This window comes from Acinetobacter sp. NIPH1876 (assembly GCF_022808535.1).
GTDB lineage: Bacteria > Pseudomonadota > Gammaproteobacteria > Pseudomonadales > Moraxellaceae > Acinetobacter > Acinetobacter higginsii.
Genome location: NZ_JALGBR010000017.1, coordinates 1 through 57,671 on the forward strand (window position 1 = coordinate 1; position 57,671 = coordinate 57,671).

42 protein-coding genes, 14 pseudogenes and 1 other annotated feature (1 of these 57 running past the window's edge) are annotated in these 57,671 nt (G+C 37.2%); of the genes and pseudogenes, 28 read left to right on the forward strand and 28 right to left on the reverse strand.

Going from position 1 to position 57,671, the window contains the following annotated elements:
• Positions 1 to 122: 122 nt before the first annotated feature.
• From MN869_RS16975 to MN869_RS16985, 3 genes are all read left to right on the forward strand, one after another.
• Positions 123 to 1,034: a DUF6685 family protein gene (locus MN869_RS16975; protein WP_243308809.1), complete on the forward strand. Its 912-nt coding sequence runs from the start codon at positions 123 to 125 to the stop codon at positions 1,032 to 1,034.
• 162 nt (positions 1,035 to 1,196) lie between these two features.
• Entirely contained in the window at positions 1,197 to 2,420 is a 1,224-nt protein-coding gene (locus MN869_RS16980) for a hypothetical protein (RefSeq protein WP_243308817.1), read from the forward strand.
• Positions 2,421 to 2,774: 354 nt separating this feature from the next.
• On the forward strand, positions 2,775 to 3,311 hold the full coding sequence (locus MN869_RS16985) for a hypothetical protein (protein ID WP_243308818.1): 537 nt from the start codon (positions 2,775 to 2,777) through the stop codon (positions 3,309 to 3,311).
• 47 nt (positions 3,312 to 3,358) lie between these two features.
• Here MN869_RS16985 and MN869_RS16990 read toward each other — a convergent pair whose 3' ends face one another.
• On the reverse strand, positions 3,359 to 4,465 hold the full coding sequence (locus MN869_RS16990; protein WP_243308819.1) for a DUF2501 domain-containing protein: 1,107 nt from the start codon (positions 4,463 to 4,465) through the stop codon (positions 3,359 to 3,361).
• A gap of 285 nt (positions 4,466 to 4,750) precedes the next feature.
• On the opposite strand from MN869_RS16990, the gene MN869_RS16995 reads away from it, so the two are divergent.
• The gene (locus tag MN869_RS16995) at positions 4,751 to 5,323 is read left to right on the forward strand and encodes a hypothetical protein (RefSeq protein ID WP_347709338.1); all 573 of its coding nucleotides are present in this window, start codon (positions 4,751 to 4,753) and stop codon (positions 5,321 to 5,323) included.
• Between the two features lie 34 nt (positions 5,324 to 5,357).
• On the opposite strand, the gene MN869_RS17000 is transcribed toward MN869_RS16995, so the two are convergent.
• Positions 5,358 to 6,433, reverse strand: a protein-coding gene (locus MN869_RS17000) for an IS3 family transposase (protein WP_085946061.1) whose coding sequence is annotated in 2 segments (ribosomal slippage) — positions 5,358 to 6,181 and positions 6,181 to 6,433 — 1,077 coding nt in all. Because the reading frame shifts where the segments join, the coding sequence is not laid out codon by codon here.
• Between the two features lie 110 nt (positions 6,434 to 6,543).
• Here MN869_RS17000 and MN869_RS17005 point away from each other — a divergent pair.
• On the forward strand, positions 6,544 to 7,230 hold the full coding sequence (locus MN869_RS17005) for a hypothetical protein (RefSeq protein ID WP_243308820.1): 687 nt from the start codon (positions 6,544 to 6,546) through the stop codon (positions 7,228 to 7,230).
• Here the strand turns inward: MN869_RS17005 and MN869_RS17010 are convergent.
• The 4 genes from MN869_RS17010 to MN869_RS17025 form a co-directional block, all read right to left on the reverse strand.
• Positions 7,216 to 7,791 (reverse strand): TetR/AcrR family transcriptional regulator, encoded by a 576-nt coding sequence (locus MN869_RS17010; protein WP_243308821.1) that lies wholly within the window; start codon positions 7,789 to 7,791, stop codon positions 7,216 to 7,218. The genes MN869_RS17005 and MN869_RS17010 overlap by 15 nt on opposite strands.
• The gene (locus tag MN869_RS17015) at positions 7,792 to 8,424 is read right to left on the reverse strand and encodes a hypothetical protein (RefSeq protein ID WP_243308822.1); all 633 of its coding nucleotides are present in this window, start codon (positions 8,422 to 8,424) and stop codon (positions 7,792 to 7,794) included.
• A gap of 67 nt (positions 8,425 to 8,491) precedes the next feature.
• The gene (locus MN869_RS17020) at positions 8,492 to 9,997 is read right to left on the reverse strand and encodes a zeta toxin family protein (protein ID WP_243308823.1); all 1,506 of its coding nucleotides are present in this window, start codon (positions 9,995 to 9,997) and stop codon (positions 8,492 to 8,494) included.
• The gene (locus MN869_RS17025; RefSeq protein WP_243308825.1) at positions 9,984 to 10,196 is read right to left on the reverse strand and encodes a hypothetical protein; all 213 of its coding nucleotides are present in this window, start codon (positions 10,194 to 10,196) and stop codon (positions 9,984 to 9,986) included. The genes MN869_RS17020 and MN869_RS17025 overlap by 14 nt, the downstream gene beginning before the upstream one ends.
• Positions 10,197 to 10,349: 153 nt before the next feature.
• On the opposite strand from MN869_RS17025, the gene MN869_RS17030 reads away from it, so the two are divergent.
• Positions 10,350 to 11,249: a tyrosine-type recombinase/integrase gene (locus tag MN869_RS17030; RefSeq protein ID WP_243308827.1), complete on the forward strand. Its 900-nt coding sequence runs from the start codon at positions 10,350 to 10,352 to the stop codon at positions 11,247 to 11,249.
• Positions 11,250 to 11,422: 173 nt separating this feature from the next.
• On the opposite strand, the pseudogene MN869_RS17035 reads toward MN869_RS17030, so the two are convergent.
• From MN869_RS17035 to MN869_RS17055, 5 genes and pseudogenes are all read right to left on the reverse strand, one after another.
• Positions 11,423 to 11,575: pseudogene (locus MN869_RS17035) on the reverse strand (IS982 family transposase); the annotation flags it as partial.
• A gap of 12 nt (positions 11,576 to 11,587) precedes the next feature.
• A pseudogene (locus MN869_RS17040) lies at positions 11,588 to 11,778 on the reverse strand (IS982 family transposase); the annotation flags it as partial.
• A 9-nt stretch (positions 11,779 to 11,787) separates the two neighbouring features.
• Positions 11,788 to 12,258 carry a transposase family protein gene (locus tag MN869_RS17045; protein WP_243308838.1) on the reverse strand — a complete coding sequence of 157 codons (471 nt, stop codon included), beginning with the start codon at positions 12,256 to 12,258 and terminating at the stop codon, positions 11,788 to 11,790.
• Positions 12,206 to 12,601, reverse strand: a complete 396-nt coding sequence (locus MN869_RS17050; RefSeq protein ID WP_243308839.1) for a transposase family protein — start codon at positions 12,599 to 12,601, stop codon at positions 12,206 to 12,208. The genes MN869_RS17045 and MN869_RS17050 overlap by 53 nt, the downstream gene beginning before the upstream one ends.
• An 86-nt stretch (positions 12,602 to 12,687) precedes the next feature.
• Positions 12,688 to 13,375: pseudogene (locus tag MN869_RS17055) on the reverse strand (IS982 family transposase); the annotation flags it as partial.
• 221 nt (positions 13,376 to 13,596) lie between these two features.
• On the opposite strand from MN869_RS17055, the pseudogene MN869_RS17060 reads away from it, so the two are divergent.
• A pseudogene (locus tag MN869_RS17060) lies at positions 13,597 to 14,514 on the forward strand (IS5 family transposase).
• Between the two features lie 307 nt (positions 14,515 to 14,821).
• On the opposite strand, the gene MN869_RS17065 reads toward MN869_RS17060, so the two are convergent.
• The 4 genes from MN869_RS17065 to MN869_RS17080 form a co-directional block, all read right to left on the reverse strand.
• Positions 14,822 to 15,631, reverse strand: a complete 810-nt coding sequence (locus MN869_RS17065) for a DUF6671 family protein (RefSeq protein ID WP_108675646.1) — start codon at positions 15,629 to 15,631, stop codon at positions 14,822 to 14,824.
• Between the two features lies 1 nt (position 15,632).
• Complete coding sequence (gene cysD, locus MN869_RS17070; RefSeq protein ID WP_108676016.1) at positions 15,633 to 16,598, reverse strand: sulfate adenylyltransferase subunit CysD; 966 nt, start codon at positions 16,596 to 16,598, stop codon at positions 15,633 to 15,635.
• Between the two features lie 68 nt (positions 16,599 to 16,666).
• Positions 16,667 to 19,114: a DUF2309 domain-containing protein gene (locus MN869_RS17075; protein ID WP_157980307.1), complete on the reverse strand. Its 2,448-nt coding sequence runs from the start codon at positions 19,112 to 19,114 to the stop codon at positions 16,667 to 16,669.
• Complete coding sequence (locus tag MN869_RS17080) at positions 19,098 to 20,798, reverse strand: NADH-quinone oxidoreductase subunit L (RefSeq protein WP_108675648.1); 1,701 nt, start codon at positions 20,796 to 20,798, stop codon at positions 19,098 to 19,100. The genes MN869_RS17075 and MN869_RS17080 overlap by 17 nt, the downstream gene beginning before the upstream one ends.
• 110 nt (positions 20,799 to 20,908) lie before the next feature.
• Here MN869_RS17080 and MN869_RS17085 point away from each other — a divergent pair, with 110 nt between their 5' ends.
• The 13 genes and pseudogenes from MN869_RS17085 to pglZ form a co-directional block, all read left to right on the forward strand.
• Complete coding sequence (locus tag MN869_RS17085) at positions 20,909 to 21,802, forward strand: LysR family transcriptional regulator (protein WP_108675649.1); 894 nt, start codon at positions 20,909 to 20,911, stop codon at positions 21,800 to 21,802.
• 343 nt (positions 21,803 to 22,145) lie between these two features.
• Positions 22,146 to 22,960 (forward strand): annotated as a pseudogene (locus MN869_RS17090) (IS3 family transposase); the annotation flags it as partial.
• Positions 22,421 to 22,537: a sequence feature (AL1L pseudoknot), on the forward strand. (Overlaps the previous pseudogene by 117 nt.)
• A gap of 163 nt (positions 22,961 to 23,123) precedes the next feature.
• Positions 23,124 to 23,588, forward strand: coding sequence for a hypothetical protein (locus MN869_RS17095; protein WP_000911011.1), 465 nt, complete (start codon positions 23,124 to 23,126; stop codon positions 23,586 to 23,588).
• A gap of 12 nt (positions 23,589 to 23,600) precedes the next feature.
• Positions 23,601 to 25,940: a hypothetical protein gene (locus MN869_RS17100; RefSeq protein WP_005144670.1), complete on the forward strand. Its 2,340-nt coding sequence runs from the start codon at positions 23,601 to 23,603 to the stop codon at positions 25,938 to 25,940.
• A 4-nt stretch (positions 25,941 to 25,944) separates the two neighbouring features.
• On the forward strand, positions 25,945 to 29,145 hold the full coding sequence (locus tag MN869_RS17105; RefSeq protein WP_243308840.1) for a site-specific integrase: 3,201 nt from the start codon (positions 25,945 to 25,947) through the stop codon (positions 29,143 to 29,145).
• Between the two features lie 215 nt (positions 29,146 to 29,360).
• Positions 29,361 to 29,831 carry a hypothetical protein gene (locus tag MN869_RS17110; RefSeq protein ID WP_000395699.1) on the forward strand — a complete coding sequence of 157 codons (471 nt, stop codon included), beginning with the start codon at positions 29,361 to 29,363 and terminating at the stop codon, positions 29,829 to 29,831.
• Positions 29,832 to 29,903: 72 nt separating this feature from the next.
• Positions 29,904 to 30,050 carry a hypothetical protein gene (locus MN869_RS17115; protein WP_162097055.1) on the forward strand — a complete coding sequence of 49 codons (147 nt, stop codon included), beginning with the start codon at positions 29,904 to 29,906 and terminating at the stop codon, positions 30,048 to 30,050.
• 192 nt (positions 30,051 to 30,242) lie between these two features.
• Positions 30,243 to 30,479, forward strand: coding sequence for a hypothetical protein (locus tag MN869_RS17120; protein ID WP_000152660.1), 237 nt, complete (start codon positions 30,243 to 30,245; stop codon positions 30,477 to 30,479).
• Between the two features lie 661 nt (positions 30,480 to 31,140).
• Positions 31,141 to 31,596 (forward strand): hypothetical protein, encoded by a 456-nt coding sequence (locus MN869_RS17125; protein ID WP_001136766.1) that lies wholly within the window; start codon positions 31,141 to 31,143, stop codon positions 31,594 to 31,596.
• 60 nt (positions 31,597 to 31,656) lie between these two features.
• Positions 31,657 to 32,118, forward strand: coding sequence for a hypothetical protein (locus tag MN869_RS17130; RefSeq protein WP_000378528.1), 462 nt, complete (start codon positions 31,657 to 31,659; stop codon positions 32,116 to 32,118).
• Positions 32,087 to 32,728 carry a putative metallopeptidase gene (locus MN869_RS17135; RefSeq protein ID WP_243308841.1) on the forward strand — a complete coding sequence of 214 codons (642 nt, stop codon included), beginning with the start codon at positions 32,087 to 32,089 and terminating at the stop codon, positions 32,726 to 32,728. Before MN869_RS17130 ends, MN869_RS17135 begins: the two co-directional genes overlap by 32 nt.
• Positions 32,729 to 32,818: 90 nt before the next feature.
• Positions 32,819 to 33,321: pseudogene (locus MN869_RS17140) on the forward strand (DUF2280 domain-containing protein); the annotation flags it as partial.
• Positions 33,319 to 35,094 (forward strand): annotated as a pseudogene (pglZ, locus tag MN869_RS17145) (BREX-1 system phosphatase PglZ type A); the annotation flags it as partial. The pseudogenes MN869_RS17140 and pglZ, both read left to right, overlap by 3 nt.
• On the opposite strand, the pseudogene brxL reads toward pglZ, so the two are convergent.
• A pseudogene (gene brxL, locus MN869_RS17150) lies at positions 35,090 to 36,439 on the reverse strand (protease Lon-related BREX system protein BrxL); the annotation flags it as partial. The pseudogenes pglZ and brxL overlap by 5 nt on opposite strands.
• On the opposite strand from brxL, the pseudogene MN869_RS17155 reads away from it, so the two are divergent.
• The 4 genes and pseudogenes from MN869_RS17155 to MN869_RS17170 all read left to right on the forward strand — a co-directional run.
• Positions 36,439 to 36,654: pseudogene (locus MN869_RS17155) on the forward strand (S16 family serine protease); the annotation flags it as partial. The pseudogenes brxL and MN869_RS17155 overlap by 1 nt on opposite strands.
• Before the next feature lie 63 nt (positions 36,655 to 36,717).
• On the forward strand, positions 36,718 to 41,448 hold the full coding sequence (locus MN869_RS17160; RefSeq protein ID WP_000653919.1) for an AAA domain-containing protein: 4,731 nt from the start codon (positions 36,718 to 36,720) through the stop codon (positions 41,446 to 41,448).
• Positions 41,449 to 41,615: 167 nt separating this feature from the next.
• Positions 41,616 to 42,779 (forward strand): annotated as a pseudogene (locus MN869_RS17165) (IS3 family transposase).
• A 91-nt stretch (positions 42,780 to 42,870) separates the two neighbouring features.
• Entirely contained in the window at positions 42,871 to 44,826 is a 1,956-nt protein-coding gene (locus tag MN869_RS17170) for an AAA family ATPase (protein ID WP_000593543.1), read from the forward strand.
• Positions 44,827 to 45,096: 270 nt separating this feature from the next.
• On the opposite strand, the gene MN869_RS17175 is transcribed toward MN869_RS17170, so the two are convergent.
• The 3 genes and pseudogenes from MN869_RS17175 to MN869_RS17185 form a co-directional block, all read right to left on the reverse strand.
• A complete protein-coding gene (locus MN869_RS17175; protein ID WP_001081101.1) occupies positions 45,097 to 45,417 on the reverse strand; it encodes a type II toxin-antitoxin system Phd/YefM family antitoxin in 321 nt (106 codons plus the stop codon).
• Between the two features lie 242 nt (positions 45,418 to 45,659).
• A pseudogene (locus MN869_RS17180) lies at positions 45,660 to 46,188 on the reverse strand (IS3 family transposase); the annotation flags it as partial.
• A 204-nt stretch (positions 46,189 to 46,392) separates the two neighbouring features.
• On the reverse strand, positions 46,393 to 47,076 hold the full coding sequence (locus tag MN869_RS17185) for a hypothetical protein (RefSeq protein ID WP_000478902.1): 684 nt from the start codon (positions 47,074 to 47,076) through the stop codon (positions 46,393 to 46,395).
• A gap of 557 nt (positions 47,077 to 47,633) precedes the next feature.
• Between MN869_RS17185 and MN869_RS17190 the strand changes: the two genes are divergently transcribed.
• The 3 genes and pseudogenes from MN869_RS17190 (at position 47,634) to MN869_RS17200 (ending at position 49,279) form a co-directional block, all read left to right on the forward strand.
• The gene (locus MN869_RS17190) at positions 47,634 to 47,990 is read left to right on the forward strand and encodes a type II toxin-antitoxin system RelE/ParE family toxin (RefSeq protein WP_000269908.1); all 357 of its coding nucleotides are present in this window, start codon (positions 47,634 to 47,636) and stop codon (positions 47,988 to 47,990) included.
• Positions 47,983 to 48,286 (forward strand): annotated as a pseudogene (locus tag MN869_RS17195) (helix-turn-helix domain-containing protein). The gene MN869_RS17190 and the pseudogene MN869_RS17195 overlap by 8 nt, the downstream one beginning before the upstream one ends.
• A gap of 765 nt (positions 48,287 to 49,051) precedes the next feature.
• Positions 49,052 to 49,279, forward strand: coding sequence for a hypothetical protein (locus MN869_RS17200; protein ID WP_000555567.1), 228 nt, complete (start codon positions 49,052 to 49,054; stop codon positions 49,277 to 49,279).
• Between the two features lie 344 nt (positions 49,280 to 49,623).
• On the opposite strand, the pseudogene MN869_RS17205 reads toward MN869_RS17200, so the two are convergent.
• From MN869_RS17205 to MN869_RS17220, 4 genes and pseudogenes are all read right to left on the reverse strand, one after another.
• Positions 49,624 to 49,845: pseudogene (locus MN869_RS17205) on the reverse strand (IS3 family transposase); the annotation flags it as partial.
• A gap of 134 nt (positions 49,846 to 49,979) precedes the next feature.
• Positions 49,980 to 50,264 (reverse strand): putative quinol monooxygenase, encoded by a 285-nt coding sequence (locus tag MN869_RS17210; RefSeq protein WP_000155817.1) that lies wholly within the window; start codon positions 50,262 to 50,264, stop codon positions 49,980 to 49,982.
• Between the two features lie 20 nt (positions 50,265 to 50,284).
• A complete protein-coding gene (locus MN869_RS17215; RefSeq protein WP_002120211.1) occupies positions 50,285 to 51,283 on the reverse strand; it encodes a zinc-binding alcohol dehydrogenase family protein in 999 nt (332 codons plus the stop codon).
• 73 nt (positions 51,284 to 51,356) lie between these two features.
• Complete coding sequence (locus MN869_RS17220; protein WP_001059480.1) at positions 51,357 to 52,097, reverse strand: SDR family oxidoreductase; 741 nt, start codon at positions 52,095 to 52,097, stop codon at positions 51,357 to 51,359.
• A 135-nt stretch (positions 52,098 to 52,232) separates the two neighbouring features.
• Here MN869_RS17220 and MN869_RS17225 point away from each other — a divergent pair, with 135 nt between their 5' ends.
• Positions 52,233 to 53,132, forward strand: coding sequence for a LysR family transcriptional regulator (locus tag MN869_RS17225; protein WP_001180108.1), 900 nt, complete (start codon positions 52,233 to 52,235; stop codon positions 53,130 to 53,132).
• 50 nt (positions 53,133 to 53,182) lie between these two features.
• Here the strand turns inward: MN869_RS17225 and MN869_RS17230 are convergent, their stop codons facing one another.
• The 5 genes and pseudogenes from MN869_RS17230 to MN869_RS17250 form a co-directional block, all read right to left on the reverse strand.
• Positions 53,183 to 54,199: a zinc-dependent alcohol dehydrogenase family protein gene (locus tag MN869_RS17230; protein WP_000009381.1), complete on the reverse strand. Its 1,017-nt coding sequence runs from the start codon at positions 54,197 to 54,199 to the stop codon at positions 53,183 to 53,185.
• Complete coding sequence (locus MN869_RS17235; RefSeq protein WP_001038516.1) at positions 54,189 to 55,184, reverse strand: zinc-dependent alcohol dehydrogenase family protein; 996 nt, start codon at positions 55,182 to 55,184, stop codon at positions 54,189 to 54,191. Before MN869_RS17235 ends, MN869_RS17230 begins: the two co-directional genes overlap by 11 nt.
• Before the next feature lie 485 nt (positions 55,185 to 55,669).
• Positions 55,670 to 56,360, reverse strand: a pseudogene (locus MN869_RS17240) (IS5 family transposase).
• 195 nt (positions 56,361 to 56,555) lie between these two features.
• The gene (gene yddG, locus MN869_RS17245; RefSeq protein WP_000925802.1) at positions 56,556 to 57,470 is read right to left on the reverse strand and encodes an aromatic amino acid DMT transporter YddG; all 915 of its coding nucleotides are present in this window, start codon (positions 57,468 to 57,470) and stop codon (positions 56,556 to 56,558) included.
• 12 nt (positions 57,471 to 57,482) lie between these two features.
• Positions 57,483 to 57,671 carry the end of an MFS transporter gene (locus MN869_RS17250; protein WP_000794339.1) on the reverse strand. 1,104 nt of this gene lie beyond the right edge of the window, so 189 of the gene's 1,293 nt are visible here — the last part of the coding sequence; its start codon lies off the right edge, out of view — the gene reads right to left on this strand; its stop codon occupies positions 57,483 to 57,485.

A 57,671-nucleotide genomic window follows, 5' to 3' on the forward strand; every position in this document is an offset into this window, starting at 1 on the left:
GTACAGCTAAAACGGTGGCTGTTGCATAAATATCTGAAGATTAGAACAACTCTATCTTTCGTCTATTTGTGCAACAAAGCCATCTTCCGAATGAGTATGGTCTGTTAGAGGAAAATTAATCGATGCTTAATTTTATCTATGATGCGTACCTGTACCAAAAGTTTTATTCAAGAAACAACTTGCAGCGCAATCGAGCTAGCTTTTTAAAGTTGACCCATATTCTTAAAAATGAAAAGTTTATTGATTATTACGAGCTGCTTAACCTGCATTTGTTAAGGAGTTTAGACTCTAAGGAATATCAACACAATACACTTGTCACTCACAACAGAAAAATGGAATCAAATAGGTTGAGGCTATTTACCATTCTAAAAAGTTTAATCGATAGACATGAAAGTGATTACACATTAAATCTAGCAGATGTTAAATTTATTAAAGCTTCCCGTGATGCAGTATTCTATAGTCTATTTGATAATGTTTATGACTGGTGGGAATACACCTTAACAAAAGGCAACCGCTATTTAAGTCCAGAAGAAGTAAAAGAGATACTGGATTTTAAAATTGAAAAGATTGATAAGATTATTCAAAGTGATGACTTTAAAAGCAACCATTGCAATTTCACCAAATTTTCTTGGCACAAAGGTATTGCAGCTGAAAATGCAGGTGGTTCACATCGATTAGCTTATGTAATTAAACTTTGTCAGTTTTTTAATATAAGTGCTCCTTACAAAACAAATTTAATAACCTACTCTTTAAATAAAGGAATTTTGGAAAACTTGTTATCAGAATTCTCAGTTTATATTTGTTTTGACTTTCTTGTTGATAGTTTCCATACATTACTAAGAAAGGAAAATAATGATGATATTGAATATTACAGTTTTACATATTCACCATCATTCAAGAACAATGGAAAGCCAGATATAGTTTTTTTTATCATTAAGAATAACTATCAGTCCAAAGTATTTCGATACTTTTTGAACAAACATCTTAATTCCCAAGATGAGTTAAAGGGAGTTCTGCATGACTTGATCCTGTAAGATAATGCCACTTTAAGGATGAATTCAAGATAGTATCAAAGTCTTTTATTTCAATAATATATTTGATTTTTGATTGTAAAACACAATATTCTTCAGCTGAATGGCCAATGTAACTTTATGCCACTTAAGCAATGGCTCAGTTTCCACGAAAGGTTTTAAATAATGGCAAACTTACCTAACTCTTATGTTCTACCACTAAAGATTGTTTCTACACGTCTCAACCACATGAAAACTGAATTAACTGGTGTGATGAAAAAGATTGAGCAAAGAGCAATTTACAATCAAAAAATGAGAAAAGATCATTCAGATGATATTCAGTTATTGCTTACATGGGACGATTGGATCTACGCTGCACTGGATTGCAACCACGAGCTTAAGCAGGCCAGAATCGCAAAAGAGAACGAAATAGCACGGCAGACAAGTGTTATTGAAAAAATGCTCAACAATTATAATAACAATCAGCCTTTTGGTAAGGGAATTGATAAAAGCAAAGCTGCAAATGGATCTGTATATGAGCAAGCTTTACAGAATATTAAAGGTGTTAAAGGCTCTAAACCTGCATGGGCAAGTAATCTCAAAGTAGGTGATCATATCCCTAAAGAACTGCTCGATGAACTGCCAGTAACCACAGGGGAATTGGTAACACTTGGAAACTGGATGCTGACCAAAAATATCTATCGTTTTGAAGATATTGTGATTAATGAAATTTTGAAAACTGGTTTTGATGGAGTCATACCGAATTATATTATCAATCTTCCTGATCTATGTATTTATATCCAGACTGACAATGCCAAGCTTATGTTTGAAGACAATCGGGTTATGGGAGTGCTTTTCTGCGTTACTGAGCTTTGTGGACAGAGAGTTTTAGTTTCTACCATGTATTTAGATACTGGTATGCCTCGCACTATCGTAATCACGTTAAATGAAGATCTGGATATTGAATCAAGTCTTGGGGATTTTGTTGATGAGTTTCAGCAAGACTATGATCCCGAAACCATGCAGGATGATTTAAACGTAAGAATTGAGATCCAAAAAAAATTAATCAATCTTGTGCTCTGGTTTAGCCAACAAAAGCCAGAAATTTCACCACCAATTCCAGAGGGCAGTAAACCTGTACAATTCACTCAAGTAAAGAAAGAGAAACGTCTTTTTGAAGCATCTAAGTATAAGACTTATATGATTGGTACGGAAACGGCAAAAGAATTCACTAGAATTTATCAGGAATTAGAGGCAGCAAAAAACCAAGCCAAAGGTACAGGAAAAAGAACACCTCATTTAAGACGTTCTCACTGGCACTTGTACTGGTACGGAAAAAAAGGGAAAAATGAACGTTATGACTTTAAGTTGCTTCCAATCACTATGGTTGGGGGCATTCCTAAAGCATAAATACTGATAAAATAATTAATAACTAAAACAAGAGTTTGTTCTAAAAAATAAAGGTCGCAAAAGCGACCTTATAAACTTTTGAGTCCGAACGACGCCCGAAGTTCTTAAAAACTTAAATGAATAAAATTCGAAAACTTTACTCAAATTTCCAAGAACTTAGTGATACGAAATCTAAGATTAGGTATCACACCTCGCTCAACGCTTAATTTGACAACTGCGTGCTGACTAATATCATGTGGCTTCAAGGTTGTCTTAGCCAATGTAACGTCTTTCAGCAAGAACTCAATTAATATAGTATCATCTACGCTGAAAAAGTCAATTCTGTACTTTATAAACCTTTAAAAACTGTAACTTATGCAATTATCACCTACTTTAGTCACTGTAGATCAGGATCAATTCTGGGAAATAAATGGAAATATTGACCTTGCAATCATACCTGCAAATACAATTGATGGAATTCCTTTTGAACTTCCTATTAGACTCCAAGATGGTAATAAAGCATTTGGATACAAGCACATTCTAGAGCGACATGGCCATGAATTTGCTAGATTAAGACCACCTTGTGATGTTTTTGATTTCATATACAAAAAACTAGCACAAGGTGGGGCGTTTCATTATCAAACACATAAAAGAAAATCACTATTCATGAGTATGCACCCATCAGGTGTTCTTATACTTGAATACGTTAAAAATGGTAAAAACTCATATTTATCTATCGTAACGTGCTATACAAGACAACGTGGCGTTGATGGAGATCGTGTCGGAAGTTACTCTAGTACTTTCCAAGTAAAACCTAATTTAGTTCAGCCAAATAAAGTAGATAATGAACAGGCTATTGCACAAGAGACAGTTGCTATTGAGACTATAGCAGTGCCAAATGAATCAGCATAAAAAATTCTAAGACCTAAAATGATTAAATCTGGTGAGTTTTCTATAGATTAAATACCATAAAGAATCTTTAAACGTTCTTTCTCTTTTTCAAATTCCGACTCAAAATCAAACTCTATATGTCTTTTACTCCATTTTGAAGAATAGCTCAAAGCAATCCAAGCATCATAATGAATAAAAGGATTAAGTCCGATAGTGTTCCCAAGATTTTCATCCACATAAGTCGATAAAGTAATATCTAAGTGCATTTGACAGCTTTTTTTGAAATCCCAATCATTTACAAATAATAGGGTTGCAGAATATGCCATTAAAGGATTATTTGCTCTCGCTTTAGCAACGCTACGTCCTAGTTTTTGATAAAAAAACTCACTGTGATCAATAATATGCAATGATAGTCGTGTAGCAAGTTTATATTTTTCATCAAGCCTAGATCTATCAAACTCATACATTCCATGATTTTTTTTTGATAGAGAAATGGCCTTTTTAATAATAGATTTTCTAGATAATATATAATTTAATCCATTAATATCTTTAATATCATAAGGAAATAAAAACTTAGTAGCTAAAGATTCATAAACCTCATCATCTAAATCAAACCAATCATTCTTCAAAAGCTCTCTATCTATTACATATTCTTCGACATTCCTTTTTGAGCGTACAATAGATTTCCTTAATACATTTAACTGATGTTTACTATACTCTACCAAAATATCTTGGTTAGAACGCATATCATAAAACCACTTCCTCATATTGCGAACATCTAATTGATTAAAATAGTTATGATATATAGCTGAACATACTAATTTTCGGATAGCTTCTGTAACTTCATTACCTGATTTTGATAAATTTATAAATGAATCCTTTTCAACCTGAATAAGACCATCCTGACCAGAATAGTAATCACAAAACAATAAATGTGCATCAACGCCATTATTGTTATTAAATGCAAAATGAGCCTGTTTTACAGCTATATTAGAGATAGGCGATATGCTTTCATTTACCACTCTAGCACCAATAACACCACAGCAAGGACATTCAATATCTATTTTTACAAATTCTGCAAAATTTTTCTCTTTAAGATGGTTGTTACAAAGCCGTTTCAATTGCTCTACATCTAGCTCTCTTTTGAAAGTTTTTGAGTATGCGGTAATTGCCATAGTAAAGCCCTGACTTGGTTAAATCATTGTGGGAATTTGATAAGTTTGTTCTTAAATTCTAGCCATTAAACTGCATAAATGTAATTGTTTTTTAATTATATTTAGTCCTAATTTTCAGTACTTTAGTTTTACCATTAATTATCTCAACTTTAAAATAATTAAGAAAATAATTCATTATTACATGAACTTATTTTTAACGATAAATTATTCATCATTTTGAACCTTGTTTGATTTCAAGGTTTTGAATATATATCATCTAGCTTGAATTTGTAACTTTTTCAAGATATGAAAAATCGATATTTCTTCCTCATTGATGTCAACAACTGCTATGTCAGCTGTGAGCGTGTCTTTAATCCTAAACTGAGTAATCGTCCAGTCATCGTTCTTTCAAATAACGATGGCTGCGTTGTAGCACGCTCTCCAGAAGCAAAAGCACTAAAAATTAAGATGGGTGTACCAATTTTTGAAATAAGGGAAATAGTTGAAAAAAATAAAGTTGTAGTCTTATCTAGTAACTATGCAATGTATGCTGAAATGAGTAGGAGATTTCATAATATTCTTCGAGAAATTACTTCGGAATCCGAGTGTGAGTCTTATAGTATTGATGAATCATTCATAGAAGTATCAGCCTATGTTAAAAATTATAATTTGACCCAATTTGCACATTTCATATTACAGCGGATTTTGATGTGGCTTGGTCTACCATGTTGCATCGGCATTGGCCGAACTAAAACAGAATCCAAAATAGCAAACCATATTGCCAAGACTAATAAAGATTTTCAGGGTGTATGTAATCTAGTAGAAATGGATGAGGTTAAGAAAACAGAATTTTATTCAGCCATTGAGGTAGGAGGGTAATCCTCCCATAAATAACCGAAGTTAAAAGTAGAGGTTAAGCAGCCATTAGAGGTGGCTTTCCTTTGTTAGCTTGATGTGGTCTTTCATGGTTGTAATGCCACAACCAGTTTGTTGCATAATCTTGTACTTCATCCAAAGTATCAAATAAATGCTTGCTCAGCCAACTATAACGTATGGTCCGATTATAGCGTTCAATATACGCATTCTGCTGTGGCTTACCCGGTTGAATATATTCAATACGAATACCGTGCTCAGTAGCCCAGCGCACAAATTCGTGACTGATAAACTCCGGGCCATTGTCACACCGAATAACTAACGGCTTTTCTCGCCACTCCAGCAATTGATTCAACGTACGAATAACCCTGATTGTGGGCAATGAGAACCCTGCTTCAATGGCTAGGCCTTCGCGGCGGTAATCATCAATCACATTCAATAATCGAAACTTGCGACCATCGGAAAGCTGATCATGCATAAAATCTAATGACCAAACCTGATTTTCTCGGATTGGTTCTTTCAATGGTTCAGGCGCATGCCGTTTTAGTCTTCTTCTCGGTTTAATACGCAGATTCAGTGCCAACTCACAGTAAATGCGGTAAACCCGCTTGTGATTCCAGCAGCAACTCTCAACATGCCGTAAATACGAGAAGCACAAACCAAAGCCCCAATCGGAATTTTCCTCAGTGAGTTCAATGAGCTGTTCAGCAATGAGTGCATTGTCATCGCTGAGATTGGCTTGATAGCGGTAGCAGGTTTCACTAATACCAAATGCTTTACAAGCCAAACGAATACTAATGGCATGCTGGGCAACTGCCTGTTGTGCCATCTTACGCCGGCAAGATGGCTTTACCACTTTTTTGCCATCGCTTCCTGGATGATTTCGGCCTTTAATCGCTCTTCCGCATACATCTTTTTAAGTCTGGTATTTTCGGCTTCTAGCTCTTTCAGTCGAGCCATTAATGATGTATCCATACCACCATATTTGGCACGCCATTTATAAAAGGTAGCATTACTCATGCCGTGTTCACGGCAAAGGGTCGCTACAGGTGTGCCAGATTCTGCCTGTTTCAAGATGGACATGATCTGACTGTCAGTAAATTTAGATGTTTTCATGCAGAATCTCCTGCTCGTATCTTAAGAGAAAATTCTACTTTTAGATCCTATTATTTTTAGGGGGGATTACCGGAGAAGTATGGGGAGTAGGGCGAAAAAATGAAAAAAAATTGAATGACCTAAATATTAAAACCGTATTGGATCTAGTTGAAAGCAATGCTAATGAGATAAAAAAGCGGTTCAGTGTCGTAATGGCCAGAACGGTACTGGAGTTGCAGGGGATCTCCTGCATTCCTATCGAGCCTTGTTCACCTGATAAACAGCAAATTATCTCATCGAGATCCTTTGGCCAAAGAGTCACAAACATAAATGACTTGAAAGAAGCTATTGGTATGCACACACAAGATGCTGTAAGACGATTAAGGTCAGGAGGACAGCTTTGCAGTACCATAACTGTTTTCGCAGAATCCAGTTATTTTGATAAGCGAGAATCCTACTATTCTCGATCAATAGTTTTTAAATTACCTGAAGCAAGTGATTGCGTTGCGGATTTCGTAAAATTATCGACATACATGATAAATCATGTTTATAAGCTTGGAGTAAAATTTAAAAAATGCGGAGTTATACTGACTCAACTAGAACCAAAAAATAAACATACCTATGATTTATTAACCGACATGATGATTGTTGAAAGAAAGGAAAACTTTATGATTGCTTATGAGGGTGTACATAATAAATATGGAAAAAAGAAACTTGCACTTGGTACTTGTTATTTACCTAATAGGAATTGGTCAATGAGTAGGGGAAATGTTACACGCAATCCTTTTTGTTGGGATGAGTTATTACGTGTTAATTAATGACAAATCAAACTGTTTCACTACAGAGTTCCAATCTGGTTTAAAGCTATACGGCATTAAAATGGAACTTAGGAAACCATAAAAAATATGGTGCGTATCTTCATTGTCTATACTATTCTCTAATAATATGCTCTGAACATAATTATACTTCCAATCATCATAACAAAGGACAATTTTATGTATGTTGTGTAAATGGCTTAACTCTGCCAAAGCTTTGTTAATAATACATGATCGATTATCTAAATCTAATGCACGATCAATAAACCACAAATATAAAGCTTGCAATTTTTCTATTGGTGAAGTGATATGAGATTGACTACAAGCAGCATTGATAGATGAAATTTGATTCTCAATTTCAAATTCTAAGCAAGCCTCAATAAGTTGCTCTTTTGACTTAAAGTGACGATAAAAAGTCATCTTTGCCACAGCCGATTCTTCAATAATTCTATCGATACCTGCACGGCCAAAACATTGTTCACTAAACAATCTATGAGCAGTCTGCAATATTATATTTTTCTTGGATGATGCACGATCAAGGGTATAACTGACTGACATATTCATTTAATTAGCCTCAACTGGCGAACCTAAGTTAGCCAATAAAAATACAGTAATTGCATCAGCATTTTTGTCTACATCAAACTGATTTAGGATTTTTCTTAAATCCTGAATTTTAATTTCGCTTAAAAGAATACTGCCAATTCCAGAAGCAATTAACGAGAAGTTAAAAATAAGTAAAATTGTCCAGTGCAATTTTCTATCAGAAAAATTATTTAAATACAAAATAATGAAAAGGAAAAGTGAGAACTTGTAAGGATTTTTAATATTTTCAATTGCATCAATTGACTCAAAATTTAGAAATGGAAAATGCTTTTTTATAATAGAAATATATTCATTTTTCTTTATACCAGAATGGATCATGGCATTAATTAGAAAATGATTAGATTCAAGAACTTTTAAAACATGATCCTGATCTTCTAAAGTAAAATTAGAAATAGTAATATTTTCAATTAAACTTGAAATATCAGAATGTAAACGTATTGGATTGTCAGAAAATATAACCTGAGCTTGAATGTGTCTTATAAACTCTTTTTGATAATTTAATAACAAATCTTCAATAGATTTAAAATCATACTCATTAGGTAGCAAATATTCATTGAGTTCAAATTCATTTTGAAAGTTATCATTAACAGACATAATTATTCCTTACAAGTTCATTTAGAATCTTGAAAAAATAAGACCTCGTAAGGTCTTATTTATAGTTCTAGAAAGATCTGGTAATTGAGTTATCAATCTTGAGATCTTTGTCTTGCTGAACCTTTTTGATATTTTCACGATCTGGATGGCATTCTAACAAGAAATCCATCATTTTGTCAGCATTACGAGTTTTATAGAATTCATTCATGTTCTGTCTAAAATCAATAGCTTTTTCAGGAGGAATCTTAATTGCATCCAAACCTGCACTAAGCAATACACCATTCATCATCAAATGAGCTGTGCGCTTTTCACCCTCAAATGTGAATTGGTTCAATGAACCGAAAAGAAAAGTTGCCATTCCTTTTTCTAATGGATTCTTTATTGAATTTAAAACTGCAATGCCATCACTAAATTGCTTATTTAACTGGATTGCATCTTCTTCAGTCTTTAAAGGCTTATGAGAATAATTATGTCTAATTGCAACGTGAGGCGTAAATGTTGTTTCTTTACCTTCGCCACGTAATACGCCTGCTTCAATTGATTCATCCTTAGAAACTAATCGATTAATTTCTAAATAATTTGATTTATCCAGTCTAAACGTATTGTTGATTACAGATTCAGATACGAAGTTCGCTCCACTGATAAGATTCACAACTTGCTTTTGGTCACTTACATTGTGCCCCCCAACAGATTGGCCTTTTATCAGCTGTTTAATCTCATCCAGTGAGTAGGGATTACCTGCCACAGCAGCAGATCCATGAACATGCTCTGCTAGAGTCATGTTAAAATTCTGAATTACTTGCGCTCGATGATAGGTAGGTATTTCTTTCGGCATTAAATCAGGATTCCATTCAAATCCCAACTTTTCTTTAATGAAGCTCATATTGTCACCTTTAGTTATCAGATTCTCTATCAAAGATGAATCTTGGTTAAAATTGTAATAAGCTTTTAATTGTTTTTCATAGCCTGTAGCAACCCATTTTGGTAAATCACGGTATACATCATGGATTACACCATTTTTCAATTCCATTACAAGGCTATGTGGTTCATTTCTGACACTGTTATCAAAAACAAAAGTTTGATCAGCATACATAGATGCTTCAGCTATAAGAGGGATAACACGTTCATACCGTTGTCTAACTTTCTCCTCATCTACACCATGTCCACCCTCTAAAACACGATCATGAATACGCTCTAATGCGAGTTCAGGAGAGTCTAAATGGATGTGATACAAGGTTACAAAATAACCCTTATCTTTGGCTTCTTTAATGAGATCCAATTTTGATGGATGAGAGAAAACAGTCTCAGCTATAAATGATTTTTTGTTATCTATATATCTTTGACGCTCTTGTTCAGCCCACTTCGCAGCCTCATAAGCATGGCTAGGATCTTTGGTAAATTCACCAAAATGTTCCTTTTGCCAAACGTCTGCATTGATAAAAGCAATGTCAAAATTGAACTTTTCAAAGCGAGGTAAAATTTGTTCTTGTATTAAGGTAGATTTACCTGAACCATTACCACCTGCGACTATAACAGCAAATTGTGGTTCAGGATTTTTATCACGTTCTGTCATAGCTTGCTATGGACTCACTTGTTTTTTCTTGATTTTTTAATTTTTGTAGTTTCTCAGCTTTAGCTTTTAAAGTGGCACGTAATTGATCGTTTACAGGGTGTTGAGGATTACGAGCAGCTGCTCGTTGATCTTCAAAAAGACCCTCTAGGATTTCCTTGCCAGATAGCTGTTTTGCATCTTTGTCAGTCATAATATTCATATCATTGCACCTCTATATGTGAAGATACTTTTCATTTGATTAAATTATAACATATCTAGAGTTTTCGGACTTTATTTTTGCAAATTTATACATATTTTTTCATTGAGAATTAACTTAAAATAAGAGCTAAGCAAACTGGCAGTCAGGGTAAAAATGTACATCGATAAATGGAGAAATAAATTAATCACAGAAAACAAATCACCTTTAACAATTAAAGGATATGAAGAAGCATTGTTGCATTTTCTTAATTATATAAAGACAGAAATTTTCATTATAGAGAAATCTGACATATACCAGTTTATTGCTTATAGACAGCAATGTGGAATTTCAATAGATACCATAAAAAAGGAAATAGCAGGTATAAAAAACTATTTCAAATATTTACTCAATGAAGAAATTATAAGTTCAAATCCAACCATTGATATTAAAATCAAAGGTGAGAATAAAAAACTACCAAATTATCACTCGATCAATGTAATGAATGATGTTCTTGATAATCCAGTAAAACCAGATCCAAAATACAAGACAAACCAGATTAGAGATCTAGCTTTAGTTGAGATTGCCTATAGTTCAGGATTACGTCTTGAGGAGTTACATAGTTTAGAATTAAGCAAAATAAACACAGATGAAAAATTATTAAGAATAACTGGCAAAGGCAATAAAGAACGTATTGTTCCGATTGGCTCGAAAGCATTACAAGCCTTAGAATTATGGTTACTTGAACGTAATCATATAATGCAAAAGAATTTAAACCAAAACCATGATTATGTCTTTACAACTACTACAGGTAAGCAACTTTCTCGAACCCAAATTAATGAACGTGTAAAGAAGTTATTTAGGGATAAAGGCATAACTCAAAAATCAAATCCTCATACCTTAAGGCATACATTTGCCACTCATTTACTTTCATCTAAAGTAGGTATTCGGGATATTCAGGAAATGCTTGGCCATGCGGATCTCAATACCACGCAGATATACACTTTTGTCGATGAAACAACCATGAAAGAGGAATACAACAATACTCATCCAAGAGCAAAAAACCGACCTTTATAAACCGTAAAGTAGGCTAATTATGTTAAATAAAATATCTAAGATTGTGATCTACACAATACTGTCGTTCATCATACTAAACTTGTTATTACTTTCTTACTCAACTTGTAAAAGACATAAAATATTAAATTATTAACTCAACACTCTTTGTATTTTCTAATTGACCCGAATCCTGTTTAAGCCAATGATTCCACAACTCGAATGATTGGCTTGTTTTGATGACATAATTGGTAAGCACATAAAGAGGCATAAATACCAGCTAAATAGCCTTCAACACTTCTCGCGTTACTTGTTACCAAATTATATTTCCCTTTGAGCAAACTAAATAACCGGAATCCTGTTTAAGCTAGCGCTTCACTCACTTGAATTGTTGGCTTATTTTGATGCCAAAGCTGATAAGCACATAATAATGCATAAATCCCTGCAAAATATCCTGAGACACTTCGAGCTTTACTTGTTAATAGATTGTATGTTCCTTTGAGCAAGCTCTAAATAAAGTTTCTATTTTATTCCGTTGTTTTAAGTAGACCTCTTTCATAAATCATTTTTTACTCAACTCTAAGTTATAGATTCCTGCGATTAAATTGAACCTCAAACCGAGTCTCTTACCTCTATTTCGGTAACGTTCAGCAATGATTTTAAAGGTTTTAAGACGACTAAACACATGCTCAATCCTGATTCTTCTTTTGTTGATTTCCTGATTATAGATTTTCAGTTCAGGATCTAGTTTACAGCGTCTTTTGGCTTTTAATGGTGATAGACTATTGGGATACATAGCATAAATTCCCTGATAGCCTTTATCCGTAAGGATAAAAGCACCAGGTGGAATCTGCTTTAAATTGCGTTTGAATAGTTCGAAATCATGTACCGCACCAAGATCAGCACATAAACTCAGAATTTGCTGAGTTTTGTAATGGATGATGGCTTGTACTTTAAAGGTATGAGTCTTTTTCTTGCCGCTATAGCTTTTCTTCTGTTTTTTTAGGTCGTTGAATTGGAATTTCTGTGGCATCCACGATTACCACATGCCAGTCGATTCCTTCACCTTCAGGCAAATTCTTCGATAAATTAAATAGTTTGGACTGAATCAGGCAATCTTCGACATGACGTACAATTCTTGAGGCCGTTGGCTCTGAAACCCCATAACTTGTAGCAACGTGAAATAAGGTTCGGTATTCTCGCCAATAACTTACACATAGCAGAACTTGATCCTCCGCACTTAACTTGGGTGGTCTACCTTTCGCTGGAACATGCTTCTGCAATTGTGCAACCATTAAATAAAAGGTTGACCATGAGATGCCTGTATATCGCTTAAACTGTGTTTCAGAAAGCTTTTTTGAATCGATGTATTTCATCCAAAAATTATGCACGAATGCAAAGAAAATTAGAGCAGAAATATCAATCAAAGATTGGTTGTTTTTTGATTTATGAAAGAGGTCTAGTGATATTCATCTTCTTTTGATAATTGAACCAACTGCATGTTTTACGATGATATGTAATCAAATCAATGTATTGATCCTTCAGTTTTAATTTGAGTTCTTGACTGATATATCCACGATCAGCATAGAGTTTTTCTTTTAGTCTTTCGAGTAACTGCTCAACCATTTTGATATCTGCTGTATGCCCATTCGATAAAGCTATACTCACAATGTCACCTGACTAATTCATTATTAAATGTAACTTACAGCCAAAGAACCAGCCCATTGAACTTTTACCGCGCGTTGCAATCAATATCATAGATTTATGTCTTTGAATCCGCTGATTTTTGCAAACAGGTAATGTTGTTGAATCAATCCATAGATAATGACTTTTATGCTTTTTCATCAAAGCATAATGCAAGGCATGTAAAGCCAGTTGATGTGTATTGATCAGATGAATCATACCTTGGTAACAAGGTAGGCTTTTGAATAAATGGGAATAATATGCTTCAGCGCTGTAAAGAATGCTTTGAAGTTATTGAAGTGAGAGCATTTATACCAAATTGCAATAAAGACAATTTCAGAAATACTGAGCCGTGCGGAGCGAATTCTTAAGCATCTAAAGTTCTGCTTTAAGAATTTCCAATAAATAGGTTCAAATTTTAGAAAGAAATCATCAATTAGACAGAATAATTGGGTACTATCGAACATAAGGACTAGGGTTGTGAGTTTTGTGAGGTAACTCAACTGATGGCTCTAGTCCTCTTTTTTTTTCAAGTCAATTTAGTATCCGCGATTCAAGTTATTACTGCAAGAAAAAATTTGAGTTGTGGTGGCATATTAAAAACATCTCAGATTTTCCATTTTGACTTTTTCATGGATTTGTTGCACAAAACTATTCTTGAAGACTTCTTCAGCAATATAATTTCAAGATGAAGAAGCCTGCACCTAAAATTTACCGTACAACCAATTGGTCCTCGTATAACCAAGTTTTAATTTAGGGAGGGAATATTTCAATCTAGTTTGATCCTAAGACCCGATGGTATGCACAAGCACGAACGAAATCAAACTTATTCCGATACAGCGATTGAATGCTGTTTAATGATCAAATCTCTATTCCGTCTTTCTTTACGTATGGTCACTGGCTATGCTCAAAGCCTGATTAAACTCAGTGACTTAAATTGGACATCATCAGATTACTCCACCCTCTGTAGACGACAAAAGCATATTGATATTGCGATAAGCTATCAGAAAAGTCGTGATGGGTTACACCTACTCGTCAACTCTACGGGTTTAAAATTTTTAGGTGAAGGCGAATGGAAGCGTAAGAAACATCAGCCTGAATATCGTCGGCAATGGCGTAAGCTGTATATTGATATAGATGCTGAAACACTGCAAATACCTGCCGTTCAGCTTACGAAAAATAATGTCAGGGATTCACAATTACTAGGTGATTTACTGGATCAGATCCCACCAGATGAGCGAATCTGTATATACCGATGGGGCGTACGACACGAAGTGCTGCAGACAAGTGATTTTTAGATCATCAAGCACATGCAGTAATTCCTCCCAGAAAGAATGCCAAGCACTGGAAAGATTCTAAAATCAGTTCAATAGAACGAAATGAGTTACGTGAAACGGTTAAACATTTAGGCAGAACACTATGGAAAAAATGGTCGGGCTATCACTGTCGAAGTTTGATGGAAACCAAAATGCATTGCATCAAATTATTAGGAGATAAGCTGACGGCAAGACCTTTTCAAAGTCAGGTCAATAAAATTCATGCGCGTGTGGCAGTTCTGAATAGGTTTACGGAATTAGGTAGATCTCATACCCAAGTTGTCACTTAAATTTGAATAGATTGGAGAAAACTCAGCTTTTGAATGTTTATGCATCAAAGCCACACTCATTCATGATAATAAACTATGGATAGGTCATAAAAGTGGCAATATTAAATTCAAAGTACCTAGTCACTATGAATTTGAAGAAACATGCTACTAGCAGGACCATACTGGACAAAAATGACCTAGTTTTGGAATTCTTTATTGGTGTCACAATCTTGAACATGCCAAACGGTATGAAGAATTGATCTTGTACTGTAATTATAATTAGCAAGATTCTCCCAAATATAACAATTATGATGCAATTGACATCTACTTAGGGATTACAATATTGACATTGCCCCTGCGTCGCTCTGGTATCGATAGTTTGAATCTGCTCAAACTGGCAAAGTGGACAATGCCACACCGAGGCTTTGGGCATGGTGGTGGGCAGGTGACAATATTCACAGAGTGCGCCTGCAATATGCTTTGTGATCGCAAATCCCGCGGCATGGCATTGTGGACAGGCACAATTTAATTTTTGTGCCAGTGCCTCGGCACAGCGTGCAAGCATTAGTCTGCGTGTAGGGTTACGGTTGGCACGCATGTCCGTGTTTAAGTCAATAGGATCGCCGCTTAGTAATAATGGGGTCAGATAGGCTGCTAACGCTGCATCGCTATTGAGGTCTTTATTAAAGATGGGTTGGTTAGCCTGACCCACAATAATACCATGCAAGGGAAAACCGATCCTGTTGGCAAACTGCTGTGCCTGCTGCATGGTGGTTACTGTGGTATGGTTATAGTTTGTTTGTGCACCCTGCACCCAGCCATAAATCGCATAGTTGAGTTCTGCATCCCAAAATGCGAGCACTTCAGTACCCCACGGTAGCATCCCCAGCATGGGGTCAGCACCAAAACAGCCTTCACTGCCTAGTCCAAAACGGTTGCCACTAAGCTCACAGGCCATCTGTGCTTTTTTAAGTGCCGTGTCTGATTGCGAGTCAAGCCGTGCAATTTCGCCAGTAAAAGTACCAAATGTATCAGTATCAAAATCGTCAACCTCATACACCAGATACCCCGTATTAGCCAGTGCAATAGCCACCGCCTGCTGTTTACGGTGCTGAGTTAAAAACGCTAGAGAAAGCATATTAAAAGTACCCCTCTTGTTTTTTCTTTTCCATGGAACCAGCCTGATCATGGTCAATCATGCGGTTTTGTCTTTCACTGGTGGTACTTTGCAGCATTTCACAAATAATTTTAGGCAAGGTATCTGCGCTGCTGTCCACCGCACCCGTCAGCGGATAACAGCCCAAAGTACGAAAGCGGACTGAGCGGGTTTGAATGGTCTGCTGCTCTTTAGGACTTAAATGGCTTAGAATCCGCTCGTCATCAATACAAATCCAGGTATCATCCTTCCATACCACTTGCCGAGGTTTGGCAAAATACAGTGGCACTATGTCAATATTTTCCAACATGATGTATTGCCAGATATCAAGTTCTGTCCAGTTGGATAAAGGAAACACGCGAATATTTTCACCTTTGTTCAGCTTGCCGTTATAAATATTCCATAATTCTGGACGCTGGTTTTTGGGGTCCCAGCGCTGTCTATTATCCCGAAAGGAAAAAATACGCTCTTTTGCACGGCTTTTTTCTTCGTCACGGCGGCCACCACCAAAACAGGCATCAAACTGATAGAGGTCAAGTGCCTGTTTTAATGCTACCGTTTTCATCATGTCGGTGTATTTGCTGGAGCCATGTTCAAAGGGGTGAATATTTTGTGCAAGGGCTTCGGTATTGACGTGCACCAGAATATCAAGCCCCAGCGTTGCGGCAAGGCGGTCACGAAACTGTGCCATTTCAGCAAATTCCCAAGTTGTATCCACATGCAGCAAGGGAAAGGGAACTTTGGCGGGGAAAAAGGCTTTGCGTGCCAAATGCAGCATTACGGTAGAGTCTTTGCCGATAGAATAAAACATGCACGGATTACTAAATTCGGCGACTACTTCACGCATGATAAAAATAGCTTCTGCTTCAAGCTGACGTAAGCACGACAGCCGATGAAGGTCAATAGGTGCCAAGTCTGGAGCGCGTGGTGCGGGTTGCTTTAAATTCATCATTCATTGTCCTAAAGCAGAGTTTTAAATAATCAATATATTAGTGTGTTAGACAGCGCTTCATAGTCTCATACCACAAGATGATGTTGCGTATGCCATTGCCATGTATGATTTTCAAACATCAAACGGTCAATTTGACCGCCATCAGGGTCAATAGCGTTTAGATAGAGCCACTCACCCGCCACCAGTTGCTGTAGGCTGGTATGCTGTTGCACAACTTCCAAAATGTTGGTTTTAGGGGCTTCCACCCACACGCATAGGCGCTGCGGCGTATGTATCCACTGTTCGCCATCATGTAGTGATTGCATGGGCAACCCAAGGCGCAAATCGCCGCCATTGCCTTCAAATACCCCAATATTACCGCCAACAATGTTGTGCAATACCTTATTGCCGCTGCCCCAGTGCTGGTTATCCACGGTTGAGGTGTAATACTGCATGTTGATCCAGTGCGCCACGATCATGGGTGCGGTTAAAATCAGCTCAAGCAGTTTTAAATCGCTATCGGTTTGATAATTATAGTCATGTAAAAAGCAGCGACCTTGTAGGTCAATATGCTTGCTACGCTGACGTGGTGCGGCAATAAAGCCTGCATTGTTAGCCAGCCCCCATTCTGGTCTTACCTGTGCCCAGTCCTTTGCCCGTTGTTGCAACTGCGGTAGCAATGACGTACCTGTTTTTAATTTAAGCTCACTGCTACGTTCTATCCGTACCAGCTCGCACGCCTGATCAAGCCAGCCAAGCAGTTGTTGTAACTGTTGCTGGGGAAATTCGGCTGGCACATCAAAAAGCTGGATATGATCGGTGGTGGTGTCGTGCAAGGCAGCAATAAACTGCGTTGAAGCCGGAATGTTGATGTGATGATTGTATTTCAGCGTCACCTGAATATCGGGATGATTGAGCAAACTGGCCAGCAAGCGTACGTTGACTTCACCACTATGACCACAACATGCTCCGCAATCCAGTCCGGCAGCATGCGGGTTGTTGGTGCTGCTGCTGGCATGTGCCGTTAATAATACCACAGGCGCAAGCTGATGGTTTAAGCCCATGGCGACCAGAATATTGGCACATAAAGCCGCTTTATCCTTTAGATCAAGGTCATTGAGTGCAGGTGCAGTTGCCGGATTGCTGATGGAAGCTAATGACTGAGCCGATTGTCTGGAAATGCTGCGTTGAATTAGTTTGAACGCATAACCCAACCCCAGCGTTTCTACAAAGCCAAAACCGCTACTGGCAGATTGCTTAAACTGCCGTAACAGAGCAAGCTGGCTGGCTTGAGTTTCTCTATACTGCGACAAGTCATGCAGGTGTGTCACTGAGGTGCTATGTTCCTTCACCTGAAGGCTTGCGCTCAACAAACCTGGCAGTTGCGGGCTAAACTGGCTGGCACCTGCTGCCTTGTATTCAATCGGCAAACCAAAAAAACCAGCAAAACCATGAGTACTAATCGCAGATGATTGTTGTTCAAGTGCACGCCGTACCCGCTCAGAGCGCACATCAATACAGAATACGGCTTGCAGTGCGACTGCTGTGTTAGCCTGTAGCGTACTGGTTGGCGCCAACAGTTGCAAATTGATGTCCTGCTGCCAGCTTAATTCCAGTGCGGTCTGGTATAACCACTGGGTTTTTGCCTGATCGACAGGTGGGCAAGACAGCTGATCGTACCACTGTTGTAATAGTGGCTCGCTGGCGAGCTGCTGTGACAAAATCCAGTCCCATGCCAGCCGCATCGCCAGTAAATCAATTAACGTCGATGGTGGCAAATTTGATGGTTGCAGATGGTCTAATGGTAAATTCCCGATTACATTACCTGCCTGCTGATCGTGATAAGCGGCAAAACTGGCCCAACCCTTAATACTCAGCAATAACGCCATAAAATAAGGCATTAGCTGGTCGGTATTGAGTTTTAGCTGCTGAATCACGCTAACAATCAGGCTGCCCGGTTGTTGGGGTAAATGAGCAATGCATTGACCAAGATCATCTATGCCAGTGCTTAGGGCCAGACCTGCATCATGCTGTGCGGTGACTTGCCACGCCTGATACAGTGAAAGATGCGCATTATTTTTCCACAATGCCTGCCCTTGATCAAACCATGAACCACAGTGCTGGCCAATATGCTGTAAACCCAACTCGGTTAAGGTGCTTAAGCGCTTATGTGGGCTGTTTTGATCCAGCCACTGGCTGATCAGCAAGTTTGACAATGGATTAACATTTTCAGGGTATGGATAGTTGTCCTGCTGTTGCTGTAGTCTGGCAACAATGGCTGGTTTAATTTTTCCTTTACGCATAGCCTGCTGATACCATTCAGGCGACATGGTGCATTGCCCTCCATTCCACTGCATCAGATTTGTTGCAGCCTGCGTGAGTGGCTGGTCAATCAGTCCCCACCAGGGGTTAACCGCAATAAAGCGGTCAAGTGGCCAGGTGGGTGCAATCCGTGCACAGGCTTGATAGGCGTGCTGTAAAATCTCATGGGCACTTACACAAATATTGGCTTGCAGGTTAACAGTCGTATTCATGTGAGCACTCCATTTTTTGCTGAATAGTGTTTTGCTTAGGATCATTTGGCTTAGGGCTGGTTTGTTTAACGCTTAACCCATACAGGCTGTAGCGAATAATCGGCGAGATGATTCGGGTGATGTATTCATCCAGATAAAATCCTGCAAAGGCATGTGGATGTAACCAGCTTGCTAGCTTACCCTGCGTGCGTAGTAATACACTTTGTTGTAACCAGAGCAAAATGCCAAAACCAATCAATGGCAACACCAGATGAATGATAGGTGGTGTAAGGGTTGAAGATGTAACTACTTCGGCAAAGATAAAATGCAGCAAACCATAACCGATGATGGCAACAACTGCCACGAGGATAACAGTTTGCATGGTGATCTGGTGCTTGGCATGGCGGCTATGCTGGCTGGTCAGTACCGAAACTAGACCTGCCGCAAAACACAGACCAAGTACCTGACTGGCTGCACTGATAGGTAAGTACCAGATAAGCAAGCCTGCCACCAGCAGAACAATCAGGCTGCCTGCAAATGTCTGTAACTCTGTCTTTAACTGGCTCTGTACCTGTAAAGGTGACTGGTTTAAAGGTGCACCAGAATCACGTTTTTGATAATTGTTTAAATGGCTGACCTGCTGGCTGGTTTGACCTGCATCCAAAAATGTATAAGCCTTATAAAGTGCATGAGCAATCAGGTGTAGTAGTGCCAGTGAATAAGCACCCAGCCCGATTTCCAGTAGCATAAATCCCATTTGCGCACAGGTTGACCATGCCAGCATGACTTTGACGCTGATGCGCGTCATCATGACCAGACTGGCAATACATGCCGTTAGCGTTCCACTGGCTACCAGCAACAACTGCACATCAGGCAAATGATCAAGCACGCTGCTTAAGCGCAACAACAAAAAACCGCTTAAATTAATAATACCCGCATGCAGTAGTGCCGATACAGGAGTTGGTGCTTCCATTACCTGTAACAGCCAACCATGCAAAGGCAACGGTGCACTTTTAAGCACCATGCCAGCAAATAATGCGAACAATCCGATATGCGTGCCAAGCGATAAGTGAGGCAAGCCTTGCAACTGCTGCAACAATACATCAATGTGCAGGGATAAGCCTTGCTGAAGCAGCAACAAAGCGCCACCAAGCATCAAAGCATTGGCAAACATGCAAAATATAAGGCGCTTGGCAGCCGCCACAGCCGCCGCTTGACGTTGGCGATAAAAGGTCAGTAGCCGATGCAGCGCCAGATCATTGACCAGCCATAACAACACCAGCACTAGCACATGATTACTGATAACAATTAACCAGATACTTAGCAAAGTCAGGGTTAAGGCATTTAAGTACTGTTCAAGCTGTTTTTCACCCTGCAAATAATGATCAGAAAATCTGGTAATCACCCAGCCAATTAAACTGGTTAGCGCCAGCATTAGAGAGCTTAATGTATTTAACTGAACCAATTGCAGCCAGAGGTCAACTGGCGCTAAAACATGCGCTGCACGACCAAAAAACAACGATACGATGGCAAGCCCAAACATGCTGAGGCAAAACACCGATAACACATGGCATTTTTGGGCAAAACCTATACCGCGTTTGGCACTTAAACCAATGCTTATGGCGCATAGCAACACGATTACCAGTGCGCCATAAGCCAGGAGTTGACTGGATATAAATAACTCATGTGGCACAATGCTTAGCATGATCAACTTCCTATTCTTGACATTTGATTAGTTTGAGATCATTTTTTTATTCTGTAAAATTCATAATAAAGACCAAAACGTTCTTTTTATTAGAACAATTAGGAGACCGCATGGCTTACTTAAATTATCATCACTTAAATTATTTTCGTGTTGTGGCAAAAACAGGGCACTTGAGCCGTGCTGCACAGCAATTACATATTGCCCAATCGGCACTATCGAGTCAGATTAAACAGCTTGAGCAGCAACTAGGACAGGCTTTATTTTTACGTCAAGGCAGACGGCTGGAACTTACCGAAGCTGGACGGATTGCGCTAAGTTACGCCGAAAATATTAACGCGCAAGGCAGTGAACTATTATCCCTGTTTCAGGAGGGTGATGCAGTCACGCGGCAAATCCTGCGTATTGGTGCTGTTGCCACCTTAAGCCGCAATTTTCAGGAAAGTTTCATTGAACCTTTATTGCACCGGCAGGATGTCAGGCTGGTCATGCAATCAGGCGGCATAACTGACTTGTTAAATCGTCTTGCTGCCCACCAGCTTGATGTTGTGTTATCCAATCGGGAGGAGTATGCCAGTAGTGTGCAGGCGTGGCGTTGCCAGCGTATTGCCAGACAAACCGTTAGCCTGATTGGCAAACCTCGATCGGTTAAAACTCCATTTTGCATCACCAGTGATCTACAACATACAACATTGATTGTGCCGGGTCATGAGAACGCCCTGCGCGGTCATTTTGATTTAATGTGTGAAAAATTGCAGGTTAAACCAACCATTTTGGCGGAAGTGGATGATATGGCCATGATGCGGGTGCTGGCACGCGCCAGTACTGCCGCCATCTTGGTACCCCCTGTGGTAGTACGTGATGAACTCAAACAGGGGGCTTTACAAGAGTACACTGTGTTTCCTGATTTATATGAAGATTTTTTTGCTATTACTATACAGCGCCAATACCAGCATCCGCTGCTGACCGACCTACTAGCACGCAGCGAAAAAGATATATTTGGTTAGATGGGTACAATCATGCTATCTATTGATATTTGCACTTTACTGATATTAACGATATTAAATCGTAACCGCACAAAAATATAATAATCAATCACTTATAGCTAGAAAAAGCCGAGATTAACTCGGCATTCTTGTACAGAAATCAATAGCGAAATCAGATTCATCTCTAGGATCAGTATTATAAAATTTAAATCCTAAACATTTAATCTCTTTATAACCATGCGATTTGACTTCATTTAAGAACTCAACGTAGTTTTGTGAATCATCTTGTTCTGCATCAAAAGCAATTTGGCTTTTGAACCGTACCGGGTTTGTCGGAGACTCAATATTCTGAGAGACTATTCCGATGAAAAAACCAAACTATACCCCCGAAATTAGAGAAAGAGCGGTTCAATTACTAATTGAATCTGAAAAAGATTATCCATCGAATTGGGCAGCAGTTTCCGCAATTGCTCCTAAAATTGGCTGTACTCCTGAAACACTTCGTGTTTGGTATCAAAAATACTTAGATCAACAAAATCCCGCCAAAGTACAACAGGTATCTGACCAAGAAAAAATGAAGCAAATGGAACGTGAAATTAAAGAATTAAAACGTGCCAATGAAATTCTACGTAAAGCAGCCGCTTTTTTCGCCCAGGCGGAGCTCGACCGCCCACACAAATAATGGTGGATTTTATCCATAACAATAAGGCGTTATATGGTGTTGAAGCGATTTGTAGAATTTTACCGATTGCAGCTTCGACCTATTATCGGGCTTTAGATTTCGTTGATAACCCAGAACATCGAGCGAAACGTGCTCTGCATGATTTACATCATGCAGAGCAAATCAAACGTATTTGGAAAGAAAGTTCAGGTCGATATGGTGTACGTAAAGTTTGGCAAAAATTGAAACGTGAGGGTTATGTTATTGCACGTTGTACAGTTGCTCGATTGATGCAAAAGCTAGGTATACAAGGTGTTTGGCGTGGTAAGAATAAACAAACCACCCGTAGCCGAGATGATCAAAAACGAGCAGATGATTTAGTGAAACGGAATTTTAGTGCTGATCGACCTGACCAATTATGGGTCAGTGACTTTACGTATATTCAAACACATTCAGGCTGGGTCTATACCGCCTTTATTATTGATGTGTTCTCACGAGCAATTGTTGGATGGAAAGTATAACAGAAAACTAAAAAAAAGTGGAAGAATTTTTAAAATTTAGACCACCCATGATAAGTAAACCATATGTATTTGTTGATAATTGTAATTTTGAGAAAATTTAGTTGATAAATTAAATGAATTTTAATATACAAAGATATGCTCATTTTTTATATCGATAAAAATGTTAAAATTTGACTATTTAGTAAAAAATATAGAGATATTTATGGGGCAATTTATCATGCCCTTTTGCTTTGAGCGACAAAATGTTCAATTTAAGATAGTAAAAATTAACTCAGAACTACTGAAAATCAAAAAGATTAAACAGAGCCAGAAAGTAGTAGTACAAGCAAAGTTCAAAATAATCTATGTGAAAATTTGGCAAAAAATATTGCTATTAATGCAAACGGAGCCATGCTTACGTGTACATTCTAATTATGTTGCAATCTTACAGTTGATACATAATCTTGATGATTTTATCGAAAAATCACAGCAACACTTGTGCTTTGAGAGAAAAGCTCAGAAAGAGCTGGATGCTAAATTTTTTGCTAGATTTTTTAAGCTGACAAAGAGTTCAATAAAAGATCAACTTTTACCAAATTGTTCAGATCGTAATGAATTTAACCAATGCAATTTGATAAAAAATTAAGCGAAAGCGAATATGCCAAAGATTGAAACAGAAGAGCAATTCTTAGATTTAGCAGAAAAATTCCAAAAAGATTATTGTTTATTACGCAATCATGTTGTGAATACACAATTTGTCGATCTATCAGATGATTTACGTGAAAAAGCCCATGCTCTATATAAGGAAGCACAACAGATATATGGCTATATATCTAGTTCTAGACAATTAGGTAAATATTATTATCTAGCTTCTTTAAGTTATTTTGCATGCCCGACTACTAGTAATACTCAAGAGCTGTCGTCTGAACGTTATTTGATTCTACAAGCGAGTTTTTTAACATATCGGCAGTATCAAGAATTTGCAAAAATTGATAAAGCTGAGAATAAGCAAAAACATGTTTGTGATCTCTTTCGCTATGTATCACGATATGTTCTGGATTCTAATCATGCTGAATTATTTCAAGAATGCAGTGAGCTACTAAATCGCTATGTCATGTACGAACGTAACTTGAAAAAGGAGGATCGTAATCAACTTTTTAATATTAAAGATTTCAAACAAGTACAAGCCATAGAGTATTTATCGGCTCTATTAATAATTTTTAAAAGACTTGATGATCGTCGTGTTGTTCATCGTCAGCGTAAGTCAAAAAAAAGTAAAGTTTTGCAATGGCCGACGAAAAATGAACTCAAAAAATTTCGTGAAATTAAAACGGGTAAGCAAGTAGATATTGGACATAACGCAAAGATCAGTTTTTATGATGCCGCTCTTCACAAAGATGAAGAGGGTGAAGTTGATCTATTAGATCCTGAAATGGAGTTTTATTCAGAAGATGAAAAGTCTAAAAATTTAAATTATATACTCAGCGATAATGCGACGCATCTAATGCGGCATCGCCAGCGCCGTCATGCTCCTTTTGTTACAAATCCACATTATTTGGCGCCAGATATACTGAAGCAAATTGTTTATGTGTTGAGAACCGAGTTATCCGGGCACTGGAGGGATGCTGCAATCGCTGCAGCATGTTTATTGTCACTTTTGACGGGATTATCACCCGTCGCACTGATGGATTTTAACGAGCTTATTCAAGATGGAATTTTGATCCAGAATGGTTCAAGTAGACGTCGCGAATATTTACTCAAATTAAATCTTAAAATTACAGAGCAGAAGATTAAGAGCTTAAATCATGTGCGGTGGAATGAAGTGATGACACATCAACTACATTTACCTTCTGCTTGGTTTGACTATATAGAACAAGCATCGAATCCACTAATTTCATCAACACACATTAATACGAAACTTAAGAATTGGCTTGATAATCGGTTTGTAGGTTCGATCACTGTAGAAAAACTGCAGGCTCAATTATATTTTCATATATATTATGAAACATATAATGAATATCTTGCTCATGTAATTGCTGGGCGGGATAGTCAGCATCACATGCCTGGTATCTATTATGGCGGGCTACCGAAAACTCAACTCAGTAGCACATATCTAGCCTTTTTAGAAAAAGCACTTACACCACATTCCACACATTTTACTGAAGACACGGCTGAACTAAAAATATTGCAACAACAATTCAAAGTGCAATCTGCATTATCTATAGGAAGGATAGGGAGCCAACTGGCACTTGAACCCAATTTTGTGAAAGAGCAATTCCATATTTTACATAGACATTGTCACGAAAACATCCAAGAAGATAAGCACATTATTAATCAACTTAATGCATATGCGTGTTGGATGTGGCATATCAGTTTGTTGAGTTTGGCAAGTCGGCCTAAAAAAAACCTGTTGGGGAATTTGGATGATTATTGTGTTGAGCTCAAGCTTTTATATGTGAATGATAAAAAAAATAGTAAAGCAAGAAAAGATGGTCGTTTTATCCCTTTATCTGATTTTTTCATAAAAACACTGCAAAATTACACTGCCTTTTTAGAACAAATTATTGAAGCGTACGGTTCATTTTTTAGACAAGTCTTTGCAAAGAAGAAGATAACTGTAAATGATCTTTTTGGTAAGGTCATTTTTAGTAAAGATATCTTGCCGATAACTGTCAAAGAATGGCAGAGCAGGAAAATTAAGTTAATCCCTTTATCGAGAAAATGGGTGAATTCATATATGCAAGGAGTCTTTCCAAAGAATATGTATTCGAATTGGTTACGTCATTTTGACATGAACTTTTTGATGCATGAGCAGCAAGAGGGTAAACCAGCATTAGCTTTTCACTTAATTCAGGCCCTGTATGGTCATGACCAACGTGACCGAGAGGCTTTTCATCCGCATTCTTCACTTATCCCGAATGTCTATGTACAGCAAGCCCGCCAGCAATTGCAAGATAATGTCAAATCTTTATCGATTAAACACTTAGAGCGAAAATAGTTGTATGCAAAAAATCAAAGAACTAATAAAACCACAACTAGATGATCTATTTGTTGATATTCATAAAATGGTGAAAAAGTCGCTAGATAGACAGCCTTCTCCACCTGAAGTATTGACGAAAGAAATGCAGCAAAAACTTGATCAGCAGATCGCTGAAAAATGGCATGACATTAAAGATAGTGTTGATTGTTTGAGTCAAAAATTGAGCCGAGATGAACAATCTAAACTGATGCAATTTACTGAAGATGAATTTAATAAAAGAAGAAGGCAATTCAACCAGAATGTAGATAAAAAATCATACAGAATTAGGCTAAATCCACATACTAAACGGATCGTACTGCCTAGAAAAATTGAGAGTACGGAGTCACGGTTAAAACAAGGGCAGTTACATGCCCAGGTAGTCAACGCTTTGAAAGCATATTGGAAAGATTCACTTGGATATTGGGATGACCCTAAATATTTGTGGGGGGATTTATGCTTAAGTTTTATATATATTTCAGGCTGTGCAGATGAACAGCATCTGGTTGCTATTCAGCAGCAATTGCACGAGGCCGTTGAGCTTGGTACAGATCTGAATTGTTTTCGGTTATACCATTCGGACTACAAAAAAATCACTAATCCATTGTTACTACATTATCGTGTTGAAAACTCTCAATATGGCAACGATGTAGAACAGAGAAAGTTGTACCAATGGAAGCATGTTTTTTTTAACTCATATGCTCAGTTCATCTTGCAATATTTAAAAAAGTTGAAAGCTACTCATAAAGAATATCGTCTGCAACAATCAATTGAAGATTGTATTCTGGAAAGCTTGAGTCGCATGGGACGAAACAAAAGTTTGGGCGATCTGCAATATCAAATTAAACGCCGTGGATTTCGTGCATTTAATGATGTGCAAATGGTACTTGAATTTAATCCAAACCTTAGCCTAGATATATTTTTAAGTAATGTACTTCAGCAAGAGATTAATACTGTCGCCTTACGGCCATCCGAATTTAGATTGCTATGGAGTAATGAACGTAATCAAGTCATGGAACTAGAGAATAGCCCTATTCATTTTGAACAAGAGCAGTTACATCCTGAAGTTCCGACGGCTCAAAGCAAATTACAAACGATTCCGTATGAGTTGATGTTGTTTGATCAAAAGAAACGTAAAGTTCAAAAAGTTGAGCGCTTAGATAAAAAGAGGAATAAAGAAGAACGCACGCTACGTTTTTGGCAAGAAATCAGAAGGGTGTTAGAGAAGAAGATGCGTGATGCAAATACGGAAGAAAAGTCTTTAATTGAAGCCCAATTACGCTTAATTCACTGGTTAGTGCATTTAAAAAAAAGAGGGCTTCAATTATCGACTATTGAAAGCTACTTAGGATCATTTGCTAAAGAATTTATATTTGAAATTTGGCTTAATAAATTGGATTTAAAGCAACAATCCATTGATGATTATGAAGATTTATATCGACAGTTGTTGAAATATAGCAGTGAACGAGATGCACAAGCAACTCAACGTGAAGCTGTTAAAGGAAAAACCTCTCGTAAGATGCACCAAACAGCAGAATACCGTTTTGGTCGCCTAAAAGATTTTCATCAATTTTGTATAGATAATTTTAATGCACCAGAGGTATTGGTGTTACAGAATTCAAGTTTTAAGCATTTACAAATTTGCAATGCACGCCTAGTAAGCCCTTTGCTATTTGGCAAGCTATTGGAAAAACTAGAACATTTAAGTCAAGAGCCAACGGCATCAGAGTGGGTCGATCATCTGAGTTGTTTAAAGCTGATGTATTTACTGAGTTATAGAACTGGACTCCGATTAAATGAAGTTCGTTGTCTTAAAATACAAGATATTATTTGCCCAGAGTTACTTTATAAAGAAAAAGAAAATACAGCTTTTAATAATATCACGCTTCATATTCAGAACAATTCATATCGCCGTCTGAAAACGCAAAGTGCAAATCGTCAAATACCATTGAAAATTGCCTTGTCAGAACATGAGTTTTTAGTAGTACAACATTACATACAACATCGTTATGAACAATATTTGTTTAATCAGCAGGATGATCTACTTTTTAGTGTTAATCATCGTGTATTAACTGATCAATGTATCAGCAAAATTACAGTAGAGTTGTTTAACCAAATATTAGGTATGCATCATGGCTTTAGTTTTCATACGTTGCGCCACAGTGCTGCTAACTATCTAGCAATAACTTTGCTGGGTTCAAAAGAAATGATTAAAACATATACAGATTGTCCTTGGGTAAAAGCAAAAAAGATGCGTGATTTATTGTTTGGTGTTAAAGCACGTGCTCATGAAGAGATTATTCAACATAAATGGCAGGTGCTTGCCTCTTGGATGGGGCATAGCAGTATTGAACAAACGGCTTCAAATTATCTTCATGTTTTGGATTTATTAGCAGTCGATCGAATTTACAATTCGCCGTGTATCATTTCAAAAAAAGTCCTAGAACAGTGTTTTGGTCCAGTGAATTCAAGTACAGAGTACATAAACTTAAATCGTTATACTCAGCAGCAGAAATGGTTTAACTCTTATCAGCAAACAGAGCCAGTTATGATTGCTGGTCGACAAGAAAAGAAGTTTAGTATCGAGAAGAGTACTCTGACGCCTTTTCAACGTTTGATAAGTTTAAGAGATGGCCGTTCAAGCGAAGATATTCAAGCACAAGAATGGATGCAGCGATGTCAATTTATGAGCACTAAATGGATGGACCCCAAAAATTTTAATTTAAAAACGAATTATGTTAGTAATAAAAATTTAGATGTGGGTTGGTTTGATGAGCTTTACGACAAAGCTAAGAAACTGACACGTTCTGATGAAATAATTCCTCTCCTTGATTTGCATAACCAACATGATAAGGGGAAAGATATACCTAAAGAGTTGAACGTGGTCAATGCACTTAAGGTATTATTATTATTTGGAAAATTACGTAAAAACTTTCTACATTTTCAATGCATAAAGAAAGATGATGAGCAACGAATTGCTAATTTTATTGCTGGTATAGAGCCAATTATTGGAGATCACCTAAATTTAGACAAACAGAATTATCCAGTTAATCTGGAAGTGCTTGAGAGAACAGTTAAATTTAGTTTTCAAAGAGTTGTTGGCCCTAATAAAAAAAATGTTACTCTACTGGTTATATTTAATTTAATGTTAAAAATCATGCAAGAAGATGAACTTTGGTTAAAATAGCCTAAGCAGCTTAAAAAGGGGAATTTAAAAGCTTTAGCATCACAGTTTGATTACTGGATTTTAAACAATAGTGTGAAGATTAGCGCTTTGGTAAATCGATGAGCTAAAGTGTTGTAGTCCAAACTCGATCTGACAGTTACCCATTTTTGAGCTGTTGATTAATTTATCAAAAAAAATCAAGCCACCCACGGGTGGTTTTTTATTGCGAGGTCAAAATGGAATTCCGACATGTTGTTAAGAACCATTGCGACATTTCACCAGTAACTAACTTTCTTAATGTGAATCATGCTAAGGCAGTGAATGAAGGGAAGCCGTTAGTTGTATTGATCGCACCACAAGATAAAGATCGTTCGAAGGCTCAAAACCGTTTGTACTGGATGTGGCTTAATCAATGGGCTAAACGTCAAGGTACAGATAAAGATTGCAAGCATCTGTTCTTTAAGAAAAACTTCTTAGCAAAAATCTATGATTGCGATGACGTTGGCCAATACAAGAAAACATTCAAGGCTGTAAGAGAGTTGAAAGATTCTAAGCATCCTCTCTACCAAGATGTAGCAAGTGGCCTATGTGAGCTAATGAGCACTACAGACGCAAGTACAGTTCAATTAACCGAATACTTAAACGACATTCATGCTTTCTGTAATAAAAATGGGTGTTATTTGGAAACGCCTGATGATCTTAAGTAGGTGCTTGTATAGTTGCTGATTTCATATTATTAATGTCTCTCACTTTATAAAATGAGAAACTAACAAATGGTAATGAATAATATTGAATATGATGCGGTGGTTGAAAGTGCGAAAATCAAAGCGAAAAGCGATATAACAGTAGCGGTTTTAAATAATGCAGCAAGTAAAGAAAAGCTTATAGAGTTTATCAAAAAACTGCATGATCAGATTGATGAATAATATGAACCGCCCTTAAAGCGGTTTTTTATTGCTAGTAGAAGATTTAAGGTATCTTTTCTAATAGGCACATACTATTAAAGTGTTTTTTATTTATTTTTTAGATTGAAAAGATTGCTATTTGAGTAATTTAAATATAAAAATCTTTATTGATTGAGCGTAGTTGTTATACAGGATATTTATAAGGATTTTAAAATGACAATTATCACATTGCTTGATGTTGAGACGAAGAAGAAGGTGATAGTTCGGTCCGTAATAGACCCAATAGCAAGAATAGACAAAAAAGGGAATATACAAATTATTCAAATTCATAAATGGCTATATGATGAATCTGGAGATTTCGTTGATGAAGACTTATATGAGGCACTCAACAATGGAGAAGTTGGAATATACTTAACTTTGCAGTATATGATCATTGATATTGAAAATTAATTATTTTTTATTTTTAGTCAGTTTGAGTTCTTACTCTCTAGAGCCTAATGGTTACTGCACATAAGACCTTATTAAGTATTACCTATTGATGGGCACATATTCTTTATAAGTCTTGATAAGTAAAAAAATTATGTAGGCTAAAAATAAAACCATTTAAAAAAAGAAATCTTTATCTATTTAAATATGAATATTTGATATTTTTAATTCAATCCCTATTGCTAGTGCTTAAATATTATGCCAATATGAAGTTGGAAATATTTCCGAATAGATATTTCCTATTTCAGGTTTAAGCGTTTTTTTCGCTAAGTCCATTTCTGAATAAAAATAGGAAGTGGGCTTTTTTATTTTTAAATATTTCTGTATTATCAGTGTGTTGCTGTAGGTAACACTAAACCTTGTTGATCAGCGCAAATATCAAAAAGGGGAGCTTGCCTACTAGGCAAGCTTTTTAAATTGATCAACTAAACACAATAATCCATTTCAAAGCTCATTAGAAAAATCAAACTTCCCTAGCTTTTATTCGTACTAATTTATTGAATCTAATCGTCTTTATAATTTTAAAAAATTCCTTAAACTAAAAATGGAAAATTTCTTGTTGCAACATTGTTATAATAGGACTACCTTAAGAAAAAATACTTTATAAAAATGAGGAGCTGCTGAAATGCCACAGTATCTCATGTTTGCGGAAAATATTTATAACAAAATTAAAGATGAGGAATTATTTTCACATGACTGTATTGAAAATATGAACTTACTTATGACATGTATACGCAGAGAAATTGAGGGAACAGAATTTAAATTAAAATTTAATTTTATTGATTTTGTTGAATTGTTCAGTAGACCATTAGATGAATGTAAAGTAAAAATAGATGTGAGTTTGATTCCTCCTCATAATTCAGAAGGTGAGTATATTTTATGGTTAGCTGGATTTATCGAAAAAATTACAGAAGGTGGACCTAAACCACCTCCGCCTATAAAGAAATTTATTCCAGAGTATATGAGCTTGAAATCTGAATTAGATTTTTTACCTTTAAATGAGGAAAAAATTCAAACCGAAGGTAAAGAAATTACGGATTACTTTAATTCAAAGCTCTATAAGTCAACTTTTAAGAAGTAATACTATATTGCCTGTGAGTTTAGCCACCGCCTAAGGGCGGTTTTTTTATGGGTAAGAATAATGGATTCTACAGAATACTTTTGGCTTACTCGGAAAAAAGAACCTAAAACTAAAAGCTGGCCACTGCCAAAGCCTACACAAAAATATCTAAAGGCAGAAGAAGAATTTACTGAAACTTTAGATAATCTGGAAATTAAATATGAAAAGAAATTTCAGTTTAAGTCTACTAAGCACTGGCGGTTTGACTTTCATTTAATTGAGTATCGAATACTAGTTGAAATTGTGGGTGGTCCATGGTCTGGCGGTCGTAAGGGCAAACTTAAAAATAAAGCTTGTAGTCTTGATCGTTACGATGTGGCTGAAGAGATGGGCTACACCGTAGTTCGCATAGAGACAGCTTCAAGATGCCGCATTGATGAGTCTGGACCTTTGCAGTTACGGACTGAATACGCTAGTGAGTGGTTAAAAAATTTAAAGAGGCAAATATTTAATGGATCAGATCAGACCATTTCCTCCAACTGATTTTATTGACCAAGCAGATGAAGAGGAAGCGATTCGCATAGTACCTGCGTCTGATTTAAAAAACTGGGTAGTTGCTAATTTTCTTACACTTGGTGGACCTTTACATAATCCAGATCATGACCATATCGCTGAGATGCTTCATGACAATGAGGGGTTTTTGGCTTTTGCATGGGCTTCTACTGCTTATAAGAGAGCTAAGCGCATGGTGCTCGGCCAATGTGAAAAGGTTATGTTTCAACAAGGCGGCTGGAAGAAAGCCCGTCAAGAGCAGCAAATGCGTGATTGGTTCGGTTTTGTTCCAATTTACTTAATCACTATCGATGCAAGCTTTTGTGAAAAGGCAAACGATAACGAGTTTTGTGCTTTGATTGAACATGAGCTCTATCACATTGGTGTAGAGCGAGATTCGGACGGTGAGATTATTTACAGCGATCATACTGGCTTACCAAAGCACTATTTAGCTGGCCACGATGTGGAAGAGTTCATCGGTGTTGTTAAGCGCTGGGGAGCTAATGACAGTGTTAAGCGGCTTGTTGAAGTCGCTAAAAACCCGCCGTTTGTTTCTGATTTAGATATTTCTAAATGCTGTGGAAACTGTGTAATTACCTGAGCCTTTTGGCTCATTTTTTTTGCCATGTTTCCTTGACGTACCTTGACGGATAGAGAGAAATGGCGACATTAAAAAAAGCAGAAACTCTTTATTGTACAATCGTTTGCTGTGTTTAACACCCCTCAAGAAACAGTAAGTCTCGTCAAGGAGGAATTTGACATTGATGTTTCGAGACAGCAGGTAGAGTCATATGACCCTACAAAGTTTGCTGGGAGAGACTTAAGTAAGGAACTCAAAGAAATTTTCGAAAATACACGGGAAGAGTATTTGAGTCAGCCACTAAATAAAATCAGTGGAGCAAATGACATTGTTCAGTTGAAGATTTTAATTGATTTGCTTTGGACTAAAAAAACAATGTGACCATGACAATTAAGATCGTGGACCAAATACAAAAGATCATGAAAGGGTTTTATGAGAAGAAGGGGGAACAAAATAATAAAGGTGGTAATTCTGAAGCGAACCAAACTAAAGCTGAAGTAGAACTTGAGATTAAAAAACTTGAACTTCAGAAGTTACAACGTGAGGTAAATCCACCTGAGTATCGTCCACCTGAAGAGGATTACAAGCTTGTGCTGAATCCTGATGAGGAGATGATTGCAGCTGTGGTCAAGGCTGACAGTGTCGAACTCATGCATATCGTTCTGGCACTGGCAGATGAAGTGGTACAGCAGAACCTGGCTCTGGAAGTCAATCCGGAATCCTTTGCTGAACTGGAAAAATTCCAACTGGTGCCAGCTTTAATTACCGCATTACAGACGGAAATTGGTTATCCAGCATCGGTTGAAGAATTGAATGGGGAAGCACCATTCAAGCTCGGTACGTTCTTTATCCGGTTGATGAGCACAGGTTTCTGTGAAAGCCTGGGCGATATACCGCTATGGGCTCAAGAACTGGTGATGTCATCTGTCAGTTCACGTGCGACGGCTAGAGCCTTTTTGTCACGCTGGAGAGACAGCTCCAAATACTACCCAACCTTCGATACACTCTCCCAGACCGTGGCCAATGCACTGCGGATCCAGGAGAAGGTCGGGGCTTTTGATCTGGAACAGCTGCTCGATGTCATGACCTTTGAAGTGATTGAACAAAAGATTATTGTTGATTTGGCCAGTCATATCCCTGCAGCAACCCAAGCTGAACTGGAACATTTCAGAACGATTATTTCTACCCGTCTGGATGGCTATTGGGCTTCCAAACATAAGGATGATGCAACACGCCGTAAATATCGCACGGTCTATACAGCGTTGCAGGCAGCCATTGACCTGTTCAGCCTGCGACAGCAGTTTGATTCCGGGTTCTATTTCGACTCCAGTGAAGCCTTGTATAAAGCCTACGAGCAGGAGTTGTATCGCTTTGATATGACCTATCGCCACTACAGTACAGCCTCACAACGAGCTCATGTCGATATCCTGAAAAAACTCGATGAAGAAATCGAAAATTGCTATTCCTACTGGTTTATCGATTACCTGGCGCGCAACTGGGGAGAGCGGATTGAAGCTGAACAACGCTTGAATGTCTGGAAAATAGCAGATATCCCAAATCAGCAGAACTTCTATGATACCCATGTCAGACCCCTACTGGGTTCTGCAACGAAACGCCGTATTGTAGTGATCATCAGTGATGCTTTCCGCTATGAAGCTGCAGTAGAGGTGTGTGATCGTATCAATGAAAAGCGTTATTCAGAAGCGACTTTGTCTTCACAGCTGGGAGTTGTGCCAAGTTATACCACACTCGGCATGGCCTCATTACTGCCACACCAGACTTTGGAGTACAAAGAGAGTGCAGGGGATGATGTTTTAGTAGATGGACAGTCCAGCAAAGGAACTGCAGCACGATCCAAAATTCTGGCAGCCTATAATGGTCTAGCCGTGACCGCTGAAACGGTAAAAGGCTGGTCGCGTGATGAAGGCCGTGAAGCACTTAAAGACCATGATCTGATTTATGTTTATCATAACGTCATTGATGCACGCGGTGACAGCGTCTCGACAGAATCAGAAACTTTTATGGCCGTGGAACATGCCATTGAAGAGCTGACCGAGCTAAGCCGTAAAATCTTACTGCATTTCAATATTTCTACCCTGTTGATCACAGCTGACCATGGGTTCTTGTTCCAGCAAAGTAAACTGGAATCTGAGGATCGTTCTATCTTGACTGAAAAACCTGCCAATGTATTGAAGAGCAAGAAGCGTTATGTGATCGGACATGGTTTGCCAGTGAGCAAAGAAGCCTGGAAAGGTTCAACCCAAGCTACGGCAGGTACATTATCTGCGACTGATTTCTGGATTCCAAAAGGGGCAAACCGTTTCCATTTTGTAGGAGGTTCACGTTTCGTGCATGGCGGCATCATGCCTCAGGAAATTGTGGTACCACCATCTGACTTTGTACCGATCGTCCTAACAGGCCAGAAGCGAAAGCTACTAAACTTGGCAGAGCAAGATGACTGAGTGGTCCGGTGTTCTGTAATTCAACCACATGTAAGTGGAAGTCATGTTCCATCACCTTACTGCCACCCGAGATTCGAGATGCATTGGCCTTGAAGTAGTCAAATGCGACCTTGACCTGCTCCTTGGCACTGCTTGAATTCCATAAGCCTGATGTCGCCAGCTTTCCTGAACCTTTGGTGACTTGAAGTTCTAAGCGGTATAACCCTGGCATGCCTTTATTACTGAGCCCGATGGTATATAAGAAACCTGGCTTGGCTGGACCTTCGGGAATCAGTCCACCTCCACCCTGCTCTTTGACTGAAACAAAGTGCTCTTCAAGCGTGTCATTATCGATGTAGCTGAAATGCACATCATAGAATTCCATGCCACCAATTTTTTTCAGCTGTTCTTTGACCCGACGACGTACCTGCAGGGCATATTCCAGACACTGGCGTACATCTTCTTTATTAAACTGACCGTGTGGGTAGAGCAACTTCATCAATCCGGAAACCGTCTTGCGAACGGCGATCACATCACGTTGATTCAGGTTGTTGCCGAGTTTGAAGTACTTCTCAATGGCATCTGCAAAGCTACGCTTACGCATTTCCCGGAAGAACTCAGCTAGATAATCAACGATCAATCCATAACGGTTGGTGAAGAACTCCGGGCGCATCTTCGGAATTTCCCAGCCGGGGATATAAGCATGAAAACGATCGAAGAATGCCGAATCGATCATGGCTTCAGGGAAAGGTGCCAATAGATGGCTGGTTTTGACCAGGGATTCCACGCTTTGGTTGATATTACCCACAAAAACCATTGAAGCAGAGGCTTCCATCTGTTCGCGGCCACGGGCAAAAGACCCTGAGGCCATGTAATCTTTCATGATCTGTACGCCATCTTTGTCCTTAAAGGAAATACCGGCGACTTCATCAAAGGCTACCACATCCCATAAGCCAACCAGACCAATACGGCGGCTACTCATGTTATAGAATAGGTTGGCGACAGTCGTTTGCCCACCGGAGACTAAAATACTATTCGGTGAACATTCTTTGTAAATATGGCTTTTCCCGGTACCGCGTGGTCCCAGTTCACAAACGTTATAGTTATTTTCAACGAACGGAACCATACGTGCTAATAGCTGCCATTGCACGTCCTCTTTTAGCGAAGCCGGTTCCATGCCGATCGAACGGATTAAACTCTCGCGCCACTGATCAGTGCTTAATGCTGCTCTTCCACTGAAGAGTTCATCCATATTCATATTCGGCATTTGAATCGGCTTGAGTAGGCTCACTGGGTGATATAAGCTTGGGTGGTTCTGTGACACCGGTGGAAAGTATTGCCGAATGTCTGCAAGTTGCTTTTGATGCGGGTGCCAAGAAGGTTGCTTTGCCAATGAGTAGTGCGGCAGATATCCCAACGATTCCTGTAGAACTGTTTACCAAGTTCCAGACCAGCTTTTATGCAGATCCGGTGGATGCGGTATTTAAAGCTCTGGGTGTGGGTTGAGTTGATTCTGTATAAATCAGTTAAAGAGAAAAGCTTTTGAAATGATTAGGAAATATGAATCACATGAAGGATTTAATAACAGCTATTTTGGTTAAACAGCCCAAACTTACTGCTAGAGAAATTGCTAAAACTCTTGGTATTGAAAAGAAAGAAGTGAATGCTTTTTTATATCAAAATCAAGATATATTTTCACAAAATGAAGCCTTTTGCTGGTCTTTAGCTATAATCCCGTCAGTTAAAAATTTAGAAAGACCAATGATGAACTCTGAACTTGAATTAAATAATATTGTTAAAAATAAACTGATTCAATTGTTGGATTATGTATCTCATCAAGCTGAGGATACTCAAAAAATTCAATATGAAATGAGTGGTAATAGATTTTATTCTCATGATCTAGAAAAACTTCGTGGCTTAAAAATTCTGAATGATGACGATTGGTGGTTTCAAATTGAACGATTACAGCTTCAATCGATGCCGAAACCATCTCAAATACTCTCTTCCTATATTCATGTTGATGCCGAAAAAGAACCCACTGTTAATTTTTCTAGTTTAAATAAGATTGTATTTTTTAAAGGAGTTCATCAATTCCGTTTGCCCTACAGTAGCGTGGCATGTGATTTGATTACTAAAATTGACCTACTTCAGAAGCTATTCAAAGAATTCGAAAGTTATCAAAATATTTGGAAAGATTGGAAACAAAATAACGATGAGATTAAAAAATCTATTGTTGTTTACGATAAATTATTCTCATGGAATACCGCGATTAATTTAGGTGGAACAGGCGATGGTGAAGAAATTGTTGCAGGCTTTGGCTTAGTTGACTGGGTACTTCCAACGACTCAAAAATCTTACTCATATCCTCTTATTACTATCCCGTTAGAAATGGAGATAGAAAAAAATGGATTAATACGTGTAGGTGCCAAAGATACACGTGCCAATATAGAAATGGATGCCATCTTATTAGAGGATGATCTGCCTACTTCAGGACAAGTAAAAGTAACCTTAAAAGAAAACTTAAATAATGGTCGCTCATTACGCCTATTTGAAGGGGAAACTTACTCTGATATAGTTAATGCCTTCGTCGCGAATATTTTTTCAAAAGGAGCAATTGTTGAGGCAGAAAATAGGGCTATACCATCCAAAAATCTAACGGTGACATTAACATCAGTACTGTTTAGTCGTCCTAAAAGAAATTCTATTTTAAGCGATGACATTGAGTTATTAAAAACTAAACTTAATGACCCTTCAGTGGCTATACCTGAACAACCTTTATCGTTAGTGACAGAATTAAAAAGCGATATTAATCAAAAAGAGACTTATAGTTTTAGAGGGCGTTCTGGTACTGAGGGATTCGGATCAAAAGTTGAAGAGCTTTATTTCCCGCTGCCTTATAACAAAGAACAAATTACTATTGTCCAGAATCTGCTAATCAGCAGTGGTGTAGTGGTGCAAGGTCCACCAGGTACAGGTAAAACACATAGTATTGCCAATATTATCTGTCACTATTTGGCGAATGGTAAAAAAGTACTGGTAACTGCACAGCAGTCACATGTCCTTAAAACAGTACATGAAAAGATTCCTGATGAATTAAAGCCTTTGGTAGTCAGTCGCATTGGTTCAAGCAAAGAAAGTAAAAATCAGCTTGAATCTTCAATCGATTTGATTGTGCAAAAAATTACCCAAATGAATGTTGCAGAAGTTCGAAAAACGATCGAAGTTCTAAAACATCAAATAGATCATAACCATCATGAAATGGCTTTGATTGATCGAGAAATATATAACTTTGCAGAAAAGCATTATCAGAATATTGAAGTAGATGGTAATAAAAAATTACCTATGGATATCGTGAAAACGGTATTAGAAAGTAGAGTATCCTGCGAATGGTTTACCGACCAATTAACTTTGGAGGAAAAAGACCAGTTTCCTTTTTCCCAGATTGAGTTGATTCAATTGAGAGACTCAAGGAAGAAAATAGGTACAAACTTACCATACATAAATTATGGACCTCTACCAGCTCCTGAAAAGCTGTTAGATTCGGCGAGCCTGAAGAAATTAAGTGAGTTCTTAAAAGAAAAAGATGAGATTGAGGAATTCTTAAAGCAAAATGACCTACATAATTTCAAGGAAACTATTTCTGAATCAGAAATTAATGAGCTAAGAGATTGGTTGAAGATTTATCTAGAAGATCTAAACTTTGTTCTTGATCAAGCAGAACCATGGTTATTGAGCTATTTCAAGAAGATAAATGCAGAAGATAAGGCTATGGAACTTGATATCTATAGTAACCTTATTCAAGAAGTTCAGCCTTTATTGGAATACAGGAAAACGCTACTAATTGATCCCATAGAGCTGAATTTTGAGATACAACCAAACTCAAAAGAATATCAAGCTGTTCAACGTGCTGTTGATACAGGTAAGCCATTTAATTGGTATCATTTTGGTACTGCTGAATTACAAGACCTTTTTAAGTCAATTAAAGTTTCTGGAAAATATCCTGATACATCAGATGAATGGAAAAGACTTAAAGAATATCTTGATAGAAAGCAGACTCTTAACATCTTTATGAGCAAATGGAATAGTATTGCAGCACAATTAGACATTCCTTTAATTGAGTTAAATAATCGTAATATCGATGAAATATTAAAAGAGTTCACGCAGCTCATCAGTAGAACCCAAAAATGCCTAGATTTGAAAAATAAATATTTGGATCTATTTAATACGAATTATTTAAAAGCTTTTAAGAGAGCTAAATCTTTTGATTTCTACGGATTACCTAAAAATATTGATGACTTGATTCAATTGTTAGGGCAGAAGTTAAAAATATTTAATTTAGAAGTCTATCAACAACAACTGGCTGATCAAATCCTTTATTTATCAGAGTTTGGTAATAAAATATCAAATCAGTTAAAAAAAATTGTATCTCAGATTGATTCCGATTCATTACATGAAAGTGAACTTGGAGATTATGCTGATCTATTAAAAAAATTATCACATTTAAAAGATCTAACAGAAGATTTTGAAAGAGTTAAATCCGCCAGTATTAGATTGAGTAAAACAAATGCTTTGATTCTTAGTAAACATATTCTGGAAGTTCCGTACGCTGAAGAAATTGAAGATCCTGTATTACGTAATACATTGCTAGAGGCTTGGGAATGGAAACGTCTTGAGATTTTTGTAATAGCCATCAGTAATACAAGTCAAATTGAAAATTTGTATGAGCACCGTCGTATTCACGAGAAGAATCTATCTCAAAATTACGCTCAATTGGCAGCAAACAAGACATGGCTGGCATTAAAGGAAAATGCCTCAGACAAAATTTTAGTTGCATTACAGCGTTATAAAATTGCTGTACAACACTATGGAAAAGGGACAGGTAAGAATGCTCCACGTTATAGAAAAGATGCTCAAGTAGCCCTTAAAGAGGCAACAGCAGCTATTCCTTGCTGGGTCATGTCACATCTTCAGGTATCTGAATCTATGCCTGCTGAATTAGGCCTCTTTGACTTAGTGATTGTGGATGAGGCATCACAATCATCAATTGACGTATTACCTGTTTTAATGCGTGCTAAAAAATTATTAGTAGTGGGGGATAATAAACAAGTTTCTCCGAGTAATGTCGGTCTAGCAAGTGCTCAAATTGATGTATTAAGAAATCGTTATCTACATGGTCAGCCACATGCTGCATATTTAACACCAGATATGTCTTTATACGACATGGCTTCTTCTATCTATGAGTCAAGTGTGATGCTTCTAGAGCATTTCCGCTGTCATCCTGCGATCATTAGTTACAGCAATAAAAACTTTTATGGTAACCGTATTAAGCCAATGCGATTATCGAAGAAATCTGAGCAGTTAAGTCCAGCTTTAGTCGCAATTTATACACCGCAGGGGTATAGAGAATCTAAAAATAGCAAACATATTAATCGAATAGAAGCGAAAGCAATTATTGAGGAAATGAAACTTCTTCTTAAAGATGAACGATACGCAAATAGATCAATCGGTGTGATCTCATTGTTGGGACCGGCGCAGGCTGAGTTCATTCAATCAGAAGCTTTGAATGAATTTGGTGCAGGGACTCTTACCCAAGTTCAATTTGCTTGTGGGGATGCTTCAGCATTTCAGGGTGCAGAAAGAGATATTATTTTCTTATCTATGGTAGCAGATCCTCAGAATTGTCATGCTTTGAGTCGATCCGATCATGAACAGAGATTTAACGTGGCTGCAAGCCGTGCTCGTGAACGGATGTATCTCGTCCATTCCGTGAGTCGTGATCATATATCTCCAAAAGATCTAAGGCTGAATTTACTCAATCATTTTTATGATTTGCAAGAAGATCAAAAAGCATCATTTGAAGCAAAATTAGATTTGTGTGAATCGGAGTTTGAAAAATCTGTATTTACGACACTCCATGAAATGGGTTACACAGTTACTCCACAGGTTAAGGTTGGAAGCTATCGAATCGATTTAGTCGTTGAGTCAGATGGTGATCAGCGTTTGGCTGTTGAATGTGATGGTGATAGCTATCATGGGCCAGAACAATGGCATGATGACATGACTCGTCAACGTGCTTTAGAACGCGCAGGATGGACATTCTGGAGATGCTTTGCATCGAGTTGGTTCATTGAACGTGAAAATATGATTATGTCATTAAAGGAAAAACTTGATGCAATGGGCATAAAACCTACACATGGAATGAGTAGCTTAATTCAAGATGTAGAACACAAAGTGTGGGTAGATGACGAATCTGAAATGAGTGCGGAAAATGACATCGAGAAAGATTTGTTAATTGTTTAATTGTACTAGCTTGTATTTAAATGGATTCGCTAGCGGACACTTACGTAACTAAAGATTACAGTAGTAATCTTTAGTTGTTGAAATTTACTTGGGTAAAAAAGGGTGAATAGCCACCGATTTTGTAGACACCTTTTAGTTAGATAAAATGGCTAATTAACGAGGTGCTTATGAGCAGTAAACGATACCCTGAAGAATTCAAAATTGAAGCAGTAAAGCAAGTTACTGAGAAAGGCCATAGTGTGGCCGAAGTTGCTGCACGTTTGGGAACCACCACCCATAGTATGTATGCCTGGATTAAACGTTATGATCCACAGCAGCCCAAGATCACAGAATCTAATGATCCAAGGGCAGAATTAGCAAAGTTAAAAAAAGAGCTGCAACGGGTTACTGAAGAAAGGGACATATTAAAAAAGGCCGTGGTGTACTTCGCAAGCCAGTCCAAATGAGGTACGCCTTTATTCGGGACAATCAGCATATATGGCCTGTTCGTCGTTTATGTTCAACTTTAGATGTTCATCACAGTGGTTATTACGCATGGTTAAAGCAACCCACCAGTAAAACTGCGCGGAAACGGCAACAGCTTTCAGGATTGATTAAACAGATTCTGGCTGGAATCTGTTGGTATCTACGGCTATCGCAAGATTCACTGTGATTTGAAAGATGTTGGTGAAAGTTGTGGGATTAATCGAGTACATCGGCTGATGAAAGCAGATGGTCTTAAATCTCAGCGCGGTTATCGTAAACCTAGAGCTCACGCTGGTGCTCCGGCTGTCGTTGCCGCAAACACTTTAGATCGACAATTTAATCCAACTCAGCTCAACCAGCTGTGGGTGACTGACATGAGAAGCACTGCTTCGCAAGATATCCGTACTCATGAAGGGTGGCTATATATCGCAGTTGTGATTGACCTGTTTTCACGTCTTGTTGTTGGCTGGTCTATGAAATCCAGAATCACGACAGATCTGGTTTTAGATGCGTTATTGATGGCTTTGTGGCGAAGAAACCCAAAGAACAAAGTCCTGATTCATTCTGACCAAGGCAGCCAATACACCAGTCATGAATGGCAAACATTTCTCAAACATCATAATCTTGAAAGCAGTATGAGTAGACGAGGAAACTGTCATGGTAATGCTGTTGCTGAGAGCTTTTTTCAGCTGTTAAAGCGAGAGAGGATCAAGAAGAAAATATATTCATCAAGAACTGAAGCAAGGTCCGATATCTTTGAATATATTGAGATGTTCTACAATTCAAAACGCAGACATGGTTCCAATGGTCAGCGTTCTCCATTAGATTATGAAAAGGCCCATCAAAAGATGGTTATGTGTGTCTAGAATTTTGGTGGCTATTCAATAGTAAGCTTAGAAACAATGAAATTGTTAATCTTTATCAATGTTATATATTTAATTTTAGGGAGAAATATTTATGATTAAACTTAAAAATATTGAGATATTAAAATATAAGTCATTTACAACTCCTCAATCAATAAACATTGAGGAAGATATAACTGTTTTAGTAGGAATGAATGAATCGGGAAAAACTTCTGTTTTAGAATGTTTAGCTAAAACTAATTATTTTGAAGATGATGAAAAGTTTAAATTTAACGAAACGTTAGACTATCCTCGAAAAGAACTAAAAAGTATCAGTAAGTCGGATAGCAAACCTAAAGCAATTATTTGCACTTATCATATTTCAGATGAACTAATTGGCTTAATCGAAAATAGGTTAGGTAAAGGAACTTGGCAAGGAAGTAATGAAATCACCCTAACAAGTTCTTATGGTGATTCATCTACATTAATAAGTGGTGTATCGATAAATTTTGAATTATTTTTAAAACACTTAAATTTATCTGATATTGGTGATGATGTAAAAACTGAGTTGAAGTTGGCTCTAACAGAAGAGAAATTTGATCAAATATTAAAGAAGTTCCCAGATGAAACCGAAAGGTTAGAGCCTTTAAGAAAATATTTCTTCAAAAGTTCTACATGGATGACTTTTATTGAAAGATATGCATATAGTGTTTTAATAAAAAGACATTTACCAAAATTTATTTACTATGATGAATATTATCAACTCCCATCAAGGATTATTCTAGAAAGTTTTTTAGATGATGATGTTGATCTATCGGATGATCTAAAAACAGCAAAGGCACTCTTAGATTTATCCGAAATTAATGTGAATGAACTTATTAATGCAGACGATTTCGAAGACTTTATTGCTGAATTAGAAGCAACTGAGGCTTTGATTTCTGACACACTATTTCAATATTGGTCTGCAAATCAGAACTTAAATATTGAATTTAAAATTGATAAAAAAACAGCTACTGTGAAAAGGCAAGTAAATACAAGTTATGGCAGTGCTACAACGGTCGATACAAATATTGTTGAACATGTCTTAGATATTCGAGTAAAAAACTCGAAAACGAGAGTTTCTTTACCTCTTCAGAATAGAAGTAAAGGATTTAATTGGTTTTTTTCATTCTTAGTTTGGTTTAACAAAATTCAGGCTGATTCAAATTCAAAATATATTCTACTCTTAGATGAGCCAGGCCTTAACTTGCATGCAACTGCTCAAGCAGATTTACTACGTTTTTTAGAAAGTTTGGTTGATAAGTATCAAGTTATTTATACAACTCACTCACCTTTCATGGTAGAAACAACGAAATTAAATCGGGTCAGAACGGTATTTAGTGACTCCGATAGCTCTATCGTTAGTGATAGTATTCAACAAAAAGACCCTAATACACTTTTCCCTTTACAAGCTGCTTTAGGGTATGATGTTGCACAGAATTTATTTATTTCTAAAAAAAATCTATTGGTAGAAGGTGTCTCAGACTTACTATACTTGACCACAATTTCAGAATATTTGAATGCGAATAAACGAACTGGCTTAAATGAAGATATTACAATTGTGCCTACAGGCGGTTTAGATAAAGTTGCTAGTTTTATTTCATTACTTCGAGGTTCAAAACTATCAATTTTCTGCCTATTAGATTCGTTTACTGACCAAAAGTCTCAGGCAAGATTTGATAGTCTAACTATTCAAAAAATTATATCTGATAAAAATATAAAATTTTTCCATGATTTTTTGGATAATAGAAAAAAAGCTGATATTGAAGATATATTTACTATTGATGAATATCTGCAACTTTTTAATATTTCTCTCTCATCTACCCATGCTGAAATTAAGGTGGAAGAATTAAGTACTGAAATTGAAGATATATTATCAAAAATTAATAAAGTTATTAAAAAGAATAGATTTAATCATTATTTACCTGCAAAAGAATTTGCTAGTAATAAGGATTTTGTTAATAGCCTTTCAGAAGCTACTTTATCAAGATTTGAAACTATCTTTAAAGAGGTCAATAAGAATCTTAAATAGTTTTTGGTTTAATAGACTTGCCTATTAGGGTGAGTCTATTACTTTACCCAGTACGTTATTTAATATAATTTTATAGACATCCAAGTGTTCTTTTTAATTTTCAATAAAATTAGTCAACTCTATGATGTCAGTGCTACTTAACTTACGAATATGTTTTCCACTTCTTAGTATTTTACGAAAATAAAAGCTCATTGTTCAACGAATATAAATATAAGATGACTTTTAAATCAGCTTGTCTCTAATCTCGAATCCGTTAATATCCTCAAAAAGCTATTTTTCTTGTCCATTTACTTCTTCAAATACACCTTTTGGGTTCAAAAGCATGTGTTTGATCGGTTGACCAGTGAGCTGATTAATATCCAAAAGATCATAAACCATTTGTTGTCCTAGCTGTTCACGCCGGACAGCTTCAATAATTTCCTGCATTTTTTGAAATTCTTCAAAACTCAGAACAACAGCTTCGGGCGCATTCTTCGTATAAACAAAAACAGGTTTATGACTATCTTTGACACATTGAACAATTTTGCTCCAAGATTTGCGAACATCAGTCGCAGAAACAATCGCACCGTTTATAAAAGTTAATCGATTCATATCTAAGACCTTATACGGGATAGCAAAAATTAAATCATTTCAGAATCTTGTTCCGAATGTAAGAAAACGACCGTTATTTATTATGGGACGATTTTATATTTCTAAAATTAGTAGATGATATTTGTATGTAACTATATAATCTAAAAAAATAAATTTTAAATCGTGCAAATTAAAAATAGGGAAATCTATGCTTACTGGAGTCTATGAACCGTACCGGGTTTGTCGGAGACTTTTTATTTAAGTTAGGCCACCTGACCTAACGGGTTAATCTTATCATAGTACATTGCTTCGAACTCAAAAGGCGATACATAACCCAGTGCACTGTGTACACGCTTTTTATTGAACCAATCTACCCAGTTTAGTGTCGCAAGTTGTACATCTGCTAAACCTTGCCAATCTGCTTTTAAATATTCAATCACCTCTGTTTTGTATAAGCCATTCACCGTTTCAGCCAGAGCATTATCGTATGAATCACCAGTTGTACCGACTGATGCTCGTAAATTTGCAGCTTCTAAACGATTGGTATAGCGAATAGAAAGATATTGAACACCTCTATCGGAATGATGAATCACATTCTTTGGCATGCCTCGATCATGCAATGCTTGCTCAAGTGCATCGAGCACCATATCTGTATTCATCCGTGTAGATACTTTCCATCCAACAATTGCTCGTGAGAACACATCAATAATAAAGGCGGTATAGAGAAATTTGATGTTTCTCAACCATCATGAAAGTATCATTGCTTATCCATCGTACTCTAGTTGGTAAGTCTACCGTACAGGGAAACTGATCTCCAATTAAACCAGCATTTTTTGAAAGAGATAGGCCAGCACAATTTCCGCCTTTCATATAAAGAGTTTTTCTTGTTAAAACAGTTTTGTAATCAGTTGCATTTCAACCCCTGTAAAAACTAATACACTCAATAAAATAAATCTTTTCATTTTTAACAAATCATCAATAACGCTATCTAAAAATTTAATCTAAATCATTAAACGTTGAGTATCTAACTAATTTATCTGCAAATATTTCTTTAGCTAAAACTCTCAATTGTGTATATAAATTTTCAATTCTATCTTCTTGATTTTTTATCTCAGAGAGATCTAAAAATAGATCTCTATTTTCTTCAGAGAGCCACATAAACTCATCTAATATGCTTTTAAAATTATCTATTTTTTTTTGCATATTAGTGTCTAAAGATTGAGATATAAAGAAAAGTTTGTATTTGATTTTTTCAGAAGATTCAACAAACTCACTAATACTTGTACTGGTGATCATATCGGAAATTTTTGCTCTAAATTCTTCTGATTTTCCTTTTTCGCTTTCATATTCTTTTAATTTATAGAATTGGCCAATAGTACATCCCAATGAATTTTTCAGAAAAAATAAGGATGATGCTAAATCATTTAGCATCGGGAATACTTCAGTTGAGTGTTGGCTAAGAATTTCGGCTTTCTTAATATCTCTCCAATCTTGAAATAGGATAACAGCAATGTAAGCAGTAAGTATTGTTGCTGCCGTGCCTGAGATATCTTTAATAAAACTAAGAATATCATCAATAAAAGGTAGAGATACTGCCGAGATTACGATGACTAAGATTGTTAGTATACAAACTGCTCGCCAAAACTTATTCTCAATACCTTCTTTATTTTTTAGAAACATATAGCACTCAAATTTTTAGTTTCTCTAAAATTAACATAATGGTGCTTATACGGAACGTGTTTTTAATATTACTTTAAGATTAGTATCTTATCGTTATTCATACCCTCTGGAACGTTCTCGTTCAACCGACTTGGAAACAAGTCGGTTTCTTTTTAAGCAAAACTGTAACTTTTAGCCAACAAAATTGATCAAAAAACATTCTATTTTGCATTTTTTCCTGATTTATCAATGTTCACATTTCAGAAATAACCCCCAATTTCTGCGGACAACTCTTGGGATAAAATAGGCCAACTTTGTAAGCTAAAACTTACACAGATTTAAGGATTTTGCGGATTGGTAATTCAAGTCATTAGCCGTATGATGAATATATAACGAAACTGGATGTTTCCAGACAACAAGAATAAGAAAATTGCGCAAGGAATGGGCAGCATGAGATCAGTAAGACGAGCAACCCGATATGAAAAAGCCCGACAGGATGTAGGGCTTTTTTATTGCCATTTGAAAACTGGCTGAGTTCGCTATAAAACATAGACTATAATCTATATTGTGGTTGTTGTATGTGGACAGTCATCACGACAGATCTGTTTAATGAATGGCTTGAACAGCAAGACGAATCAACACAAGAGAAAGTCTTAACCGCTTTAGTTGTTTTACAGCAGCAGGGACCAAGTTTAGGTCGCCCTTTAGTTGATACCGTATATGACTCTAAATTTACCAATATGAAAGAGCTACGCGTTCAGCATCGAGGAAAACCCCTGAGAGCCTTTTTCGCATTTGATCCATTTCGACAGGCAATTGTGCTGTGCATCGGTGATAAAGGCGGTAAAAAGCGTTTCTATAAAGAGATGCTGAACATTGCAGAGCAGCAATACGAACTTCATCTCTCAACCCTTGGAGATCAATCTAATGGCTAAAACCTTACAGGAATTATTGGCTAGTCGCTCTCCAGAGAGCCAAACTCGTATTCAACAAATGGCTGACGAGCTACTTTTAGAAACTCAGCTTCACTTTATTCGAGAAGAATTAGAGATTTCCCAAAAGGAACTGGCTGCAACTCTTGGAATCAAACAACCTTCATTGTCAGCAATCGAAAACCGTGGCAATGATCTTAAGATTTCAACCATGAAAAAGTATGTTGAAGCTATGGGGGGGGAAACTCCGTATTGATGTAGAGCTTCCAACAGGAAAACATATAGGATTCAATGTTTAACAAACAAAATGGGAGCGTTAATCTCTCCCATTTTTTTACTTCGTAGAGGCTCTATTATGTTTAACAAACTAGAATTTATTCTTCTATTTGAAAGGATTCTTAAAATACTCTTTTAATATGGAAATAATTAATAGTGTACTGATTAAAACTAGAAATACTATAAGAATCGAAAACATACAATCCAAAGAATATTAAACATTACTGATACAAAAATAATAATATTTTTTTGTCTATTAAGTAACTGAAATTTAGTTTTCTTTACAAGTTAAGTTTTTTATTAAGTTATAATTAAAAGTAAATTTTTCCCAACTAGTATAAAGTTTAAGATTATAGGTTATTGAATTGTTTCTTATGCAAAAAAAAGTCAAGAATCTTTATTTAAGAAAAGGTGAACACTCATTTGTTCTGCAATCACAGTTCATTTTTAAAGCTAAGCAGCAAAAATGGACTAGTGAAGATATCCAAAAAATTATAGAAAAGACCTTATATCAAGATAAATATAGGGTATATGCAATTTTGAGAGAGTATTCTAGCCAGAATTACGGGTAAATTTGACTTAAAAAGAGAAGGACTAAAGTCTTTTAGAAGGACATATCTTGGATCCTGAATAAGATTTTTAGTATTAAAGGAGTAAAGTTTAGCCTCGATATAAGTTTAATCTATTATTTTACAATAATATTCCATATATCAATACCTAATTTAACTTTAGTTCCTATCGCCAACCCTGTATGGTGCCCGTTCAGAAACACTCTATCCGAGGCTAATATGCATAGTTTTTCTGTAAAAGATTTAGATCAATTAATTGAAACGAATCTCAAAGATGGGAATAAATACAGTAAATTATTGATTGAATATAAATTATTTTCTGATTTGATGTATGATTCTATATTTTATACAGAAGTGTCTAATTCAGCTCTGAGCACTACGAAAAGAAAATATAAGCAACTAAAAATTAAAATCACCACACATCAATATCAGCTTCATTTTGAATAAATCAATAAAACGAAAGTTCTCAGCTCTCTCTTCGTATATGGGAAAGTCACAATTTATGGCCTTTCTCATATCTATTTAACATAAAATTTCTTATACGAAATGCTATTTTTATTCCTTTAAAAATCAATTTTTTATATACTATTAAAAAGCTCATTTACCCTCGAATGGGCTTTTTTAATGATTTTTTATGTTCCACGCTTACTATTTGATCAATGTTCCACGGTTTTAATAAGCCAAGGTGAACAATCAGATCAGCCATACGGCTTAAAGAATCGGCTCCCAAAGCCTCTTTTTTCCGGTTAAGGCTCTACGTGTTCAGGAATAGGAATTCGCTTATTCTCGATTACCCAGTTTAGTGTCGCAAGTTGTACATCTTCTAAACCTTGCCAATCTGCTTTTAAATATTCAATCACCTCTGTTTTGTATAAGCCATTCACCGTTTCAGCCAAAGCAATATCATATGAATCACCAGTCGTACCGACTGATGCTCGTAAATTTCCTGCCTCTAAACGATGACATTGTTGTCAAAATGCAGGGTATTGGTGGCTCCCCTTAGGGGCATAATTTGTTGAAGCCTAGGTTACTACTAAAAAATTAAAAAAATATTAAAAAACAGGAGCTTATAGCTACAATTTTTATGTTAGCTTTCTAAGTCTCTATGTTAATTTGAAGAATACTTCATCATAATGTCCGAATACAGCTATATTTTTTTGATTTCTATAATATCACTTGATTCAATTAGCGATTGGATATTACCAAATAAACTTTGAATATAATCAGAGGCTATATGGATATCTAAATCCTCCCTGCTACGCCATTCTTCTAAGAAGAAATATCTACTCGAGTCATTTTCGCTAATATAAAGCTCATATTTCAAGCATCCTTCTTCTTGAAGCGTAAGCTCTATTACACTTTTTAAAAGCGCTTCTAACGTCTCTTTTTGATCTGATTTTGCCTTAAAGTTCGCAATTATTGAAATAGTCATTATTTCACCTTGAATTTGTTTTAGAAGTTTTCTAGTACAATTTTGCCTTTTGACTTGCCTGATTCAAGCAACTTATGCGCCTTCTCCAAGTTTGCAGCGTTAATTTTTCCTAGATTTTGGTTGAGGGTACTTCTAATTTTTTGCTGGTCAACTAATTGGGCAACCTGTTGCAATAGATTACCTTGCTTTTCAATATCATCGGTTTCATACATTGAACGGGTGAACATCAACTCCCAATGGATAGAAATAGATTTAGTCTTAAACGGCATAATATCAAATGCTTGTGGATCATCGATCAATCCAAGCTTGGCTTGTGGTGCAATCAGAGAAACTATTTGCTTGATATACGTTTCTGTATGATTTGTAGAGAATACATATTTTGGTTTTTCAATGCCTAGTGTCTCGATTTGTACATTTAAATCTTTGCTATGATCAATGACATGGTCGGCACCAAGTGATTCCACCCAAGATTTCGTTTCTTCACGTGAAGCTGTTGCTATAACGCTCAGATTTGTTTTTGCTTTTAGGAGTTGGATAGCAATTGAACCTACACCGCCTGCACCACCAATAATTAAAATACTGCCAACTTCTGTTTCTGAAATTTGAAACCGATCAAACAGCATTTCCCATGCCGTTATTGCAGTTAATGGCAATGCTGCTGCTTCTGCATTAGATACTGTAATTGGTTTAAGACTGATAATTCGTTCATCGACTGCTTGAAACTCAGCATTACTACCATCTCGGGTTAAATTGCCAGCATACCAAACAGAATCTCCTACTTTAAACGAGGTAACTTTTGAGCCAACTTCGATAATTTCCCCAACGGCATCCCAACCTAAAATACGATTATTTGCTTCAGACGAATTTTTTCTCACTTTAGTATCAACTGGATTCACAGAGATTGCCTGAACTTTTACCAGTACATCACGTTCCTTAAGCGTAGGCTTCGCTTTTTCAATATCTACCAATGAATTTTTAAAATCATCATGGTTATTTATAACATACGATACGGCTTTCATAGATTTGTCCTCAACTTTAAAAAAATATAGTAAAAATGGGAGCGAAGTACTCCCATTTTATGTTATTCAATAATTAAAACTCTTGGCTCGTTGGGCGCAAAACAATTTCATTAATATCTACATCCGCAGGCTGTTCAATTGCATAAGCAATTGCTCGAGCGACTGAGTCAGCTGGTATGGCTTGTTTGTAGAAATCAGTAACAAACTCTGAACTTTCTTTATGAGAAGAACCAAATTTTAGTTCTGACTCAATTGCACCAGGCTCAATAGTAGTCGTTCTAATTGTTCCCCCAACTTCATGACGAAGGCCTTCAGAGATGGCTCTTACAGCAAACTTAGTACCGCTATAAACAGTACCTCCTGGACTAAATACTTTTAACCCTGCAACAGATGCGAGATTAATAAAGTGTCCAAAGTTTTGTTTTTGGAAAACAGGCAGTGTAGCTGCTATACCATAAAGAACACCTTTAATATTAATGTCGATCATACGATCCCATTCATCAACTTTTAGCTCACTTAATGGTGCAATAGACATTAATCCAGCATTGTTTACCAATACATCGATTTGACCAAATGCGCTTAATGCCTTTTCAATAAGTGCTTGTACTTCATGTGGTTTGGTTATATCCATACCAATAAATTCAGCTTGACCACCTTCAGCACGAATGTCGTGAACAATAGCCTGTAATTTTTCAGTACGTCTAGCACCAAGTACAACCTTTGCACCTTTTTTAGCAAGTAAGCGAGCAGTAGCTTCACCTAAACCACTACTTGCACCAGTGATAACAATAACTTTATTTTCTATATTATTCATATAAGTAACCTTCAACCTATCTGTCAATCATATTTGATGGGTTAAGTATTACAGCCTTGTCAGGTATAATAAATGAATAATATTATCTTTCAGAATTCCTATTTACGGAATAATTACCATAACACAGGATTGGACATGCAGAACAAATTGGAAATGATGCGTATCTTTTGTGTCGCAGCAGAGTCTCGAAATTTTAAGGAGGCAGCAACTCAGCTAGGTATTTCCCCACAGGTAGTGACACGGGCAATAAAAGAGCTAGAAGAGCAGCGCGGAGAGATTCTGTTCTACAGGAGTACTCGACAAATTAAAATTACCGCTGATGGTGAGCGTCTGGCAAAGCAAGCACGTTTTGCGGTGGGATCAATCGATGCTTTGCTTGTAAAAGACACCAAGGAAAAACGAGATGAAATGCGTGGGACTGTCCGTCTTACTGTGTCGTCTGTGTTAGGGCGTAAATTGGTAATACCTGCACTAGCAGAATTTGCCACACGTTATCCAGATATTGTCGTTGATTGTGTGCTAACAGATTCACACTCGGATGTGATCGATGAGCGGATAGATATCGGGATCAGATTTGGATTTTTGCCGGACAATCGATATGTGGCAAAGGAATTGGCTAAAGTGAACTTTTATTCTGTGGGTACGCCAGAGTTAATTGATAAGGTTGGAATGCCCAAAAAAATTATTGATCTTGATAAATACCCTCTAACAGCACTAGTCGATCATAAAACAGGGCGTTACTGGCCATGGACATTCACCGAAAGTCGAAGCTTTACGCCATCAAAGCCCCGTTTTATTACAGATGATCTAGAAGCTGAATTTCAAGCTATTCTCGCTGGAGTCGGATTCGGACACATGCCTGGATTTCTAGTTTTGCCGTGGCTTAGGAGTGGTAAGCTCATTCAGATACTTCATGAGGAAAACTCTCCCGTTTGGCGCCTGTATTTATATCGTCCACAGCGGGGCCCGACACCTTTGCGAATCCGAGCATTGTTTGATTACTTAGCGGAAGTGCTGGGCCATATAGAAACTTGAATCAGATGTAACTAACCTTTTTTTTAGAAAGTAGAAATCAGATAAGACCATCATGTATTTAGAGTAACTACAATTTTTCCTATTTGCTGATTTGATTCAAGATAGCGCTGAGCGTCATGCATGTCCTCAAAGTTAAAGCAACAGTCGATCACTGGACGAAGATATCCTGCACCTATACTGCTAAGAATAAATCGTCTGGCTTGCTCCCTTAGAACAGGGTCATGGAGAACCTCAAGGAATAAAAAACCTCGCATGGTTAAGCTTTTGCGTAATGCAACTTTAAGGGGAAATGGTGTGATCTCCGGGCTAAGTGCACCATGCATAACCATAGTTCCTCCCACAGACATCGCTTTTGCAATCTGTTCAATATGTGGCCCTCCCACAGCATCGAAGGCGACATCAAGATGTTCTCCACCTAAACGTAAAACAAGCGCCTCATACAAATCTGGTTCATCTTCACGGGCTATAACATTTTTAACACCGAGATCCAGTAAACGTTGCTTTTTCTCTATCGTCTGTGTACTTGCAATGACCTTAGCATCCGCTGCTTCAGCTATCTGTATCGCAGCTAGTCCTACGCTACTTGAAGCTGCTGTGATCAAGATCGTTTTTCCTTTCGAAACTCCACCAGCATGGATTACACCACCCCAAGCCGTCAAATACTGCATCCAGATTGAAGAAGCTTCTTCCCAGCTTAAACTATCAGGTTTGTGAACTAAAAAAGTTTCTGGAATCAGAAGCTTGTCCGTATATGTCCCATATTTGGCTAGATTGTCAGTCGGAAGAATCGATACTGCATCTCCTGGAGAAAATTGGCGTACACCTTCACCTATCGCAAGAACTATGCCTGCTCCCTCATATCCCAGACGAGAAGGGAATACTGCCTTTTGAATATAAGTACCACGCCGAAACATTACATCAGCCCGGTTGAGTCCGATCGTTTTCATCTGTATTAGAACTTCTCCTGCGGCTGGTAAAGCAACAGGAAGTGTTTCTAATGTCAGAACATCTGTATCTCCAATACAATTGAAGCGCCAAGTCTTGGCCTGAAGTGCGTTAAATGACATCAATAACGACCTTAATATTGGCAGAGCGATCTTGAACAGCATCATGAGCCTCAATCGCTTGGTCTAGAGTAAAATGACGAGGATCAACAATAGGACACAGTTTACCTTCCTCAACGAGACGGGTAGCGATCTTAAGGACATCACCATGATGAGAACGGCGATTGCCTGTTAACATCGGCAATAGGACGAATACGCCAGACAGTGTGGCACATCGTAGAGATGAACTCGCTAAATTATGATTACCAAATGCAGCACAGCTGGTAATGTGGCCATAGTGAGTTGTCATGGAAAGTGAGGCTTCGAGTACTGGACCACCCACAGTGTCGTAAACAATGTTAAAGCCTTGACCCTCAGGGCTTGCAGCAATAATGTCATCGGAAGATGCTGTTGTGTAATCGAGAGGTGTTGCACCGAGTTCTGAAATCAGCGATTGATCAGCTGTACGACCAGTCGCCCAAACATTTGCATCAAGTGCTTTTGCAAGCTGAACAACCATATAACCAACGCCACCAGCACCACCCTGAACCAGTACAGTTTGCCCTGGTTGAACCTTAGCATTATCCACTAAACCTTCCCAAGCGGTGAGGAACGTCAATGGTAGTACTGCTGCCTCGCGCATAGAGATATTCCGTGGCTTTAATGCGATCAGATCAGCATCTGCTACAATATATTCTGCTAAAGATCCTTGAAGATTACGAACGCCACCAATCAGACCGTAAACTTCATCTCCGACGTTGAAGTGAGTGACACCTTCACCAATAGCAGTTACAACCCCAGCCATATCTGTTCCCAACACGGCAGGAAGCTCTGGCATAGCATATGGTGCTTCACCAAGACGAATTTTATAATCAATAGGGTTTACACCACTAGCATGAATACGTACTAGAACTTGCCCAGCCTCTGGTTGAGGTATAGGGAGTTCTACACGTGTAAATTCATGATCACCAAAATTTTCTAGGATAAGAGCACTCATCATCTTATTCATAGTTGTTCCTTATTCATAACTGGGGGTTGATATGCACAGTACCAAAGTAAAATAATCCAATAAATGATATTTATAGGATTTAATAATTCCTAAATAATGAATAATAAATATCATCCGCTCACTAAAAATAATCTAGTACAGTCTGTAAAGGCATTTTTAATCTAAACTATCGGTAGTATTTTTAAGGTGTGATACGTTCAAAATATCTACAAAGTGGCTAAAAGTTGGAAACATAATTCTAAAAGGTCACAGCATTACAAAGAACATGAGCCAAAATAAAAAAATGGGAGCTAAAGCTCCCATTTTTTTGTGACTTTTGTATAAGCTCTACTATGTTTATTTAAAAAAATTAAAAATAGAGACAGAAAATTTTCGCTAAAGACCTTTTTGATTTTTCGATTTATAAAAAGTATTGCTTTTTATACTATGGGGCACTATAGTATAAAAACTAAAAAATAAGGAGGTCTGATGTCTAGGGCATGTCCTCATTTGGCTTTGCACCAAATTAACATGCAAGCAATGTAAATCATAGACTGATAATTTCGTGCAAGCTTATCAAATCGGGTCGCTATCGCTCGGAAATGTTTTAATCTCGCAAAGGCATTTTCAACTAGATGACTTAAACGATATTAATACCGATCAAATTCTTTATTTTCTCTCTTACTATTTGATTTCATTGGGATGATCGGCACAATATTTTGCTTTCTTGGCAACGTCCTAATTTTTTCCGAATCATAACCTTTATCTGCAATCAGATAATCTGCCTCACCAATCAACTACTCCGCAACTTGGCTGTCATGGAGTTCACCTCTAGTGATTTTAAAATCAATCGGCAATCCATTCGCGTCGGTTGCAAGATGAATTTTTGTGGTTCTTTCACCTCTAGACCGTCCAATTGCTCGCTTGAAACCGTGCCGAGCTCCACTTGCATGCTGATGCGCGCATATGTAGCTTCCCTCAATGAATACTCATTCTTGATCCAATACGCCTCGTAGTTTAAAAAAATTTACCCCACAAGCCCTTACTCGCCCAACGATTAAAGCGGTTATATGCTGTTTTCCAAGGACAAAATTCTTCAGGAATATCACGCCATGTTGCATCTGTACATAATTTCCATAAGATGGCTTCCATGATATTTCTACCGTTCTTTGAACAATAACAACCATGAAATTGCATCGTAGACTGGATTTGTTGTCAAATATCATCGGTGAGTAGAGTTCGTGCCATTGAGAAATATACAAATAAAAAGAGGTTAAATCATTCTTTTAAATCTTTAAAATCAATTTTTCAAATGAGGACACGCCCTAATAGATAAACAGTTTCAATATCTTGACTTCGCTTAAAGTCTAGTATGTTAATTTTAGTATAACTCTAAATAATTTGTTTCTTTCGAGTCGCTAACCAACACAAAACTGCTCCTGCTGTCACCATTGCAACACCTTGCCAAAAGATAAAAGATAAGGACGTACTTAGAATTAATGCCGCAAACAAAGCTGATAGCACGGGAATAAAATAAGAAGCTCCAGCCATTAACGTCATGTTCCCTGAAATAATTCCAATATTCCAAGCACCATATCCCAAACCTAAAGCACCAGCTGCCATAATCAGAGTGACTGTATTGTCATAAGTAAAATTAAGAGCTGACCCACTCATGAGAAGGTATTTGATCCATAGTACAACTCCAGTCAAGGCAAAAAATATAGTGACTAGATTTTTACCCTGAGATGTTTTTACTGTCACAGAACAATATGCAGCCCACAAAATAGCAGCAGCAAAAGCTAAACCATAACTAAGAGGATTAGCTTTTAAATTAGTAAATATCTGAAAAAAATCAAATCCAGTATCTCCTCCTAATACCCAACAAATTCCAACTAAAGCGAATATGCAGCCAGGAATAATTAAAATATTGGCCTTAACGTTGTTAAAAATAATTGCGAATAGTAGAGTAAATGTTGGCCATAGATAATTAATCATGCCGACTTCGATTGCTTGTCTACTGTTTTGCGCATAGCCAATAGAAAGGGCAAAACATAATTCATAAGCAACAAATAAAAGGCTTCCCCACCATAAATAGGATTTTGGGATGGTAGAAAACTTAGGCATACCAACCATGAAAACTAAAATCATGGATGCGACACTGTAAATTAGAGCAGCACCAGCTACAGCTCCAAAGCTCTCACTGACACTACGCATTAAGCCTACATTTGTACTCCAAAATATGACAGCTGTAAGACCAATTAAAGTCGATATATTTCTATTGAATGTAGGGAGAGCATTTAAAAGCATAACCTATTCCTTTTAAGCCTTAGCATTGATTAAATGATGTGATTTCCTCTCTAATAAAGCCATACTTGCAAAAATTGCAACTATAACTAATAAGATACTAGGTGCTAAGGTATTAGCTGTTTGTTGAATTAACCAAGTTGCAACGAAAGGAACTGTTCCACCTAACAGTGCATTAGCAGTATTAAAACTAAAGGCAAAACC

Bases quoted from the DNA above. Each gene is read 5' to 3' on its own strand.
- MN869_RS17215 (WP_002120211.1), bottom strand. From the start codon at position 51,283: ATGAAAGCCGTATCGTATGTTATAAATAACCATGATGATTTTAAAAAT.
- MN869_RS16985 (WP_243308818.1), top strand. From the start codon at position 2,775: ATGCAATTATCACCTACTTTAGTCACTGTAGATCAGGATCAATTCTGG.
- MN869_RS16975 (WP_243308809.1), top strand. From the start codon at position 123: ATGCTTAATTTTATCTATGATGCGTACCTGTACCAAAAGTTTTATTCA.
- MN869_RS17225 (WP_001180108.1), top strand. From the start codon at position 52,233: ATGCAGAACAAATTGGAAATGATGCGTATCTTTTGTGTCGCAGCAGAG.
- MN869_RS17085 (WP_108675649.1), top strand. From the start codon at position 20,909: ATGGCTTACTTAAATTATCATCACTTAAATTATTTTCGTGTTGTGGCA.
- MN869_RS16995 (WP_347709338.1), top strand. From the start codon at position 4,751: ATGAAAAATCGATATTTCTTCCTCATTGATGTCAACAACTGCTATGTC.
- MN869_RS17230 (WP_000009381.1), bottom strand. From the start codon at position 54,199: ATGTCATTTAACGCACTTCAGGCCAAGACTTGGCGCTTCAATTGTATT.
- MN869_RS17045 (WP_243308838.1), bottom strand. From the start codon at position 12,258: ATGCCACAGAAATTCCAATTCAACGACCTAAAAAAACAGAAGAAAAGC.
- MN869_RS17135 (WP_243308841.1), top strand. From the start codon at position 32,087: ATGGATCAGATCAGACCATTTCCTCCAACTGATTTTATTGACCAAGCA.
- MN869_RS17100 (WP_005144670.1), top strand. From the start codon at position 23,601: ATGCCAAAGATTGAAACAGAAGAGCAATTCTTAGATTTAGCAGAAAAA.
- MN869_RS17130 (WP_000378528.1), top strand. From the start codon at position 31,657: ATGGATTCTACAGAATACTTTTGGCTTACTCGGAAAAAAGAACCTAAA.
- MN869_RS17185 (WP_000478902.1), bottom strand. From the start codon at position 47,076: ATGTTTCTAAAAAATAAAGAAGGTATTGAGAATAAGTTTTGGCGAGCA.
- MN869_RS17080 (WP_108675648.1), bottom strand. From the start codon at position 20,798: ATGCTAAGCATTGTGCCACATGAGTTATTTATATCCAGTCAACTCCTG.
- MN869_RS17010 (WP_243308821.1), bottom strand. From the start codon at position 7,791: ATGAATATGTCAGTCAGTTATACCCTTGATCGTGCATCATCCAAGAAA.
- MN869_RS17160 (WP_000653919.1), top strand. From the start codon at position 36,718: ATGAAGGATTTAATAACAGCTATTTTGGTTAAACAGCCCAAACTTACT.
- MN869_RS17210 (WP_000155817.1), bottom strand. From the start codon at position 50,264: ATGACTATTTCAATAATTGCGAACTTTAAGGCAAAATCAGATCAAAAA.
- MN869_RS17190 (WP_000269908.1), top strand. From the start codon at position 47,634: ATGTGGACAGTCATCACGACAGATCTGTTTAATGAATGGCTTGAACAG.
- MN869_RS17125 (WP_001136766.1), top strand. From the start codon at position 31,141: ATGCCACAGTATCTCATGTTTGCGGAAAATATTTATAACAAAATTAAA.
- cysD (WP_108676016.1), bottom strand. From the start codon at position 16,598: ATGAATTTAAAGCAACCCGCACCACGCGCTCCAGACTTGGCACCTATT.
- MN869_RS17095 (WP_000911011.1), top strand. From the start codon at position 23,124: ATGTTAAAATTTGACTATTTAGTAAAAAATATAGAGATATTTATGGGG.
- MN869_RS17025 (WP_243308825.1), bottom strand. From the start codon at position 10,196: ATGAATATTATGACTGACAAAGATGCAAAACAGCTATCTGGCAAGGAA.
- MN869_RS17105 (WP_243308840.1), top strand. From the start codon at position 25,945: ATGCAAAAAATCAAAGAACTAATAAAACCACAACTAGATGATCTATTT.
- MN869_RS16990 (WP_243308819.1), bottom strand. From the start codon at position 4,465: ATGGCAATTACCGCATACTCAAAAACTTTCAAAAGAGAGCTAGATGTA.
- MN869_RS17030 (WP_243308827.1), top strand. From the start codon at position 10,350: ATGTACATCGATAAATGGAGAAATAAATTAATCACAGAAAACAAATCA.
- MN869_RS17175 (WP_001081101.1), bottom strand. From the start codon at position 45,417: ATGAATCGATTAACTTTTATAAACGGTGCGATTGTTTCTGCGACTGAT.
- MN869_RS17110 (WP_000395699.1), top strand. From the start codon at position 29,361: ATGGAATTCCGACATGTTGTTAAGAACCATTGCGACATTTCACCAGTA.
- MN869_RS17065 (WP_108675646.1), bottom strand. From the start codon at position 15,631: ATGCTTTCTCTAGCGTTTTTAACTCAGCACCGTAAACAGCAGGCGGTG.
- MN869_RS17075 (WP_157980307.1), bottom strand. From the start codon at position 19,114: ATGAATACGACTGTTAACCTGCAAGCCAATATTTGTGTAAGTGCCCAT.
- MN869_RS17235 (WP_001038516.1), bottom strand. From the start codon at position 55,184: ATGAATAAGATGATGAGTGCTCTTATCCTAGAAAATTTTGGTGATCAT.
- MN869_RS17120 (WP_000152660.1), top strand. From the start codon at position 30,243: ATGACAATTATCACATTGCTTGATGTTGAGACGAAGAAGAAGGTGATA.
- MN869_RS17015 (WP_243308822.1), bottom strand. From the start codon at position 8,424: ATGTCTGTTAATGATAACTTTCAAAATGAATTTGAACTCAATGAATAT.
- yddG (WP_000925802.1), bottom strand. From the start codon at position 57,470: ATGCTTTTAAATGCTCTCCCTACATTCAATAGAAATATATCGACTTTA.
- MN869_RS17220 (WP_001059480.1), bottom strand. From the start codon at position 52,097: ATGAATAATATAGAAAATAAAGTTATTGTTATCACTGGTGCAAGTAGT.
- MN869_RS17170 (WP_000593543.1), top strand. From the start codon at position 42,871: ATGATTAAACTTAAAAATATTGAGATATTAAAATATAAGTCATTTACA.
- MN869_RS17020 (WP_243308823.1), bottom strand. From the start codon at position 9,997: ATGACAGAACGTGATAAAAATCCTGAACCACAATTTGCTGTTATAGTC.
- MN869_RS17115 (WP_162097055.1), top strand. From the start codon at position 29,904: ATGAATAATATTGAATATGATGCGGTGGTTGAAAGTGCGAAAATCAAA.
- MN869_RS16980 (WP_243308817.1), top strand. From the start codon at position 1,197: ATGGCAAACTTACCTAACTCTTATGTTCTACCACTAAAGATTGTTTCT.
- MN869_RS17200 (WP_000555567.1), top strand. From the start codon at position 49,052: ATGCATAGTTTTTCTGTAAAAGATTTAGATCAATTAATTGAAACGAAT.
- MN869_RS17050 (WP_243308839.1), bottom strand. From the start codon at position 12,601: ATGAAATACATCGATTCAAAAAAGCTTTCTGAAACACAGTTTAAGCGA.